The 57,671-nt window shown below is 36.7% G+C and carries 57 protein-coding genes (2 of these 57 running past the window's edge); 24 read left to right on the forward strand and 33 right to left on the reverse strand.

Features of this window, described 5'->3' with window-relative positions; translation table 11 throughout:
* Window positions 1–1,588: the 3' portion of a phosphoenolpyruvate carboxykinase (ATP) gene (pckA, locus tag ACIGAM_RS01680; RefSeq protein ID WP_396509729.1), read on the forward strand. It extends 23 nt beyond the left edge of the window; the window shows 1,588 of its 1,611 coding nt (coding positions 24–1,611); its start codon lies beyond the left edge, outside the window; it ends in the stop codon at window positions 1,586–1,588.
* Between the two features lie 70 nt (window positions 1,589–1,658).
* Here the strand turns inward: pckA and ACIGAM_RS01685 are convergent, their stop codons facing one another.
* Window positions 1,659–2,408 carry a uroporphyrinogen-III synthase gene (locus ACIGAM_RS01685; protein ID WP_396509730.1) on the reverse strand — a complete coding sequence of 250 codons (750 nt, stop codon included), beginning with the start codon at window positions 2,406–2,408 and terminating at the stop codon, window positions 1,659–1,661.
* Between the two features lie 16 nt (window positions 2,409–2,424).
* A complete protein-coding gene (locus tag ACIGAM_RS01690; RefSeq protein ID WP_396509731.1) occupies window positions 2,425–3,090 on the reverse strand; it encodes a DUF4271 domain-containing protein in 666 nt (221 codons plus the stop codon).
* Between the two features lie 107 nt (window positions 3,091–3,197).
* On the opposite strand from ACIGAM_RS01690, the gene ACIGAM_RS01695 reads away from it, so the two are divergent.
* From ACIGAM_RS01695 to ACIGAM_RS01705, 3 genes are read left to right on the forward strand one after another with little or no spacing between them, the layout of a single operon-like run.
* Window positions 3,198–3,929, forward strand: a complete 732-nt coding sequence (locus ACIGAM_RS01695) for a polyprenol monophosphomannose synthase (protein ID WP_396509732.1) — start codon at window positions 3,198–3,200, stop codon at window positions 3,927–3,929.
* A gap of 1 nt (window position 3,930) precedes the next feature.
* Complete coding sequence (locus ACIGAM_RS01700; protein WP_396509733.1) at window positions 3,931–5,271, forward strand: dihydroorotase; 1,341 nt, start codon at window positions 3,931–3,933, stop codon at window positions 5,269–5,271.
* Window positions 5,268–5,747 (forward strand): DUF4296 domain-containing protein, encoded by a 480-nt coding sequence (locus tag ACIGAM_RS01705; RefSeq protein ID WP_396509734.1) that lies wholly within the window; start codon window positions 5,268–5,270, stop codon window positions 5,745–5,747. Before ACIGAM_RS01700 ends, ACIGAM_RS01705 begins: the two co-directional genes overlap by 4 nt.
* Here the strand turns inward: ACIGAM_RS01705 and ACIGAM_RS01710 are convergent.
* Window positions 5,734–6,744, reverse strand: a complete 1,011-nt coding sequence (locus ACIGAM_RS01710; protein WP_396509735.1) for an NAD-dependent epimerase/dehydratase family protein — start codon at window positions 6,742–6,744, stop codon at window positions 5,734–5,736. The two genes, ACIGAM_RS01705 and ACIGAM_RS01710, sit on opposite strands and share 14 nt — an antisense overlap.
* 96 nt (window positions 6,745–6,840) lie before the next feature.
* Between ACIGAM_RS01710 and tyrS the strand changes: the two genes are divergently transcribed.
* Window positions 6,841–8,148 carry a tyrosine--tRNA ligase gene (gene tyrS / locus ACIGAM_RS01715; RefSeq protein WP_396509736.1) on the forward strand — a complete coding sequence of 436 codons (1,308 nt, stop codon included), beginning with the start codon at window positions 6,841–6,843 and terminating at the stop codon, window positions 8,146–8,148.
* Window positions 8,149–8,226: 78 nt separating this feature from the next.
* Here tyrS and ACIGAM_RS01720 read toward each other — a convergent pair whose 3' ends face one another.
* The 3 genes from ACIGAM_RS01720 to ACIGAM_RS01730 form a co-directional block, all read right to left on the reverse strand.
* Entirely contained in the window at window positions 8,227–8,922 is a 696-nt protein-coding gene (locus tag ACIGAM_RS01720) for a zinc metallopeptidase (RefSeq protein ID WP_396509737.1), read from the reverse strand.
* A 317-nt stretch (window positions 8,923–9,239) separates the two neighbouring features.
* Entirely contained in the window at window positions 9,240–12,263 is a 3,024-nt protein-coding gene (locus ACIGAM_RS01725; protein ID WP_396509738.1) for a leucine--tRNA ligase, read from the reverse strand.
* A 97-nt stretch (window positions 12,264–12,360) separates the two neighbouring features.
* A complete protein-coding gene (locus ACIGAM_RS01730; protein WP_396509739.1) occupies window positions 12,361–13,287 on the reverse strand; it encodes a ketopantoate reductase family protein in 927 nt (308 codons plus the stop codon).
* A 144-nt stretch (window positions 13,288–13,431) separates the two neighbouring features.
* On the opposite strand from ACIGAM_RS01730, the gene ACIGAM_RS01735 reads away from it, so the two are divergent.
* From ACIGAM_RS01735 to ACIGAM_RS01755, 5 genes are all read left to right on the forward strand, one after another.
* Window positions 13,432–14,310, forward strand: coding sequence for a cell division protein FtsX (locus ACIGAM_RS01735; RefSeq protein ID WP_396509740.1), 879 nt, complete (start codon window positions 13,432–13,434; stop codon window positions 14,308–14,310).
* 87 nt (window positions 14,311–14,397) lie between these two features.
* The gene (locus tag ACIGAM_RS01740) at window positions 14,398–14,718 is read left to right on the forward strand and encodes a DUF3098 domain-containing protein (RefSeq protein WP_396509741.1); all 321 of its coding nucleotides are present in this window, start codon (window positions 14,398–14,400) and stop codon (window positions 14,716–14,718) included.
* The gene (locus ACIGAM_RS01745; RefSeq protein WP_396509742.1) at window positions 14,719–15,516 is read left to right on the forward strand and encodes an undecaprenyl-diphosphate phosphatase; all 798 of its coding nucleotides are present in this window, start codon (window positions 14,719–14,721) and stop codon (window positions 15,514–15,516) included.
* Between the two features lie 33 nt (window positions 15,517–15,549).
* A complete protein-coding gene (gene truB, locus ACIGAM_RS01750; RefSeq protein ID WP_396509743.1) occupies window positions 15,550–16,251 on the forward strand; it encodes a tRNA pseudouridine(55) synthase TruB in 702 nt (233 codons plus the stop codon).
* Between the two features lie 73 nt (window positions 16,252–16,324).
* Window positions 16,325–17,059 carry a hypothetical protein gene (locus ACIGAM_RS01755; protein WP_396509744.1) on the forward strand — a complete coding sequence of 245 codons (735 nt, stop codon included), beginning with the start codon at window positions 16,325–16,327 and terminating at the stop codon, window positions 17,057–17,059.
* Here the strand turns inward: ACIGAM_RS01755 and ACIGAM_RS01760 are convergent.
* Window positions 17,034–17,675, reverse strand: a complete 642-nt coding sequence (locus ACIGAM_RS01760) for a thioredoxin family protein (RefSeq protein ID WP_396509745.1) — start codon at window positions 17,673–17,675, stop codon at window positions 17,034–17,036. The genes ACIGAM_RS01755 and ACIGAM_RS01760 overlap by 26 nt on opposite strands.
* A gap of 93 nt (window positions 17,676–17,768) precedes the next feature.
* Between ACIGAM_RS01760 and ACIGAM_RS01765 the strand changes: the two genes are divergently transcribed.
* Genes ACIGAM_RS01765 through ACIGAM_RS01775 form a run of 3 tightly spaced genes read left to right on the forward strand, consistent with a single transcriptional unit; the run spans window position 17,769 to window position 19,556 of the window.
* On the forward strand, window positions 17,769–18,347 hold the full coding sequence (locus ACIGAM_RS01765; protein WP_396509746.1) for a DNA-3-methyladenine glycosylase I: 579 nt from the start codon (window positions 17,769–17,771) through the stop codon (window positions 18,345–18,347).
* The gene (locus ACIGAM_RS01770) at window positions 18,344–18,898 is read left to right on the forward strand and encodes a hypothetical protein (protein WP_396509747.1); all 555 of its coding nucleotides are present in this window, start codon (window positions 18,344–18,346) and stop codon (window positions 18,896–18,898) included. Before ACIGAM_RS01765 ends, ACIGAM_RS01770 begins: the two co-directional genes overlap by 4 nt.
* The gene (locus tag ACIGAM_RS01775; RefSeq protein ID WP_396509748.1) at window positions 18,879–19,556 is read left to right on the forward strand and encodes a DUF2490 domain-containing protein; all 678 of its coding nucleotides are present in this window, start codon (window positions 18,879–18,881) and stop codon (window positions 19,554–19,556) included. Before ACIGAM_RS01770 ends, ACIGAM_RS01775 begins: the two co-directional genes overlap by 20 nt.
* Here the strand turns inward: ACIGAM_RS01775 and aat are convergent.
* The 3 genes from aat to ACIGAM_RS01790 all read right to left on the reverse strand — a co-directional run bounded on the left by aat (window position 19,551) and on the right by ACIGAM_RS01790 (window position 21,637).
* On the reverse strand, window positions 19,551–20,189 hold the full coding sequence (aat, locus tag ACIGAM_RS01780) for a leucyl/phenylalanyl-tRNA--protein transferase (protein ID WP_396510081.1): 639 nt from the start codon (window positions 20,187–20,189) through the stop codon (window positions 19,551–19,553). The genes ACIGAM_RS01775 and aat overlap by 6 nt on opposite strands.
* A 152-nt stretch (window positions 20,190–20,341) precedes the next feature.
* Window positions 20,342–20,722, reverse strand: coding sequence for a DUF3127 domain-containing protein (locus ACIGAM_RS01785; RefSeq protein ID WP_396509749.1), 381 nt, complete (start codon window positions 20,720–20,722; stop codon window positions 20,342–20,344).
* Window positions 20,723–20,755: 33 nt separating this feature from the next.
* Window positions 20,756–21,637: a flavin reductase family protein gene (locus tag ACIGAM_RS01790; RefSeq protein WP_396509750.1), complete on the reverse strand. Its 882-nt coding sequence runs from the start codon at window positions 21,635–21,637 to the stop codon at window positions 20,756–20,758.
* A gap of 181 nt (window positions 21,638–21,818) precedes the next feature.
* Between ACIGAM_RS01790 and ACIGAM_RS01795 the strand changes: the two genes are divergently transcribed.
* Genes ACIGAM_RS01795 through ACIGAM_RS01805 form a run of 3 tightly spaced genes read left to right on the forward strand, consistent with a single transcriptional unit; the run spans window position 21,819 to window position 23,947 of the window.
* Window positions 21,819–22,970, forward strand: coding sequence for a sensor histidine kinase (locus ACIGAM_RS01795; protein ID WP_396509751.1), 1,152 nt, complete (start codon window positions 21,819–21,821; stop codon window positions 22,968–22,970).
* Complete coding sequence (locus ACIGAM_RS01800) at window positions 22,970–23,557, forward strand: NUDIX domain-containing protein (RefSeq protein WP_396509752.1); 588 nt, start codon at window positions 22,970–22,972, stop codon at window positions 23,555–23,557. The genes ACIGAM_RS01795 and ACIGAM_RS01800 overlap by 1 nt, the downstream gene beginning before the upstream one ends.
* A 33-nt stretch (window positions 23,558–23,590) precedes the next feature.
* Entirely contained in the window at window positions 23,591–23,947 is a 357-nt protein-coding gene (locus ACIGAM_RS01805; RefSeq protein WP_396509753.1) for a hypothetical protein, read from the forward strand.
* Window positions 23,948–23,967: 20 nt separating this feature from the next.
* Here the strand turns inward: ACIGAM_RS01805 and ACIGAM_RS01810 are convergent, their stop codons facing one another.
* The gene (locus ACIGAM_RS01810) at window positions 23,968–24,357 is read right to left on the reverse strand and encodes an HIT family protein (RefSeq protein WP_396509754.1); all 390 of its coding nucleotides are present in this window, start codon (window positions 24,355–24,357) and stop codon (window positions 23,968–23,970) included.
* Between the two features lie 385 nt (window positions 24,358–24,742).
* Between ACIGAM_RS01810 and ACIGAM_RS01815 the strand changes: the two genes are divergently transcribed.
* The 3 genes from ACIGAM_RS01815 to ACIGAM_RS01825 all read left to right on the forward strand — a co-directional run bounded on the left by ACIGAM_RS01815 (window position 24,743) and on the right by ACIGAM_RS01825 (window position 32,687).
* Window positions 24,743–28,159 carry a SusC/RagA family TonB-linked outer membrane protein gene (locus tag ACIGAM_RS01815; protein ID WP_396509755.1) on the forward strand — a complete coding sequence of 1,139 codons (3,417 nt, stop codon included), beginning with the start codon at window positions 24,743–24,745 and terminating at the stop codon, window positions 28,157–28,159.
* 17 nt (window positions 28,160–28,176) lie between these two features.
* The gene (locus ACIGAM_RS01820; protein ID WP_396509756.1) at window positions 28,177–30,039 is read left to right on the forward strand and encodes a SusD/RagB family nutrient-binding outer membrane lipoprotein; all 1,863 of its coding nucleotides are present in this window, start codon (window positions 28,177–28,179) and stop codon (window positions 30,037–30,039) included.
* Window positions 30,040–30,104: 65 nt separating this feature from the next.
* Window positions 30,105–32,687 carry an alpha/beta hydrolase-fold protein gene (locus tag ACIGAM_RS01825; RefSeq protein ID WP_396509757.1) on the forward strand — a complete coding sequence of 861 codons (2,583 nt, stop codon included), beginning with the start codon at window positions 30,105–30,107 and terminating at the stop codon, window positions 32,685–32,687.
* A gap of 71 nt (window positions 32,688–32,758) precedes the next feature.
* Here ACIGAM_RS01825 and greA read toward each other — a convergent pair whose 3' ends face one another.
* Window positions 32,759–33,235: a transcription elongation factor GreA gene (greA, locus tag ACIGAM_RS01830; RefSeq protein ID WP_396509758.1), complete on the reverse strand. Its 477-nt coding sequence runs from the start codon at window positions 33,233–33,235 to the stop codon at window positions 32,759–32,761.
* Window positions 33,236–33,427: 192 nt separating this feature from the next.
* Here greA and ACIGAM_RS01835 point away from each other — a divergent pair, with 192 nt between their 5' ends.
* Complete coding sequence (locus ACIGAM_RS01835) at window positions 33,428–33,853, forward strand: hypothetical protein (RefSeq protein WP_396509759.1); 426 nt, start codon at window positions 33,428–33,430, stop codon at window positions 33,851–33,853.
* 49 nt (window positions 33,854–33,902) lie between these two features.
* On the opposite strand, the gene ACIGAM_RS01840 is transcribed toward ACIGAM_RS01835, so the two are convergent.
* Window positions 33,903–36,122, reverse strand: coding sequence for a TonB-dependent receptor (locus ACIGAM_RS01840; protein WP_396509760.1), 2,220 nt, complete (start codon window positions 36,120–36,122; stop codon window positions 33,903–33,905).
* Window positions 36,123–36,411: 289 nt separating this feature from the next.
* Here ACIGAM_RS01840 and ACIGAM_RS01845 point away from each other — a divergent pair, with 289 nt between their 5' ends.
* Window positions 36,412–38,805 (forward strand): ATP-binding protein, encoded by a 2,394-nt coding sequence (locus tag ACIGAM_RS01845; protein WP_396509761.1) that lies wholly within the window; start codon window positions 36,412–36,414, stop codon window positions 38,803–38,805.
* On the opposite strand, the gene ACIGAM_RS01850 is transcribed toward ACIGAM_RS01845, so the two are convergent.
* The 12 genes from ACIGAM_RS01850 to ACIGAM_RS01905 form a co-directional block, all read right to left on the reverse strand.
* Window positions 38,795–40,165: a sigma-54-dependent transcriptional regulator gene (locus ACIGAM_RS01850; RefSeq protein ID WP_396509762.1), complete on the reverse strand. Its 1,371-nt coding sequence runs from the start codon at window positions 40,163–40,165 to the stop codon at window positions 38,795–38,797. The two genes, ACIGAM_RS01845 and ACIGAM_RS01850, sit on opposite strands and share 11 nt — an antisense overlap.
* A gap of 198 nt (window positions 40,166–40,363) precedes the next feature.
* A complete protein-coding gene (locus ACIGAM_RS01855; protein WP_396509763.1) occupies window positions 40,364–40,690 on the reverse strand; it encodes a hypothetical protein in 327 nt (108 codons plus the stop codon).
* Between the two features lie 62 nt (window positions 40,691–40,752).
* Window positions 40,753–41,079 carry a hypothetical protein gene (locus tag ACIGAM_RS01860; protein WP_396509764.1) on the reverse strand — a complete coding sequence of 109 codons (327 nt, stop codon included), beginning with the start codon at window positions 41,077–41,079 and terminating at the stop codon, window positions 40,753–40,755.
* A gap of 62 nt (window positions 41,080–41,141) precedes the next feature.
* A complete protein-coding gene (locus tag ACIGAM_RS01865; protein WP_396509765.1) occupies window positions 41,142–41,468 on the reverse strand; it encodes a hypothetical protein in 327 nt (108 codons plus the stop codon).
* A 67-nt stretch (window positions 41,469–41,535) separates the two neighbouring features.
* On the reverse strand, window positions 41,536–41,865 hold the full coding sequence (locus ACIGAM_RS01870; protein ID WP_396509766.1) for a hypothetical protein: 330 nt from the start codon (window positions 41,863–41,865) through the stop codon (window positions 41,536–41,538).
* 242 nt (window positions 41,866–42,107) lie between these two features.
* Window positions 42,108–42,509: an alternative ribosome rescue aminoacyl-tRNA hydrolase ArfB gene (arfB, locus tag ACIGAM_RS01875; RefSeq protein WP_396509767.1), complete on the reverse strand. Its 402-nt coding sequence runs from the start codon at window positions 42,507–42,509 to the stop codon at window positions 42,108–42,110.
* Window positions 42,510–44,048 carry a DUF4301 family protein gene (locus tag ACIGAM_RS01880; protein WP_396509768.1) on the reverse strand — a complete coding sequence of 513 codons (1,539 nt, stop codon included), beginning with the start codon at window positions 44,046–44,048 and terminating at the stop codon, window positions 42,510–42,512.
* Complete coding sequence (locus tag ACIGAM_RS01885; protein ID WP_396509769.1) at window positions 44,045–44,605, reverse strand: AAA family ATPase; 561 nt, start codon at window positions 44,603–44,605, stop codon at window positions 44,045–44,047. Before ACIGAM_RS01885 ends, ACIGAM_RS01880 begins: the two co-directional genes overlap by 4 nt.
* The gene (gene pnuC, locus ACIGAM_RS01890; RefSeq protein ID WP_396509770.1) at window positions 44,566–45,198 is read right to left on the reverse strand and encodes a nicotinamide riboside transporter PnuC; all 633 of its coding nucleotides are present in this window, start codon (window positions 45,196–45,198) and stop codon (window positions 44,566–44,568) included. Before pnuC ends, ACIGAM_RS01885 begins: the two co-directional genes overlap by 40 nt.
* On the reverse strand, window positions 45,182–45,442 hold the full coding sequence (locus ACIGAM_RS01895) for a thiamine-binding protein (RefSeq protein ID WP_028376866.1): 261 nt from the start codon (window positions 45,440–45,442) through the stop codon (window positions 45,182–45,184). The genes pnuC and ACIGAM_RS01895 overlap by 17 nt, the downstream gene beginning before the upstream one ends.
* Window positions 45,443–45,499: 57 nt before the next feature.
* Window positions 45,500–46,225, reverse strand: coding sequence for a geranylgeranylglyceryl/heptaprenylglyceryl phosphate synthase (locus tag ACIGAM_RS01900; RefSeq protein ID WP_396509771.1), 726 nt, complete (start codon window positions 46,223–46,225; stop codon window positions 45,500–45,502).
* The gene (locus ACIGAM_RS01905) at window positions 46,222–46,854 is read right to left on the reverse strand and encodes a 4'-phosphopantetheinyl transferase family protein (RefSeq protein WP_396509772.1); all 633 of its coding nucleotides are present in this window, start codon (window positions 46,852–46,854) and stop codon (window positions 46,222–46,224) included. Before ACIGAM_RS01905 ends, ACIGAM_RS01900 begins: the two co-directional genes overlap by 4 nt.
* 57 nt (window positions 46,855–46,911) lie before the next feature.
* On the opposite strand from ACIGAM_RS01905, the gene ahcY reads away from it, so the two are divergent.
* The gene (ahcY, locus tag ACIGAM_RS01910) at window positions 46,912–48,228 is read left to right on the forward strand and encodes an adenosylhomocysteinase (protein WP_396509773.1); all 1,317 of its coding nucleotides are present in this window, start codon (window positions 46,912–46,914) and stop codon (window positions 48,226–48,228) included.
* Between the two features lie 60 nt (window positions 48,229–48,288).
* On the opposite strand, the gene ACIGAM_RS01915 is transcribed toward ahcY, so the two are convergent.
* Window positions 48,289–48,738 carry a PEGA domain-containing protein gene (locus ACIGAM_RS01915; protein ID WP_396509774.1) on the reverse strand — a complete coding sequence of 150 codons (450 nt, stop codon included), beginning with the start codon at window positions 48,736–48,738 and terminating at the stop codon, window positions 48,289–48,291.
* 78 nt (window positions 48,739–48,816) lie between these two features.
* A complete protein-coding gene (locus ACIGAM_RS01920; protein ID WP_396509775.1) occupies window positions 48,817–49,698 on the reverse strand; it encodes a hypothetical protein in 882 nt (293 codons plus the stop codon).
* A gap of 42 nt (window positions 49,699–49,740) precedes the next feature.
* Here ACIGAM_RS01920 and ACIGAM_RS01925 point away from each other — a divergent pair, with 42 nt between their 5' ends.
* Window positions 49,741–50,079 carry a TM2 domain-containing protein gene (locus ACIGAM_RS01925; RefSeq protein WP_028376873.1) on the forward strand — a complete coding sequence of 113 codons (339 nt, stop codon included), beginning with the start codon at window positions 49,741–49,743 and terminating at the stop codon, window positions 50,077–50,079.
* A 78-nt stretch (window positions 50,080–50,157) separates the two neighbouring features.
* Here the strand turns inward: ACIGAM_RS01925 and ACIGAM_RS01930 are convergent, their stop codons facing one another.
* The 6 genes from ACIGAM_RS01930 to ACIGAM_RS01955 all read right to left on the reverse strand — a co-directional run bounded on the left by ACIGAM_RS01930 (window position 50,158) and on the right by ACIGAM_RS01955 (window position 57,232).
* On the reverse strand, window positions 50,158–51,186 hold the full coding sequence (locus ACIGAM_RS01930) for a phytase (protein WP_396509776.1): 1,029 nt from the start codon (window positions 51,184–51,186) through the stop codon (window positions 50,158–50,160).
* A 1-nt stretch (window position 51,187) separates the two neighbouring features.
* Complete coding sequence (locus tag ACIGAM_RS01935) at window positions 51,188–54,013, reverse strand: TonB-dependent receptor (protein ID WP_396509777.1); 2,826 nt, start codon at window positions 54,011–54,013, stop codon at window positions 51,188–51,190.
* Between the two features lie 163 nt (window positions 54,014–54,176).
* Complete coding sequence (locus ACIGAM_RS01940; RefSeq protein WP_396509778.1) at window positions 54,177–55,757, reverse strand: tetratricopeptide repeat protein; 1,581 nt, start codon at window positions 55,755–55,757, stop codon at window positions 54,177–54,179.
* Window positions 55,758–55,886: 129 nt separating this feature from the next.
* Window positions 55,887–56,150: a 50S ribosomal protein L27 gene (rpmA, locus tag ACIGAM_RS01945; protein WP_028376876.1), complete on the reverse strand. Its 264-nt coding sequence runs from the start codon at window positions 56,148–56,150 to the stop codon at window positions 55,887–55,889.
* Window positions 56,151–56,175: 25 nt separating this feature from the next.
* Window positions 56,176–56,667: a 50S ribosomal protein L21 gene (rplU, locus tag ACIGAM_RS01950; RefSeq protein WP_028376877.1), complete on the reverse strand. Its 492-nt coding sequence runs from the start codon at window positions 56,665–56,667 to the stop codon at window positions 56,176–56,178.
* Between the two features lie 109 nt (window positions 56,668–56,776).
* The gene (locus tag ACIGAM_RS01955; RefSeq protein WP_396509779.1) at window positions 56,777–57,232 is read right to left on the reverse strand and encodes a DUF4199 family protein; all 456 of its coding nucleotides are present in this window, start codon (window positions 57,230–57,232) and stop codon (window positions 56,777–56,779) included.
* Between the two features lie 206 nt (window positions 57,233–57,438).
* Between ACIGAM_RS01955 and ACIGAM_RS01960 the strand changes: the two genes are divergently transcribed.
* Window positions 57,439–57,671: the 5' portion of a M16 family metallopeptidase gene (locus tag ACIGAM_RS01960; RefSeq protein WP_396509780.1), read on the forward strand. It continues 1,087 nt past the right edge of the window; 233 of the gene's 1,320 nt are visible here — the first part of the coding sequence; the start codon lies at window positions 57,439–57,441; its stop codon lies beyond the right edge, outside the window.

A 57,671-nucleotide genomic window follows, 5' to 3' on the forward strand; every position in this document is an offset into this window, starting at 1 on the left:
GAAAACGATTGCGTTATCAAAGTACGGAATCAAAAATGCCACAACCTATTATCAATTAGAACCGGAAGAACTTCAATCTATTAGCGTAGATCTGGGCCAAGGTAGAGAAACATCTACAGGTGCCTTAGCTATAGACACAGGCAAATTTACCGGAAGATCTCCTAAAGATCGTTTTATTGTAATTGATGAACTTACTCGTGATGATGTCTGGTGGGGAGATATTAATATTCCATTTGACAGTCAAAAATTTAGTCAGCTTAAAGAGAAAATGACAACTTATTTATCTGACCGTAATTTGTATGTGCGCGACGCTTTTGCTTGTGCAGATACACGTTTCCGATTAGGTATACGCGTCATTAATGAGCACCCATGGTCTAATCTTTTTGCGTACAATATGTTTTTACGCCCTAAAGAGGAAGAACTAGAAAACTTTAAAGAAGACTGGCTTATTATAAATGCCCCGGGATTTAAAGCGAATCCTGAACTAGACGGTACACGACAAGAAAATTTTGCTATTGTAAATTTTAAAGTAAAAACAATTTTAATAGGAGGAACGGGATATACAGGTGAGATAAAAAAAGGTATATTTTCTGTGCTAAACTTCTTACTACCTACCGAAAAAAATGCTCTTCCTATGCACTGTTCTGCAAACGTAGGAGAAGATGGAGAAACCGCCTTGTTTTTTGGCTTATCAGGAACCGGTAAAACAACACTAAGCGCAGATCCTAAAAGAAAACTTATAGGAGATGATGAGCACGGCTGGTCTGCAGATAATTCTATTTTTAACTTTGAAGGAGGCTGCTATGCAAAAGTGATCAACCTATCTAAAGAGCAAGAACCAGATATTTTTAATGCGATTAAAAAAGGTGCTCTTTTAGAAAATGTAGTTTCAAATGATGATGATTCAGTAAATTTTGAAGATACATCAATCACACAAAATACTCGTGTAAGCTACCCAATACACCACATAAAAAATATTCAGAAACCTTCAACAGGAACTACTCCTAAGAATATTTTCTTTTTAACAGCAGATGCCTTCGGGGTTTTACCTCCTATTTCAAAATTAACACCAGGACAAGCAGCATATCACTTCATAAGTGGCTACACAGCAAAAGTTGCTGGCACAGAAGCCGGCGTTAAAGAACCTATACCCTCTTTTTCAGCTTGTTTTGGAGCGCCATTTATGCCGCTACATCCTACGCGTTATGCCGAAATGTTAAGTGAAAAAATGAAAGCTGCTAATGTAAATGTATGGCTGGTAAATACGGGCTGGACCGGCGGGTCTTACGGTGTGGGTGAGCGTATGCCACTAAAGTACACACGCACGATGATCAATGCTGCATTAAACGGAGATTTGGGTCCTTTAAATTATGAGAATTACCATATACATTCGGTTTTTGGACTCGCTCAGCCGCGTACCTGTCCGGGAATTCCTAATTATATTCTAAGTCCGAGACAGTCTTGGGAGCACGAAGATGCTTACTATAAGACCGCTTTTAAACTTGCAGCAGCATTTAAAGAAAACTTTAAAAAGTTTGAAGCATTTGCCAGTGATGAGATTATGGCCGGTCAACCACCATTAGGTTAATTGATAAAATAGTTAAACTAAAAAAGGCTCCATACAGGAGCCTTTTTTTATGAGTTAAAAATAGAACAAACTATTTTTTACTATTTACATCATCAATGTATTTCTCAAGTGCCATTGTCATAGACGGTGTCTCAGGAGTTGGCGCCATAATATCTACTTTAAGACCGGCATCTTCAACCGCCTTAACTGTTGAGTTACCAAAAACAGCAATACGCGTATCATTCTGTTTAAAGTCTGGGAAATTCTCAAAAAGAGATTTTATTCCACTAGGGCTAAAAAACACTAATACATCATAGGTCACATTTTTTAAATGTGATAGGTCACTTACAACCGTACGATAGAAAATACCTCTATCCCAGGTAAGCTTTAAATCATTAAGAACCGAAGGAACTTCAGGCTTTAAAACATCTGAGGATGGTAATAAAAACTTTTCCGTCTTATACTTCTTTAAAATCGCTGACATTTCAGTGAACGTGCGCTTACCTACGTAAATTTTACGCTTACGGTAGACTACATATTTCTGAAGATAATATGCAACAGCCTCACTCTGACAGAAATATTTTAACGAATCTGGAACTTTGAAACGCATCTCATCGGCGATTCTGAAGAAATTATCGACAGCATTACGACTTGTTAGAATAATTGCCGTGTATTTGTTCAGGTCAATTTTTTGATGCCTAACTTCCTTCCCTGAAACACCTTCTACATGTATAAAAGGCACAAAATCAACCTTAACTCGCTTCTTCTCTTGCAGTTCAAAATAGGGGGAATTCTCAACTTTTGGCTCTGGTTGTGATACCAAAATAGTCTTCACTTTCATAGACATTAAAATTTGTTTAATTAACTCCCATACTAAACACCTTATATAAAATGAAGTAGGGTGCAATTTCAAGTGCGCAAAGGTACAAAATAAAATAAAAAAGATTGAAATAAATCAACTTTTCATATCTACGCAACGTATTGAAAAGACTGATTAAGTTGAATAAAATAAAGATCCCGATTATTATTTTTATTAATACCAGGCTAGGATTTAAGCCGTAGATAAACAGTGCATTAACCGGCAACAATATCATTGCAAAAAAGCTTCGGTAACTCAACTTTTGAAATTGATAAGAACTTAAGACTTGCTCGCCACTAAATAAAACACCCATCATACGCTCAATAAAAAATTTTAGAGCGACAAATACAATGTAGACTAATGCAATACGTATGAATAGCAAAACTGGAGCAATTTCTACAGCTATACCAAAACGCATTAGCGCAATATGAATAAAAAGAGAAATCGATAAGAGCTGCGCTACAAAAAGTATAAGGTTAAACGGATCCTGAAATTTAATTTCTTTATTTGCCTTAAGAAGGTACTTTTCATTTATAAGTAGTTCTGTAAAATCTATAAATCGAGTCTCATATGCAACTTTAACCAGAACAATAAGTATCAGGCATGCAACAACTACAATGGTTATCCAGTCATTACTAATAAAACTGCGTTCTAGAGCTTGCACTATGCTATTAATTGAGAGGTTAAAATTAATATAATTCAAAGAGTTTAGACAGTTGCAGCAGACAATTAACGTGCAAAATAATTACATTTGCGTTTAAATTACATACGATGGCAGGTTCGCTCGTCATAATCCCAACCTATAACGAAGCAGAGAATATAGAAAAGTTATTGCGTAATATATTTGCGCAACAACGTGCATTTGAGGTACTGGTTGTTGACGACAACTCACCAGACGGCACAGCACAACTTGTTGCTGGTTTACAGCAGGAGTTTAAAGACAAACTACATTTAATTAAAAGACCTGGCAAAAATGGATTAGGTACTGCTTATATAGCAGGTTTTAAATGGGCTTTAAGTAGAGCGTACAGTTATATTTTTGAAATGGATGCAGACTTCTCTCATTCTCCTAATGATTTAATACGCTTGTACAACGCCTGCGCTCGAGGAAATGCAGATCTCGCTATAGGTTCTAGATACAAAACAGGTGTTAATGTTGTTAACTGGCCTATGGGAAGAGTTCTATTATCTTATGTAGCCTCAAAATATGTTCGGTTTATAACAGGGCTCGATATTGCCGATACTACAGCCGGTTTTATTTGTTATAAACGTGAAGTTTTAGAGCAGATTACACTCGATAAAATTAAATTTGTAGGATATGCTTTTCAGATTGAAATGAAATTTAAAGCACATCTCCTGGGTTTTAAGATTTCTGAAGTGCCGGTGATATTTGTAGACAGAACCCGAGGTACCAGCAAAATGAGTACAGGGATTTTTAGTGAAGCTGTTTTTGGAGTAATAGGAATGAAGATTAAAAGTCTTTTTAAAGGATACGCAATATAAGATGGAAAAAGTACTAATTAAAGACGCAAACATAGTTAATGAAGGCTCTATTATGCGCGGTGACGTGTATATTGAGAATGGTATTATTGTAGAGGTAAGTCAGAATTTGAGTGTTAAAAGCCCGGACGTACACGTTTTTGATGCCGAAGGGCAACATTTATTACCTGGTGTCATTGATGATCAGGTTCATTTTAGAGAACCCGGTCTTACGCATAAAGCATCTATAGCTACAGAGTCTGCTGCTGCTGTTGCCGGCGGTATCACCTCATTTATAGAAATGCCTAATACCCTGCCGCAAACCACTACAATAGAAAAGCTAGAAGAGAAATTTAGCATTGCTGCAGAAACTTCTCACGCAAACTATTCGTTTATGTTTGGAGGTACAAATGACAATCTTGCCGAAATTAAAAAAGTAGATAAGAAAAAAGTTGCCGGTTTAAAGCTCTTTTTAGGAAGTTCTACAGGTAATATGCTGGTAGATAATGAAGAGGTTCTTCGTGAAATTTTTAAAAGTACAGATCTTCTAATTTCAGTACATTGCGAGGACGAGGCGACTATACGTGAAAATTTAGCAATTTACACAGAGCGTTATGGTGATGATATTCCTATTAATATGCATCCTATTATACGCAGTGCAGAAGCTTGTTATATTTCTTCATCTCGAGCAATTGCCTTAGCCAAAGAAACAGGAGCCAGACTTCATGTTTTTCATTTATCTACTGCAAAAGAAATGGAGCTGTTTGATAACAAAACACCTTTAAAAGATAAAAAAATTACTGCCGAAGTTTGCATACACCACCTGTGGTTTAGTGATGCAGATTATGAAGAAAAAGGTACTCTTATAAAATGGAATCCTGCTGTAAAAACTCAGGCAGATCAAGATGCATTATGGGAAGCCTTACTTGATGACCGTTTAGATGTTATCGCTACAGATCACGCACCACATACTTTAGAAGAAAAACAAAACGTTTATACAAAAGCACCTAGTGGTGGTCCCCTTGTGCAACATGCACTACCGGCTATGCTAGAGATGTATCACGAAGAAAAAATAAGCCTCGAGAAAATTGTTGAGAAAATGTGCCACAATCCAGCTATTCTATTTGAGGTAGAAAAGCGCGGTTTTATCAAACCGGGTTATTTTGCAGACCTAGTAATGGTTGATCTTAACAATCCCTGGACGGTTACTACAGACAATATTGTGTATAAATGCAAATGGTCTCCATTTGAAGGAAGCACTTTTAAATCACGTATTACACATACTTTTGTAAATGGTCGATTAGCATACAAAAACTTTAAAGTTTATGACGATAAATTTGCAAAGCGTTTAACTTTCAACCGATGAAAAAAACGGGCTACATAGTTATGCTCTCGCTACTGCTAATGCTTAGTTGTAACGACATTCAGAAGCCTAAAAAGCCTGATAATTTTATCAAGAAAGATCTTATGACAGACATTTTGTATGATGTCTCGATTATGCGTACCCTTAGAACGTACAATATGAATGAGATGCGAAGCCTGGGTATTGAGCCAGACTCCTTCATTTATACAAAATACGATATAGACAGTTTACAGTTTGCAGAAAGCATAAATTACTACAGTGTCAATTTTAATGAGTTTACAGCGATTTGGGAAGAAGTAAGCAAAAGACTTACCGAGCAGCGCGATAAACTTCAGTTTGCACAAAATGATCAAGACAGCATTCGCAATGTAGAATCTAAATTTAAAAGAGATTCTATACGCAAACAAGTACAACTTAAAGACAGCCTTTCAAAAATTGAACCTGCACAAGACTCACTGCTGGCTCCTATTGGCGATTAAAATGAGTCGCAACTCGCTTAATCGTCTCCTCTAATGCGGTGTACTTAAAATCTAGTTGATACTTTAATTTTGTAGTGTCATATACCACCAGCTTATATGCAGATCCTGCAGTAGATCTAAATAAACGGCGCTTCTTACCAAAGAAACTTGCTACCCAGTCTAGACGCCAGGCTAATTCTAATTGCCATTTTTTTATTTTTTTAGTTGGAAGCGCTACTTGCAACGCAATTGCAATTTGCTCAAACACCTGCTGAAAACTCAGGTTATGACCTACTAGAATATAACGCTCATTTACCAGCTCGCTTCGCATCAACAATATCACAGCATTTACCACGTCTACAACATCTACAAAACCAGAAGAACCCGGAACCACGTAATCAAGACCCTTTTTAATTTTTTTAAAGAATACACCACTACCCTGTTTGTAGAACCCTTCACCTAAAATTATTCCGGGGTTAATAGTAACTACATTAAGACCCTCCTGCGTACCTCGCCATACCTGCATTTCTGAAGCAAATTTACTAATGCTGTAAACGCTATTCTCTTTGTTAGCTTCCCAATGGGTTTCTTCTGTTATTGCCGCTTTAGAACCTCCTAATGCTGCAACAGAACTCACATAGCACAGTTTTTTAATCTTATTTTTAATACTAAGGTTTACCACATTTGCTGTGCCTTCTACATTAATCTTTTGTAGCCTTTCAAAATCTTTGGGATTAAACGATATAAGGGCTGCACAGTGATAGACAAAGGTTATTTCATTAAATGCTTCAGTAAGCGCAGGGATATCCATTACATCTGCTTCTACCCAATCTATACACTCAAAGAGTAACGCCGCTTGTGTCGTGTTCTCTTTAGCTTTCCATTTAAATAAATCCTTAACGGGCTCAATACTTTCTATGGTTCTATAGGTAGCACGTATTTTTTTTTCGCCTTGAGCGATCAATTCATACATTAAATGCGAACCAACTAAGCCTGTTCCTCCTGTTACTAAAATCATGGGCACTAAGTTAACGATATTCTTGGGTTCAAGTCGCGATGCTTAAAGCAATATCTTTATATTTACAGGCTAATTAATTTGCAGAAAACAGCACGTATGATTACCAATTTTATTGAAGAACTTAAATGGCGCGGAATGATTCACGACGTGATGCCGGGCACCGAAGAACACCTTATGGAGCAAATGCGCTCTGCCTATGTAGGATTTGACCCTACCGCAGATAGTTTGCATATAGGGAACCTGGTTCCTATTATGATTTTGGCTCATTATCAACGCTGCGGTCATAAACCTTTTGCGCTGGTAGGTGGCGCTACAGGTATGATAGGTGATCCTTCTGGGAAGTCTAGCGAGCGTAATTTACTTGACGAAAAAACCTTACGCCACAATCAGGAATGTGTAAAAGGCCAACTTTCTCAGTTTTTAGATTTTACCTCGGGTGCTGCAAATCAAGCCGTATTGGTAAATAATTACGACTGGATGAAAGATATTTCTTTCCTCGATTTCATTCGCGATGTGGGTAAACACATTACCGTAAATTATATGATGGCTAAAGATTCTGTTAAAAACCGGTTATCTGGCGATTCTGAATCACGTGGCGATGGGATGTCTTTTACTGAATTTACCTACCAGTTAGTTCAGGGTTATGACTTTTATCATTTGTATAAAGAACACGGTCTTACCCTTCAAATGGGCGGTAGTGACCAGTGGGGAAATATCACTACGGGTACCGAAATGATACGCCGTATAGGCGAGGGTAAAGGGTATGCACTTACCTGCCCGCTTATCACAAAATCAGACGGAAGCAAGTTTGGTAAAAGTGAAGGTGGCAATGTATGGCTAGATGCTGAGCGTACTTCTCCTTATAAATTTTACCAATACTGGTTAAATACCAGCGATGAAGACGCCGCTAAATACATTAAGATTTTTACCTTTTTAGAAAAGGAAGAGATTGAAAACCTAATTGCAACCCACCAAGAAGCACCTCATCAACGTGCTTTACAAAAGCGTCTTGCTGAAGAGGTGACACTCACAGTACACAGCGCAGAAGATCTTGAAAATGCCGTAAAAGCGTCAGAAATTCTCTTCGGAAAATCTACAGCTGCAAACTTAAAAGCACTTAATGAGAAAACCTTTTTAGATGTTTTTGAAGGTGTACCGCAAGCGGAAATTAGCCGTGGGGAAGTTGAAGCAGGATTAGATATCGTGAGTGCTCTTTCTGAAAAAACCGGATTTTTAAAGTCTAACGGAGAAGCAAAACGCGCATTAAAACAAAATTCAATTTCTGTAAATCAGGAAAAAGTAGCAGACGGTCACACCATTACTGCAGAAGATTTAATCAACAATCGCTTTATTCTTTTACAAAGCGGTAAGAAGAATTATTTTGTAATTCGCGTGATGGATTAAATTCGCTTATACATCAATAAAAAAGCCGCAAACAGAATAGCTGTTTGCGGCTTTTTAGTTATAGTTTTCAAGTTAAATCTAGCGTCTTCCGCCAAAAACCTGTAATGCGAAATACAATAGAGTTGCCAGCGATCCTATCGCAGCTACCACATACGTACGTGCTGCCCATTTTAAAGAATCTTTAGCTCCTGCGTGTTCCTGACTGGTCAACATATTAGATGATTCTAACCAGGCCAAGGCACGATTACTAGCATCATATTCTACGGGCAACGTAATAAAGGCAAATAATGTTCCCATTGCAAATAGCCCAAGACCTATTACAGCCACGGTAAAACCTACTCCACTACTTATAATTGACATTAAAACAAAGCCTCCTATAATTACAAACATAGACATACGAGAAGCCACACTCACAACCGGTACTAAAGTTGATCGCATAGTTAACCAACTGTAAGCTTGTGCGTGTTGCACCGCGTGCCCACACTCGTGCGCCGCTACTGCAGCTGCCGCTGCATTACGCTGATTATAAACCGCCTCACTTAAATTAACCGTTTTGTTTGTAGGATTGTAATGATCTGTTAACTGGCCTTGTACCGAAATTACTTTTACATCACTAATCCCATTATCACTAAGCATTTTACGGGCAATTTCTGCACCGCTCATACCATTTTGTAAATGTATTTGTGAGTATTCTTTAAACTTGCTTTTTAATTTATTACTCACTAACCAACTCACCAGTGCAATTGCACCTATGAGAATATAATATCCCATCATAACTTTAAATTTTAGGTAGTATAAAACTAATCATTAATTAGCAAAAAATAAGCCAAAACGAAAGCTGTCGTTTTGACGGGTAATTACGTTTTCCGAGATTTTTACCGAAATTAAATATTGTATTTCGCTGTCACTTCGAGTGATTTTTGAGAGGCTGAGCTCGAAAAAATAGTATCGAGAAGTATCGTTGACGAGAAATACTTGAACTCTCGAGACTTCTCGATACACCTGAAACTCCGCTACCGCTGTACTTCAGCCACTCGAAGTGACATCTTCAAGTTTTCAATTTAAAAATCCCCCTTTGGGGGTTAGGGGGATTAACCCACAAAATTCACAATCTTACCCGGCACAATAATCACCTTTTTAGGTTCGCGGCCACCCAAATATTCCTGGGTTTTCTCGTGTGCACGTACTGCCTTTTCAATTTCTTCTTTAGAAAGATCTAGCGGAAGCTCCATTGTAAAACGCATTTTCCCGTTAAATGAAATCGGATATTCTTTGCTACTTTCTACCAAATGTTTTGCGTCAAATTCTGGAAATGGCGCGGTAGCGATAGACTCGCTGTGCCCTAATAAACTCCACAATTCTTCTGCAATGTGTGGCGCATAAGGCGAAATCAACACCGCCAACGGCTCCAGCACTTCTCTGCTGTTGCACTTTAATGCGGAAAGTTCGTTTACCGCAATCATAAATGTAGAAACCGAAGTATTGAAACTGAAGTTCTCAATATCTTCCTGAGCCTTTTTAATGGTCTTATGCAACACTTTCATAGCCTCTTTAGAAGCAGCATCTTCTGAAACCGCAAAGTCTCCCAAGTTTCCGGATGCATCTACTGTGTGATACAACTTCCATAATTTTTTAAGGAAGTTATGCACTCCCGTGATTCCTGCAGTATTCCAGGGTTTTGCCTGTTCTAACGGACCTAAAAACATCTCATACATACGCAGCGTATCGGCGCCGTACTCCTCACAAATATCATCGGGATTGACCACGTTGTATTTGGATTTAGACATTTTTTCAACTTCGCGGGATACGACGTATACGTCTCCTCCATTTTCAAACTCTCTACCATTTTCGCAATATAATGGAGACTGTGAGAATTGAAAATATTTTTTATCTTCAAAAAACTCTCTTATATCTAAATTATTTTTTAAGTCTACAAGATCAACGTCTACCCTATAATTAAAAACTCCGTAAGTAAGTTTCTCCCCTTCAACAGTATTTATTTTGACATTCAAATGTTTATCATAACCGTCTTTCAATTTCTTCGGTAAGTCATTAAAATCACCGTCAGGTAAAAGGTTATGATGTAATTCCTCTTGAGAAATTATAAACTGTGGCACTAATGGCTCCGACATAGTCCCAAACTTAGGGTGAAATGATTCCTTATTAAACTGCAAAACTTTTATAAACGCACTTTCCCCCAAAATCATTCCCTGGTTGATGAGCTTTTTAAAAGGTTCTTCAACCGGTGCAAAACCGCGGTCTTTTAAAAATTTCACCCAGAATCGGCTGTATAGTAAATGACCGGTAGCGTGTTCGCTACCGCCAATGTACAAGTCCACATCCTGCCAATAGTCCATCGCTTCTTTTGACGCAAAAGCTTCATCACGCAAAGCTTTCTCCATATACCTGAAGAAATACCAGCTTGACCCTGCCCAACCCGGCATCGTATTCAATTCTAAAGGAAATATAGTTTTATGATCAATTTTCTCATTGCTAACAATCTTATTTTGAGTAGCATCCCATGCCCAGACATCTGCGCGGCCTAAAGGTGGCTCACCTTCTTCAGTGGGTAAATATTTTTCTACTTCAGGTAAGCGAATGGGCAAATGCTCAGGCGCGATCATTTGCGGCATTCCGTCTACATAATAGGTCGGGAACGGTTCGCCCCAATAGCGCTGGCGGCTAAAAACTGCGTCGCGCAAGCGGTAGTTGATTTTGCCTTCTCCCTGCCCTAATTCTTCCAGTGCTTCAATCGCTTTGGGAAGCGCTTGTTTATAAGACAATCCGTTTAAGAAATCAGAATCTTTAAGCGGCGTATTATCTTTTTCGGCGTATGCCTGCTCACTAATATCAACCCCATCAAATATATTTTTAATAGGAATATTGAAATGTTTTGCAAAATCCCAATCCCGCTGATCCCCACAAGGAACTGCCATTACGGCCCCTGTACCATAACCGGCAAGCACATAATCTCCTATCCAGATCGGGATAGGCTCTTTGGTAAATGGGTGCTCTGCATACGCTCCTGTAAATGCTCCCGAAATAGTTTTTACATCAGCCATACGCTCACGCTCACTGCGTTTTGCAGTTGCTGCTATATACGCATCAACTTCTGCTTTTTGCTCTGGAGTGGTAATCTCATTAACCAAATCTAGTTCTGGAGCAAGTGTCATAAACGTAACCCCAAAAATAGTATCAGGACGAGTTGTGAACACAGATATACTCTTTTCGCTGTCTTTAATAGCAAATTCTACTGAAGCCCCCTTACTTCTCCCAATCCAATTGGTTTGTGAGTCTTTAAGCGGCTGTGGCCAGTCTATATCTTGCAATCCATCTAGTAAACGCTGTGCATAGGCACTGATGCGCATACTCCACTGTTTCATTTTTTTACGCACCACAGAATGTCCGCCACGTTCTGAAACGCCGTTTATAATCTCATCGTTTGCTAAAACCGTTCCCAATGCAGGACACCAGTTTACTTCGGTTTCTGCAAGGTAGGTTAAGCGATATTTTAAAAGGATTTCTTGTTTCGCTTTCGCGGAAGCGTTTTTCCAATCTTCAGCAGTGAAGGATACTATATCCTCATCACAAACGGCATTAACTGAAGCATTTCCGTTAGCTTCAAATTTTGCAATAAGGGTGTCTACGTGTTCTGCTTTGTTGGTTTCTTTATTGTACCAACTTTCAAAAAGCTGAATAAAAACCCATTGCGTCCAGCGGTAATACTCAGGCTCAGAAGTGCGCACTTCGCGACTCCAATCAAATGAAAAACCTATTTTATCAAGCTGCTCGCGGTAGCGTGCAATGTTGGTTTCAGTCGTAATAGCAGGGTGTTGCCCGGTTTGAATGGCATATTGCTCTGCCGGCAAACCAAATGAATCATAACCCTGTGGGTGTAACACATTAAAACCTTGATGGCGCTTGTAACGCGCATAAATATCACTGGCGATATACCCTAACGGATGCCCCACGTGTAAGCCTGCTCCCGAAGGATACGGAAACATGTCAAGCACATAATATTTAGGCTTGTCGCTGTTATTTTGAGCTTCAAAAGTACCGTTAACTTTCCAGTGCTTTTGCCATTTTTCTTCAATCGCGTTAAAATCGTAGTTCATTGCCGTGTGTTACTTTGCGCACAGGGTGCGTTATAATAGGCGGCAAATTTACAATTTTAAAGGGATTTGGTGTTTTGCTTTCGCGAAAGCTATAAAGCTACGATCGTGCTTCTTTTTCCATAGGTTTAAGGCATTCATAAATGAGCTCATTTATAGGAACCGGAATCCCAAGACGTTTCCCTTCCCTAACAATATAGCCGTTAAAATTATCGAGTTCGCTAGGCTTGCCCTCCATAATATCACGCTGTGTAGAAGCAGTAACATCTGCCCCTTGATTTTGTATGGCTTCAAAAACAGAATTCATATGCGCTTCGGTAAGATTAATACCTTTGGCTTTTGCTACCTTAAAAATCTCCTGAGCCGTATCTTTCATCATATTAAACAGGTAGTCGCTAGATCTAATTTTACCCATAGGCACACGCACTAAACCACCAAGACCACTAATAGTACAGATAAACAAAAATTTTTTCCAGATCTCTACTTGAATATTATCAACTAATTGAACTGTTACATCACCCACTTCCTCAAACATTTCTTTGATTCTTTTTGCTCGATCTGTAAGACTTCCATCAATCTCTCCCAGGGTAATACTTGGCTCAAAATGCGGATGCTTAATTTTGCCCGCACCATCTACAAAACTAACTATGCGGCACAAACCACCTAAAACCGACGCTTCAGGAAGTACTTCAAGAATCATTTCGGCATTTGCTGCACCATTTTGTAAGGGTAAGAATACCGTTTCCGGTGTTACATAAGGTTTCAGTTTTTTAATCGTCTCACTTACCTGCCACGATTTTACACCAAGAATTACAAGGTCTGGAGTAGGTATTATACTCAAATCATCTGTTGCAAGATCTGGAACCGCAGTAAAGTCGCCTTTGTAGCTAGCAACTTGTAAACCGTTATCTTGTATTGATTTAAGATGTTTACCCCGAGCGATAAAGGTTACATTATGATTTGTCTGTGTGAGTTTTCCGCCAAAATAGCCGCCTACACCACCTATACCATATATAAGAATATTCATCGTTTTCTATTTATATTTTAAATTTAAAATCTGTTTAAGAACGCTGTTATTCTGAAAAAGACAAACTAAAAATACAAAATGCAGAAAGGGTGCGTTTAAGAAGCACGAACTTTAGTATTTTTACGCAAAATTTTAGTAAGCCTCATGTCGTCATCTTTTGAAAAATTTCAACGCCGCAGATTGATTTCATCGTATTTTTCGGTGGTTCTAAGTATTGCTTTGGTGCTGTTTTTACTGGGTTTATTAGGCCTTTTAGTGCTCAACTCTAAGAAAGTTGCAGATCACTTTAAAGAGCAAATTGCACTTACGGTATATCTAAAAGATGATGCAAAAGATGTAGAAATGAAGCAGCTCGAAAAGACCTTAGCGCTTGCAGACTACACAAAATCTACTCAATTTGTCTCTAAAGAGGAAGCTGCAGAAGAACATAGTAAAGAAATAGGTGAAAATTTTATGGATTTTTTAGGGTACAACCCACTACAAAATTCAATAGATGTGTATATGAAAGCAGACTTTGTTTCTGCCGCTCAGGTAAAAGAAATAGCTGACGAATTGATGACTAAAGATTTTGTGGAAGAAGTTAATTATGATCAGCCATTAATTTCTTTGCTCAATGACAACATCAAGAAAATTAGTTTATGGATTGTGATTATTAGCGGCGTATTTACTTTAATTGCGGTATTGCTTATTAATAGCGCAATTCGCCTATCTGTTTATTCTAAACGATTTACGATAAAAACTATGCAAATGGTGGGTGCAACAAAAGGTTTTATACGCAGGCCTTTTATCTGGTTAAGTATGAAACTGGGGATGGTAGGTGCTATAATTGCACTAGCCGGAATGGCAGCAGTATTGTACTACTTAAATGAGACGTTTCCAGAGCTTGAGTTGTTACGCGATAAAATGATTTTAGCTATTTTATTTGTAGGTGTATTTGCCGCTAGTGTTATCATAACCTGGTTTAGTACATTTTTAGCAACACAGCGTTTCCTGAATTTAAGAACAGACGAGCTTTACTATTAGATCTAAGACTTAAGGTTTTAGATAAGAGAGAAAGGAGAAAAAATCTCTTTTAACGCATAATAAATAACATTTAACTCTTAACGAGAAATGGGAGAACAGAAACGAAAAAAAGAAAACGAACTGCACCGCAGTAGCTTTATATTTAAGAAAAAAAATTATCAAGTAATGCTTATAGGCCTTGGCGTGATTGCATTGGGCTTTATATTAATGTCTGGTGGTGGAAGTGACGATCCTAACGTTTTTAATCCGGAAATTTACAACTGGAGACGTATACGTCTAGCTCCTGCTTTAGTATTAATAGGTTTTGGGATAGAAGTGTATGCGATTTTATTGAACCCAGACTCATCTTCAACAATAACACGAGATAAAGTTTCTGAAACTTTTCCTAAGGATAAGCACACCAAGTAAATGGATATAATAGATGCTATAATACTGGGTATAATTCAAGGACTTACCGAATTTTTACCGGTATCGTCAAGTGGTCATCTCGAATTAGGTAAGGCTATTTTAGGGGATAATACACTACCAGAAGAAAGTCTTTTATTTACCGTAGTACTTCATTTTGCTACAGCTTTGAGTACACTGGTTGTATTTAGAAAAGACATTTTTGATATCATAAAAGGTTTATTTCAATTTAAATGGAATGAAGAATCTCAATTTGCGATCAAAATCATATTATCTATGATACCTGCTGTTCTTATCGGTTTGTTTTTTGAAGAGCAATTAGAATCCCTTTTTGGTGGAAATATATTGCTGGTAGGGATGATGCTTATAGTTACAGCACTTTTATTATGGCTTGCTGATAAAGCAAAAGACACACAAAAACCCGTAAGTTACCGCAACGCTGTTGTGATAGGTATTGCACAGGCAATAGCAATGCTTCCCGGTATATCAAGAAGTGGCGCTACAATTTCTACCTCGGTTTTATTAGGAAATGACAAAGCTAAAGCTGCCAGATTTTCATTCTTAATGGTGGTACCTTTAATATTTGGAAAAATAGCTAAAGATATTTTGGGAGGTGAAATAACTACAGACTCTGGTAATTTTACAGCACTTTCTATTGGGTTTATTGCAGCATTTTTAAGTGGCCTCGTAGCTTGTACCTGGATGATTAAACTCGTTAAAAAGAGTAAGCTTTCATATTTTGCAATTTACTGCCTAGTGGTAGGAATTATTGCAGTAGGTTTTGGGTATTCTAACCTTTAACTCTATTTTTTAATAGCATTTCACAAAATCATTATGCAGTTTACCGAAGAAGACTTCAAAGAAGGACAGGTTTTGCTTTTTGACAAACCGCTTAACTGGACCTCGTTTCAGCTGGTTAACAAGGCGCGGTGGTTAATACGCAAAACATTTAATATTAAAAAAATCAAAGTAGGTCACGCAGGCACTTTAGATCCTCTGGCTACAGGATTGCTTATTATTTGCACCGGCAAGTTTACTAAGCGTATTGAGGAGTTTATGGGGCAGGAAAAAGAATATACAGGAACATTTGTTCTTGGTGCTACCACACCATCTTATGACTTAGAGACTGAAATAAATGCTACCTTCCCTACTTCACAAATCACCGAAGAATTAATACATGCCACAACAGCACAATTCACAGGAAGCATTCAGCAAAAACCACCAGTTTTTTCAGCTTTAAAAAAGGAAGGTAAACGCCTTTATGAGTTTGCCCGTGCAGGAGAAGAAGTAGAAATACCTACACGTGAAGTACATATTTCTTCATTTAAAATAACACGTATTGCACTCCCTGAAGTAGATTTTGAAGTAAGCTGCAGTAAGGGTACTTACATACGCTCGCTGGCTCACGATTTTGGAAAAGCTTTAAATTCTGGGGCACATCTTTCCGCTTTGCGCAGAACAAAAATTGGTGCTTATTCGGTTACAGAGGCTACAAATCTTGAAGATTTTGAAGCCGCTTTAAATAACGCAGATTAGTCATACAATTAGCACGAGGTTCTTCCGTTTTGTTTAACAGCAACGCACGCTGCGTTTTTGTATTTTTACAGTTATGAAATTATCACCAGAAGATAAAGCAATGCTTATCACCTTTAGCGGTGCCAGCATCTTTGTTCTGGTTTTTTTCTTTTTGACAATAAACCCGTATGATACTTCACAGGTAGAAGAATTTATACCAATTCCTATAATTCAAGATATTCCTGAAGAGGAGCAACAACTTGAGCAACTTGAAGAAACGCAACAACTTAGTCAGAAAATGACAAATCAAGCGCAAAGTAGTAACAGGCTGGTGCGTGAGGCAAATAGATTTTTTAGTCAGCAAAATCAGGTTGACAATGCTTTAAAAACAGACTCTGAAACAGCTGATCCTTCAGAAGATAACGACGGGGACGATGAGTCATTCCCAGATTACCAACAGCGTATCGCTTTATTAAAGCAAAAACGAAAAGAAAAACAGTCTGCTGGAGAAAGTAGCACCTCAAAAGAGGTTTCTAAAGTAAATACCTCAAGCTACAGACGCAGCACTGTCACCTATCACCTAAATGATCGTAATGCCATTAAAATACCTAACCCGGTATATACATGCGACGCCACAGGAAAAGTGGTTATTAATATTGAAGTAACTAATCTGGGCAGCGTGAGTAAGGTTTATTTTAATAAAGCGGCTTCTACAACAACAAATGGCTGCCTACTTGATCAGGCCTTAGAGTATGCGCAACAGGCGATATTTAATGACAGCCCCAGACCTTCTCAATTAGGCACTATAACTTTTGAGTTTCAAGGTTAAGAGCGCTTAATATCAACAGTAGTTCTGAGAGTATAGACATCCCTTTATCTTTATTATACCACAATTGCAACTCTTCTTTAAATGAAGGTTTAATCTCACCAAACTGCGCTTTATGGTCATCAACTAATTTTTGAGCCGCTGCAGAACGTGATCCCCAGGTTGTTAAAATCTTTTGAGTAAGAGCATCCTGAACAATTAATTTAGGAATAGACATCGCTCCGTTTGTTAGAAAAGCATCCATCAATTGAGGATGATCATCTCTCAGAATTACTTTAAAATTAATAGCAGGTTGTAATTCTGCAATACGATTCATAACGGCAAGTGCCGGTGGTGCATCGCCACACCAGCTTTCAGAAAGTACAAGCCAGTTTAACGGTCTGTTAAACATTTTTATTTGTAGTTCTTGATCTTGAGTAATTCGTAATGTTTTATCCCAGCGCTTCATACGCTTATCATTAAGCACCGTATAATTTGACAGTGCTTCTGATTGGGTATGACCCGTGCTAGTAAAAGAGACTACATGTTTTGCAACCAATATGCGATAATCTGCATAGGTCAAACCGTCTATAGCAGCCTGCTTTGCAAATTCCTGAACTTCGATAGGATTTAAACTCATTTCAAAAAAGTCGGTATTTCAGAACTTAACTTACATCTGTAAAATGTCATGATTATAAATGTTTATCTTTAAATAATTAGATAAATTAGATATATGACAATTCAAAGATGTGGCTGGTGCACAGGAGATGCGCTCTATGAGGCGTATCACGATACTGAATGGGGAGTTCCTGTATATGATGAAGCAACACTTTTTGAATTTCTAATATTAGAAACCTTTCAGGCAGGTTTAAGCTGGATTACTATTTTACGCAAGCGCGAAAACTTTAGCGAAGCGCTAGATAATTTTGATTACAAAAAGATTGCTAACTATCCCGATGAAAAGTTAGCAGAGCTTATGAATAATCCCGGGATAATTAGAAATAAGCTAAAAATTAAAGCTACTGTTTCTAACGCAAAAGCATTTATTAAAATTCAGGAAGAATTTGGCACGTTTTCAAAATACATCTGGAATTTCGTAGATCATAAGCCGATACAAAATGCAGTTCTAAATTATAAAGAAGCTCCCCCAACTACAGCTGTTAGTGATGCACTATCTAAAGATTTAAAAAAACGTGGATTCAAATTTACAGGCTCTACCGTTATTTATGCGCATATGCAAGCTACAGGAATGGTAAATGATCATGAGATAACTTGTTTTAGATATAATCAAATCAAAGAATTAAACCCGTGAGGCAGCTAATATTTTTCATCTTAATATCTGGTTTTAGTGCGCTAAATGCACAAGGAATAAAACAGGAATACGAGCAAAAAATTGATGCTCAACAAATGCCTGCGGAAGCCTTAAACTATATTGAAAATCTTAAAATAGAAAAGCAAAAGATGCGTTACTATAAAGAAATAGATGGTGCTGCGACTAGCTTTGAGTCTAAATTTAAATCTAAAGGATATCTATATAGTGTAGAGTTTAATGAGAACGGTAAACTCGAGGATGTTGAGGTCGAAATTTCAATACAAGAAATAGGAAGTGCATTAAAACCCATTGAGAACTATCTAAACACTACCTTTGAACGGCATAGAATTGAAAAAATTCAAGCACAATATAAACCCAATAATACGTTTGAGAATACTGTTCCCAACAATCCTGATGCCTGGGAATTAATTGTAGCCACAAAAACCACAGCCAATAAATTAGAGCGATTTGAAATGACATTTGACCAAAATGGTAATCTTCTAAGATCGCGTGAAGTAGTGAGACAACCGTATGACTTTTTATTATTCTAGATTCCTCTTTTTAGCAGTTCTCTTCCCTCTGTGCGTTCTTAGTCAAAATACAGAATTTTTAAACCAGCACGAGGTATCCTTAAATTACAATCCAGAAACAAGATGGAGTTTTAATTTTGAGTTTACTAATCGCAATACCTTTCCTACATCTGAGGAAGCTTACACAGTACAGCATTTAGAATTATCACATTTTACGACCTACCAAAGTGGTTTCTACGGTAGTTTTAGTTTAGGATTACGCTATAGAAACCGAGAACTTTTTGATGCAGAACGCAGTAATGAAGTGCGTTTAACACAACAGTATAATTACGTGAGATCCTATAATCAATACCGCATAGGTCACAGATTTAGGCTAGAAGAACGATTGTATACAGGAGAAACTGCCTATAGATTACGCTATAGATTAGGCATTGATTTTCCGCTTCAGGGCTTGCGTTTAGATACGGGTGAATTTTACACGGCCATTAACTTTGAGAACGTATACAGTATTCAGGCTCAAGAAAAGCCAGACTTTAATCAGCGACTGTCGCTCGCACTTGGCAATAAAATAAACGCTGTGACAAAACTTCAGATTGCTATAGAATATAGAAAAGATGATTTTTTAATTGACGAGTCAAACAGAGTATTCTTATATACTTCAGCAAAAATTGATTTATAACAGATAAGATAAGAATTGAGTTCTGCTTATTTCTGAAGCTCCCATACGCTCCAGATGCTCTGTATGTACTTGACAGTCTATTAATTTATAATCTTCTCTTTGAAGTTTTTGCGCCAGCGTTATGAGTGCAACCTTACTGGCATTACTCACTTTTGCAAACATACTTTCCCCACAAAATAGTTGCTTTTCCTTTAGATTTAAACCGTATAGACCACCTACGAGCTCTTCATTTTGCCATACCTCAACAGATTCTGCAACGCCTATCTCGTGTAATTTTTGATATGCTTCTAACATTTCATTAGTTATCCAGGTTCCGTTTTGACCATCTCGCTTTATGCGTTTACAATTTAAAACCACGTCAAGAAAACAGGTATTATAAGTGACCTTAAATACTTTTTCTCGCAGCAGTTTACGCATTGTTTTTGAGATGTGAACTTCGGCAGGTTTTAGTACCATTCGCGGGTCTGGAGACCACCATAAAACAGGTTGACCATCATTATACCACGGAAAAATACCTTTAGAGTACGCATCTAACAATCTCTCTACAGATAAATTTGCCCCTACAGCAAGCAAACCATCCTCATCTGCATAGCTGTAATCTGGAAAAGGCTGATGTTCGTTTATATAAATGATAGCGTCTAAATTTAATTATGATTGATTTTACAACCTTTAATTCAAGAATAATCAAATTACAATTTTAGTGCCATATTTTTTTGAAGGTACTACAAAGAAATAACCCCTGTAGCCTTAAAGTTACAGGGGTTATTTATTAATTTAAAATTAGATTAAAATGGTAAATCATCGTGATCATCATCATCAAAATCTGAAGCAGGCTCAAATTGATCTGCTGGTGGTACAGGAGGCATACCTGCAGCACCAGGTGAAGAACCTTCTAGATTCTCTATTCTCCAACCTTGAATACTGTTGAAATATTTTGTCTCTCCTTGTGGATTTACCCACTCACGACCACGTAAATTGATACTAATTTTCACATTCTGACCAGGCTTATAACTATCTAATAAGTCTGTCTTATCTTGTACAAACTCAACCATAATATGTTGAGGATACTGCTCTTCAGTAGTTACAACAATCTCACGCTTTCTAAAGCCATTACTTCCAAAGCTTTGCGTATCGCCTACCATTTTTACTTTTCCCTGTACTTCCATCTTAGTTGTTTATTGTTATACGTGCCTTTTGTATTAGGCTAAAATTAATTTCCAGGCATCACCTGTATTGTCTTGATTAATCAAGTCGCGCACTTTTAAATGCAGTTCTTGATTTTCTTTATTGGTTATCAGAAGTTTTAAATCTTCATTATTATCTAAAAAAGCTGTGATCTCTTCTGCTGAAGGTACACGCTCTACGTTTCCTAATTTACCTAAATCATTACCCGTAAGCACACTACTATACCTAAATTTTTCAGGAATTTGATCTACGCCTATGCCTAAATTACGCAAAGGTTTTGGTACTTCAAACATTCCTTCTATGGCGCGTGTATACCAGTTAGCTCCCATACGGGCAACTAAATCTAGTTTATGCTCATTAATGGTATGATCATCATTTAATATCGCTTTCTGCAAATGTATTTTTACAATTTCGCAAATTACAAGATTACCAGCTCCACCTTCATTTCCTAACGCAACAACATCTTTTACTTTACATTCAAATTGCACAGGTGATTCTTTCACTCTAAAAGGCTTCACCATTTCTGACGCTTCTTTTGTAAATCCTCCTTTTACAAACTCATCTACACCAGCATCATAATCTGTACTTGTAAGTGACATTTGTTGAACCATCGCATAATTAACGCTATTTATAACCACTTCTCCCGTAGCTATAATGTTATCTAAGGTATGCTTAGTCGTATTATCTCTACCCCGGCGTACTGGCGAAAAAACCACAACTGGCGGGTTAGAACTAAACACATTAAAAAAGCTATAGGGCGCGAGATTAGGCCTACCGTCTGCATCTAATGTACTCGCAAATGCTATAGGCCGTGGGCCAACAGAACCAGACAAAATACCATAAACGCTGGCATTATCTGTATTTGCAGGATCAATGGTAACAAATTCTTTGTTCATTTTGCAAAGGTAGGCATACGGTATTACACTTAAAACCGTTTTGATTACAATAATTCTCTAAGAAATATTTTATATTTAGATAAGTCTCTTTATTATTTACAGATCATAATCAAGAAAAAAAACTAAGATTTGCACAGATATATATCAAAAAGCTTTTTTTTAGATTAAAGACAAGAACTTTATGAACTTTAACCCAGATCAACGGTTCTCTCGCTGGTTTATAATCTTTGCCGCTGTAGTAATCACAGCCCTCATTCTCTGGAATGTTTCTTTATTTTTTGACCAGCTCAAACAGTCAGAACGCGATCGCATGCAAATCTGGGCCTCTTCTATGGAAGCTTTTAATACTGAAGACATTAATCAATACTATGCATTAAGCCAGAAAATAAATTCTAAAAATCAATACATCCCAATTATAATCACAGATGACCAGGACAGTATTGTAAACAGTATAAATATTCCGGAAGCAGTACTAAAAGACGCCGTAAGATCACAAGAGCTTTTAATGGAAATGGCTACTGAGAATGAACCCATACGTATTGATATCACCGGCGGCGATTTACAATATGCGTACTACGGGCATTCTCCTGTTATTAATCAGCTTAAATACTTTCCTATTGTTTTAGTAATAATTGTCATCCTGTTTATTGCCGTAATTTATTTCTTCTACGCCACCTCAAAAGCTTCTGAGCAAAATCTCGTTTGGGCCGGTATGGCAAAAGAAACAGCACACCAGATAGGCACACCACTGTCTTCACTAGTGGGGTGGACAGAAATTTTAAAAAGTGAAAATGTAAATCCGGAATACCTGGTAGAAATCAATAAAGATATCACCAGGCTTGAGACCATAACCGGCAGATTTTCTAAAATAGGTAGTATCCCAAAACTAGAGCGTAAAAATATAATTCTAGAAACACAGGATGCCTTTGAATACCTTTCAAAACGCAGCTCTAAACTTATAGATTTTGAAATAGACGTACCTCAGGGAGAACTTTATGTAATGCTCAACAAAGAACTTTTTGCGTGGAGTATAGAAAACCTCGTTAAAAATGCAATTGACGCCATGAAAGGCAAGGGAGCCTTGAAGCTTACCTTAAAGCGAGATACCCGCTACGCTAAAATTTTAATTAAAGATACCGGTAAAGGAATCCCAAAAATGAATTTCTCAACTATTTTTGAACCCGGTTACACTACTAAGAAAAGAGGCTGGGGATTGGGCTTATCACTTACAAAACGTATTATAGAAGAATATCACGATGGGCAGGTACGCGTTTTGCATAGCGAAATAAATAAAGGAACAACATTTCAAATTGCCTTAAAACTGGTAGATTAATGAATGAAAATGTAAGAAATATGAACGTCACCGTGTTGTCTGACAACTGGTACACGCTAAATAAAGTAGATTTTGAATACCTCAATAAAGATAACGAGTGGGAAAAACAATCTCGTGAAGCCTACGATAGGGGTAATGGTGCCGTTGTGCTACTCTACAATAACCTACAAAAAACTATAATTCTTACCCGTCAGTTTAGAATGCCTACTTATTTGAATAAAAATAATGATGGGATGATGATTGAAGCCTGTGCTGGATTACTTGATGAAAACGACCCTACTACGGCGATTTTAAAAGAGATTGAAGAAGAAACAGGCTACAAAGTAGACAAGGCTACAAAAATATTTGAATCGTATATGTCGCCCGGCTCTGTTACAGAAATCCTACACTTCTTTATTGCAGAATATTCTAAGAAACAAAAAGTGTCTGAAGGTGGCGGTGCTGCAGATGAAACAGAAAATATTGAAGTGCTTGAATACCAATTTGAAGAAGCGATAAACCTTATGAAAACTGGCGCTATAAAAGATGCTAAAACAATTATGCTTCTACAATATGCCCAAATAAATCTGGTAGATCTTGGTAAATAATTTAATTTAGCAGCATCAATCAATAGATGAATTATGGCTACTACGTACGTTAAATTTGGTGAATCCAAAATACGTAACAATTGTCCTAAATGTTTTGCCCAGGACGGTCTCGTTTTCAGTTTCTCTAATAAAGTAGTGGAGACTAAGTTAATGAGTAAGGCCACAAAAGAAATTAAAGGAGAACTTACTTGCAGTCATTGCGAAACCATCATCTACCCTGCACTATGGACTGACGAGATTGACCGCGTTTACCTGTACAATTTAAAACGTATAGGCAATCCTGACGTTTACACCCGCTTTAAACCTTTAGCAGTGGGTATTTTTGTAGGTATTACCATAGCTATTGCGGGTGTTGCATTTGCTATTTATACCTTACAACAACCTCAATAAATGACTTCATATAAAATATCTTACAACGCTGCGTTGATTTGAGATGCTAATTCTTTAAATTCAGCCTCAGTAAGTGATTTTTTTGAAATAAACCGTGCATCTTCCATTGTTGTTAAGGGGATCAAATGTACATGTACATGTGGCACTTCAAGACCTATAACAGAAACTCCTATTCGTTTACAATCTACTACCTTTTCGAGAGAAATTGCGACTTTTCGGCTAAAAGACATAAGCGCTATATATTCTACTTCAGAAAGATCAAATAATTTGTTCACTTCCTTTTTAGGAATACAAAGCGTATGCCCCTTTGCGTTAGGATTAACGTCTAAAATTGCAATATGCTTGTCGTCTTCTGCAACAATATGACCTGGGATTTCGCGATTTATAATTTTTGTGAAAATTGATGCCATAGTGATTTCCTTATTTTTTTCGAAGGTAACGAGAATGTATTTTTCTTCCTAATTTATGTTCTTCAAACAGTACATTTGGCAAAATAAAGTGATTAATAAATTTAAAAATTCACTTTATTTTTAACATAGTTTAAAGTACCCCCCAACAGAATAGCATATTCTCAGGATTTATCGGTTTCATTGCTTTATTAAAAGTGTTTTTCATTAAAAGCTGCATAAATATCCGATTAAAACACCAATTGATTTTAATATTTTAAAAATCAAATGATTTAAAAACTGTCGTCTGTCGATTCACAGGTGACGTCTGTCTATTTCATTATGTTTTTTTTAACCTTTTCTGCTACTTAGATGTAACTAACAATTAGATCTATTAAATAAAACATTTATGAAACAAAAGCTACTGTATTTAGTACTGCCGTTGTTTTTTCTGTGTGTACAGAGTGTTTGCGCACAGCAACAACAGGTGTCAGGAACAATTTTAGATTCTGAAAACGGAATGCCCATACCGGGTGTTACCATATCAGAAAAAGGAACAGGTAACGGAACCGTATCTGATTTTGATGGTAATTATACTATTGAAGTTTCTTCAGATGCAACACTTGTATTTTCTATGATAGGCTTCACTACTCAGGAAGTTGGTATTGCAGGAAAAAATGAAATCAATGTAAATTTTGTGGTAAGCACAGAAGCACTAAATGAGGTTGTGATTACGGCTCTTGGTATTAAACGTGAAGTTAAAAAGCTGGGATACGCTATGACCGAAGTAAGCGGTGAAGAACTGGCAAAAACAAACACGGTTAATCCCGTTCTTGCCTTACAAGGTAAGGTTGCTGGGGTTAGTATTGGCGCTTCAGACGGTGGATTATTTGGTAATTCAAAAATTCAGATTCGGGGTGTTTCTTCATTAAACTCTACAAACAATCAACCTATATTCGTTATTGACGGGGTAATACTTGAAAATACCGAATCTAAAGACAACTCTGCAGATTGGGCTGCAAGTGCCAATGACTATGGTAATATCTTAAAAAATCTTAACCCAGATGATTACAAATCTGTTTCGGTGCTTAAAGGCGCTGCAGCAACGGCACTATATGGTTCACGTGGTATTAATGGCGTGGTATTAATCGAGACTAAAGATGGTTCTGGTTCTCGCGGGATTGGCGTTTCTGTAAAGCAATCAATAGGTATAGATTACGTTTTTGACACTCCAGATTTACAAAATCAATTTGGTCCCGGTACACTTGCTGGTTATATTGGCTACGGTAACAGGGATGAAAACAATAATTTTTATCGCTTTGATACAGGGCAATTCTATTATAACAACGAAGGCCAGGCTACTTTAATAGGCCACGCGGGCGGCGGCTTAAGTTATGGGCCACGTTTTGACGGTTCGCTAATTGAAGATTATGATGGAAATTTAATTCCCTATGCTGCTCAAAAAGATAATATGAAGAATGCCTATGAGACAGGCATTAATACAAACACATCATTTTCAGTAAGTGGTGCCAACGATAAGGGTAGCTTTTATCTGTCTGATTCTTACAATAAAAGAACAGGTACGCTACCAAGTAACAGTTTTGAAAGAAACGCAATTTTATTTAGAGCTACTTACAATTTAACCCCTTGGCTAAAGGCCAGCGGATCTATGTCTTTCACCCAATCTAATGCACAAAACGCCCTAGATGCCATATCGCAAAACTTTTTTGAAGGAGGCTTTGAGCGCATTTATAATACTGAAAAATATTCACAACGCCGTTTTTGGCAGGCACCACACGGAGGTGTACCTAACGCACAGTTTAATGATGAGTTTGCCTTTGCTCCTAACAGCGGATTGTGGTTTAACTACAATACCATAGACGACAGAAGCAAAGAGACTGTTTCACGCCCTGTGATTACTCTTTCTGCTAAGGCAACAGACTGGTTAACTATAACTGCACAGGCTAGTGCAAATGACTATACCACAAAGTATGAGTCTAAAGCTTTAGGTAGTGGCTATGCAAATGAAGGCGGGCAGTATGTTTTAAATCACTCCAGAGATTTAACTCGTAACGGAAAAATAACTCTTGATATTCATAAAGACATAAGCGAAGATATTTCTTCAACACTCTTAATAGGTGCAGAAATATTTGATCAGGAAAAATCATATAGTAATGTAAGAACAGATGGTGGTTTAATTGTACCGGGTAGATTTTTTATGGACAACTCAAGAAGAAATCTTATTTCTGATGCAGGTATCTTTGGCACCAAACAAATAAACTCGCTTTATTTCTTATCTAGTTTTGGCTATAAAGATCAATTGTTCTTAGACATTACCGGTAGAAATGACTGGTCTTCTGCTCTGGTTTACACTAACGGAACCGGCACAAACTCATACTTCTACCCTTCTGTATCTAGTTCCTGGCTTTTAAGCGAAACTTTTAAAACGCCAGACTGGGTAACTTTTGGAAAATTAAGAGCTTCCTGGGCGCAGGTAGGTAGCGACACAGACCCGTATGTAATAAATCCCGGATACGCTATTGGCAGATATGAAATGAATGACGGCAACTTTGTTTATAATAATTCAATATCAAAAACCCTTGTTAACCGAGAACTTATTCCAGAACGTAAAAACTCCTATGAATTTGGCCTTGATGCCCGTTTTTTAAACAATCGTCTAGGTGTTGATTTTGCATATTACAATGAGACTATTAAAAACCAAATTGGTAATGTTCCGGTAAATGCTGAGGCAGGTTACACTCAATACTTAACTAACATTGGTACCTTAAGTAATTATGGGGTTGAATTAAGTCTTTATGGTTCTCCTGTAAAAACTCAGAATTTTGAATGGAATGCAACTTTCAATTACTGGAATAATACCACAAAAGTTAAAGATCTTGATGATGCCTTCGGAGGTTTTAAAACATTAGGCGGCGATATCAGCTATGGGAACTTTAGAATAGGCTCTGTTGCCTTTGAAGATGGCGAATATGGTGTGTTAATGTCTGATAGTGCTATAAAGACCTGGCAATCTGTAGATGACGCCGGTAATCCTATAGACGATCCGCGTAACGGAATGAAACTACTTACCTACAGTGATTCTAGACGTGGCGCTTATTATCAACGCAGTGGGACAGTAGAAAAGGTAGGTAAAGTTCAGCCAGATTTTGAAGGTTCATTAAGCAATGAATTCACCTATAAAGGTGTATCTCTTTCTGTATTATTAGATGCTAGATATGGTGGCCACATCGCATCATATTCAAGCAGATATGGTACTGCATATGGATATCTTGATTCTTCTCTAAGAGGTAGAGATGAAGCAAATGGTGGAGTTAGCTGGACTTCTCAATATTCAGATATTGAAGGACGCACCTATTCTGATGGTATTATTCCAGAAGGAATTTTTCAAGAAGGTCAAATGATTACCGCTCCTAGTGGTGAGAGCGTTAATGTAGGAGGCATGACGTATCAGGAAGCTTACGACCAGGGATTAGTAGAACCCACTCATGCCAGTTTCTATAATTATTTCACAAACTCATGGGGTCAGGGAGTTGTTAACGATAACTGGTTTAAAGAGGTAAAATATATCGCTATAAGAAATATTTCTTTAGGATATAACCTGCCAAAAAGTATAAGCGACAAGTTAAATGCACGCAATCTTTATATAGGTGTTAATGCACGAAACTTAGGCTACATATATAATTCTTTACCTAACAATATTAACCCAGAAAGTTTTAGAGGTACAGGAAGTGCAGATTCGTTTAGAGAGCGCTCATTTACTCCGTATACAGCAAGTTACACCATGACGATTTCTCTAGATTTTTAATTTAACAGAAAGAAAAAATGAAAAAAACGATAAACATATTTTTAATTCTACTACTGGTATTTGTCTCTGCGTGCGATAAAGACAGTTTTGCTGAATTAAATAGCGACCCATCGGCATTATCAGATCCTGATTTGCGATTCTCGATGACTAAAGCGGAAGAACAGATGTATGGCGACGATTACCTCATCTGGTTCTATGATAATTTTGATTATGCGTACCCGTGGTCACAAGTAGCAACTGCTACCGGAAGTGGTGCAAATTCTGAAGCTATTTTTGAAATGGGACCTGTTGCAGACCGCTTGTATATATACCGCGAGGTGATACCTAATACCAGAGATATTAGAGCTCAAATAGAGGCATTAAGCGAGGAAGAGCAAGAAGCAAGAAGAGCGTTAAAAGCAATGACTTACCCGGTTCAAATCTTTCCGTCTATGCTGTATTCAGACCTTTATGGCTCTATGATTTACACACAAGCCGGTTTAGCTCCCTATACTTCGCCTCCACTATTTAATCCTGAATTTGATACACAAGAAGAATTATATACAATATGGCTTGAAGAATTAGATATGGCTATTGAAGATTTAAGTGCTTCTAATCAATTTGAAATAGGTGACAATGACGTGATTTATGGCGGAGATTATGCAAAATGGGCAAAATTTTGCAATCTGCTTAAATTAAAAATTGCAGCACGTATGATCAATACAGATCGTGCAAAAGCATTAGCTATAGCAGAAGAGGTAGCAAACTCTCCTGCAGGTTATATGGATGATTTGAGTGATGATTTTATCTATCAACGTGATATTAATTACAGAGGTACCGGTAATCCTATGGGTGCAGGTGCAGGATCTATAGAGCTTATAGATTTTATGGTGGCTAATAAAGACCCTAGAGTTAAAGTGCTTTTTGATAAAAACTCATTTAACGGTGAGGTAATACAGGCATTTATTGATGCAGGACAGGATCTACCTCCTTATGTTGAGCAGTATGTGGTATTAGATGCAGCCGGCAATTTTGAGGGATGGTCTGGACCGGGTGAGCCCTGGGTACGCTATTTTGGAGTACCGTTATCTCCAGATGCTGCTTTTATAGGTGCAAATGATGTTTATTTTAATCAAGGAATTAACAATAGAGTTAATCTTAACGGAGCTGAAAAAACCTATACATCTACTTCAAATTTTGCAGAGCGTATTACTCGTACAGGATATGGCTTTACCTACCCTACTAAACCAAATGGTCGTGTGTTGCAACGCAACGATAACTTTCCTCCTTTAAAAGTGATTTTAGGATCATCTGCTGAGACTAATTTATATCTGGCAGAATTTAAACTTCTGGGAGCAAACATTCCGGGAGACGCACAGGACTATTTAAACCGCGGCGTTGAGCTTTCGGCACGTGTATTAGATATGCTTGCTGAAAACAATGGCTTTCCATACTATGATGAAGACCCTGTTTATATGGATGCAGCACTAGCTGAAGCTGGCGCAACAAAATTAAGAGATGAAGAGATCGCTAACTTATTACTTCAGCCTGCATATGATTTAAGTACAGACGGTTTAGAAAAAGTGTACATACAGCAATACATAAATTTTGCAGCAATGCCCGGTGATTTATGGACAACTGTAAGAAGATCTGGAATTCCTAAAACTGCAAGTACAATTCTGCCCAGAGACCCATTCTTAACCGGCGGCTCTTCTGCAACAGTACCGCGCCGTTTTACTGTGAGAACTCCTACTGAAGACAACAGTAATTACAACAACTACAACAACGCATATATGGAACAAGGCTTTACAACGGGATCTAATGACCCGCAAGTCTTAAACACAGAGCGTTTGTGGTTTGATAAACAAAACCCTAATTATGGTGCAGGACCTAAACAATAGGTTCTAAATACTAATTCTAACGGGTCATTTAACAGTGACCCGTTTTTAATTTAAATACATAGATAATGAAATTTAGCTGGCTTTTATTCAGTTTACTCGCGGTAACTTCTTTGTCATTTGCCCAGAATCAACAAGGTAATATCGTTCAATATTTTGGTAAAGAAAAAGTAGAGGACGTCAACGAAGGTGAGATCCTGCATTTATTTACTGAAGGATTAATTTTAAAAAAACAAGGATTTACGTTTAATAATGATGCCGTTTCAAATGATCCTGTTTTTGCACAAATACTCAACAAAAAGGTAAATACATCAATTGAAGAAATCAAAATAATTGATGCTTTTTCTGGTAAAACTCTTGAGTGGGAACCCCTAAAAACACAAGAGAAAAATGAATTTGCTGATCGCGGTTTGCGCTCTGGGTATTTATATCTAGAATATAATTCAGAAACCGAGCAAACTGTACTTTTTGAAGCATCAGGACATACTAATGTTTTAATTAATGGCTTACCTCATGAGGGTGATCACTATGATTTTGGATGGAATTTAATACCTGTAAAACTCAATAAAGGCAAAAATGAATTTGTGCTTTCTGGCGGGCGCTTTGCTACAATGCGTGCCAGACTCTTAAAGGCAGATCAACCTATTCAATTTACTAAAAGAGATCTAACACTTCCAGACCTTTTAATTGAAGAGTCTAAACCGGTATATGGTGCAATTAGGGTAACGAACACAACAGATGACTGGTTTAAAAATGGAAAGATTCACGTAAAAATAGGGGATGCTGAGATTAGCTCTCAGGTTCCTAATATCTCACCGCTCATCGTTAGAAAAGTCCCATTTAAAATGGCAATCCCTAAAAATGTAGCACAACAGGAGACTGTAAATGCTGTGATTACATTAATAGACAAATCTGGAAAAACACTAAGTACAGAAACGTTAGAACTTGCTGTAAAATCAAAGTATAAACATCATAAAAACACGTTTATAAGTCAGGTAGATGGCAGTGTTCAATATTACAGTTTAGCACCTTCTCTTACTAAAGATACAGATAATCAGGCCTTGTTTTTCTCTGTTCATGGGGCTTCTGTAGAAGCGGTGAATCAAGCCAATGCTTATAAGCAGAAAGACTGGGGACATCTTGTGGCACCTACTAACCGCAGACCTTATGGTTTTGCCTGGGAAGACTGGGGTAGACTCGATGCCTTAGAAGTTCTTGATGTAGCAGAAAAATTGCTTAATACAGATAAACAACATACCTATTTAACCGGTCATTCTATGGGCGGTCACGGCACGTGGTATCTTGGCGCGACCTATCCAGATCGCTTTGCTGCTATTGCTCCTTGTGCGGGTTATCCTGATCTTCTACTATACCGCAACAATTCTATAGAACGTATGAAAGAAATGCCGGCAGAAAGTTTTGACCGTTTTGGTATAACTAAAGATGACTTTTTGAAAAAAGCGACACTAACATTTAATAATGATATAGATGCCCACTTAGACAGTATCATTCGTAGAGCAGGCAATCCTAGCCGTACACTAAAATTAAAACGCAATTATCTGCATTATGGGGTTTATATTTTACACGGAGAAAAAGACAATGTAGTTCCTACATCAATAGCCCGCGATATGCGTGCGCAGCTAGGCTCTTTTCATAAAGACTTCTCGTATTATGAATATCCTGACGGAACACACTGGTATGGTGACGAGAGTGTAGATTATCCCTTGCTTTTTGATTTCTTTAAAGCCCGAAAAATAAAGGCTTCAGAAGATATTGATGAGATTGAGTTTTCAACGGGTTCTCCCGGAGTTTCTGCCGGTTCTCATTATGTTAGTATTCTTCAGCAGAAAAAACCCTTTGAAATAAGTTCATTTAAATTGAAAAAAGAAGACGGCAAACTAAATATCACAACAATAAACACAGCCGTACTGCGCATAGATTTACAGAATGCAGCAATAACAAATGATACATTAGCTATCGATAATCAGCAATTAACTTTTCCCTCTAAAGAAACAATCTATTTAGAAAATAATTTAGGAACATGGGCTCGTATCAATGCTCCTCAAGTGAGTGAAAAAGGACCTCACCGAAATGGCGGATTTAAAGATGCCTTTAGAAATAATATGGTTTTTGTTTATGCCTCTAACGGTTCTAATGAGGAGAATGAATGGTATTATAACCGGGCTAAATTTGATGCTGAAAAATTCTGGTACCGTGCAAATGGTTCTGTAGAACTTGTAAAAGATCGTGATTTTAAAGCAAGTAATTATCTTGATCAGAACATTATTATCTACGGAAACAAAAGCAATAATACAGCCTGGAACAAACTTTTGAAAGACAGCCCCATTCAGGTTTCAACAAATAAAATTGAGATGGGTTCAAAATCGCTTATTGGTGATTCCTGGGGTGCACTATTTATTTATCCTAGAACAGATAGCGATACTGCAAGTATTGGCGTAGTAACAGCTACAGGTATTGTAGGGATGAAAGCAGCATATGCCAATGATTATCTTGAAAACGGAACCACCTTTCCAGACGTTTTAATATTTGACAATACGATGCTTACAAAAGGAATTGAAGGTGTTAAAGCCAGTGGTTTCTTTGGCAATGACTGGTCTGTTGACAAAGGAGATTTTATCTGGAGAAATTAAAATAAAAAAGCTGAGTTCATAAAAGGATTCCTTGTTATGAACTCAGCTATAAAACTTTATTAATAAAGGTGTTAGTCTCTTGTAATATCAATTACGTCAAACTTCATAGTCCCGTTAGGAACGCTAATTTCTGCAACATCCCCTACTTTTTTACCTAATAAACCTTTACCAATAGGAGAATCAACCGAAATTTTCCCGGTTTTTAAGTCGGCTTCGCTTTGAGCTACTAACTTATATTTCATTTCCATTCCGTTTACCTGATTTTTAATAGTAACTGTAGAATGTACTAATGCTTTTGAAGTGTCTAATTGAGATTCATCTATAATACGTGCATTTGCTACGATTTCTTCCATTTTAGATATACGCATTTCAAGCATTCCCTGTGCTTCTTTAGCTGCGTCATATTCTGCATTCTCACTTAAATCACCTTTATCTCTCGCTTCTGCAATCGCCTGTGAGGATTTAGGACGCTCTACATCTTTCAATTGATTAAGTTCGTCTCTTAATTTCTTTAATCCTTCTTCTGTATAGTATGCTACCTTACTCATAACTTCATTTATTAAATACAATGTAATCTGCGTATCTTCGTTTTATTAATTCGCTGTTTACAGCGTAATATATGCGCAGTGCTATAAACACAAAAAATCCCATCAAAAACGGGATTATCTGTTGCTAATATACGAATTTATTAATTCTTACTTTTAAAATCTTATAAATTGACAATTCATCTTTTATCAAAAATGTTCAATAAAATCTCAGCTATTTTAATTCTTTCCGTTGCTTTTCTCTCCTGTAGCACAGATGATAATCGTACTAATAACCCCAATATAAATCCCATATCATTTACTATAAGTTTAAACACAAATTTACCAGAATACAGCGTTTTGCAGTTTCCTGGCAATGCGGTGTTTGTTGCTAATGCGGGTGTACGAGGCATTTTTGTAATTAATACCGGTGCAGGAGTACGCGCATGGGAAGCCACAGATCCTAATCACGTACCTAATGAATGTTCTACGATGGTTTTAAATGGAGTTGAAGCTAGATGTTCTTGTGAAGAAAACACCTATACACTTTATACCGGCCAGGATCTTGGCAAACAACTACCTTACACACTTATAGAATACCGGGTTTCGCAAAGCGGAAGTGGGATTAATGTTTCTAATTAAAATAAAAACAGCCGGCAGATGCCGGCTGTAAAGCAACGCTATGAGTCCCCTAAAACCTAATCGTTGCTCCTATTAAAAAATTAATTCCTGCTTGTGGATAATATCCCGTCCCTTCAACTGTAGTTATGGTTCCCGGGTTTGTAAAGTCATCATCATAAGTAAAGAAATAACCATTTGAAACATACTTTTTATCAAATATGTTATTCACTAAAGCGGTTAGCGTTATAGATTTTGCAAAACCTATTTCCTCCAGATCATACTGCACATTAAAATCATTTATAAAATAGGCGTCTAGCTTAGAACTTTTTGCGTCTATATTACCAAGGTATTGCTCACCTACATATTTAGAAAGTAATGACAATCTCAGACTTTTTAAAGGAAAAACATCTAAACGATTTCCTGCTATAACTTTTGGTGAATAAGAAATATTTGTATTGCCTAAATTTTGTAAAACTCCATCTCTCTCAAAAACAAAATCTCTGTTTTTATTAGTGCTTAAGGCAATGTTAGGAGATACCGCTAGAATACCGGGTACAAGCTCTACAGCAGCCTCTACCTCTAATCCCAGTCGATAACTTGACCCACTATTTTGACGTATAGGAGCGCCCACATCATCAATCGCTCCTGTTAATACTAGCTGATCACGATAATCCATATAATACAGGTTTGCATAAATGCGAGCTCGCTCCTGAGTAAAGCGATAGCCTAATTCAAAATCATTGAGGCTTTCTGCTACTGGATTTCCGTTTTCAAAATCGGTACGATTAGGTTCCCGGTTTGCCCGCGCATAAGATGCATAAACCTTATTTGAGGCATCAAGAGTAACAGTTAAGCCCGCCTTAGGATTAAAAAATGAATAATTTTTATCAATTACAAAATCCTCCCGATCGTCATTGAGACCAGCTGTTTCATAACCTACAAAACGACCTTGTAAATCTCCAAACACACTCCAGGTATCGTCTATTCGCCACGTAGCCTTAGCAAATGTGGTAAACTCGTTCTTATCTGCTGTTCCAAAATAATAACGATATCCCGGCTCTTCAGTTTGTGAAAAATACCGAGCCCACGTGATTTCACCATAGTGATCACCGCTGTATATACTACCAAAAACCCCGGCATCAAAATCGATGTTTTCGTCTGAATAATTAGTAGTTAAATTAGCTACATAATAACGATTATCTAACCAGCGACGACGTACTAAATCGGTATCGGTTTGTAAAGAACCCTCAACTTCATAAGGCTCCCAGCCTATAAAGTCAAAAGTAGCATCATCACTAAAATTGACATTTGCGTAATACCACGAGTCCACATATTCTTCAAAAAAGCCACGGCCCATTGTGTAGTTTAAACTTAGGTTAGTAGACCAGCCGCCGCCGTATTTTTGATTCCATAAAATTTGTAAATGGTCTTGCTTATAATTATCAACTTGATTGTCATAAAAACCTTGCAGGTTTCCGGCATCATCGTATTGAAAGCCTATAGGGTTAAAAGTTCTGTCCGTTGCCAGTGTTTCGGCATCTATACCATTCCATGATTGATAAGTAACCTCAGCACCTCCAAAACCTATAACTTTAATCAAAGTATTTTCATCGCGATAGCCTCCCTGTAAATAATAAGATTTTAAGTCTGAGCTGGCACGGTCAACGTATCCGTCTGATTTAATAGTTGATAATCTTCCCGAAAAGCTAAAATGATCCTGAATAAGGCCCGTACCAAATTTTACATTAGCTCTACGAGTATTAAATGAACCGCCCGAAGCGCTAACTTCTGCGTATGCTTTGTTGTCTATTGCTTCAGTAAGAATATTTAAACTCGCGCCAAAAGCTCCTGCTCCATTTGTAGAAGTACCTACACCACGTTGCAATTGTAAACTTTGTACAGAACTGCTAAAATCCTGAAGGTTTACAAAAAAGGTTGTAAGACTTTCAGAATCGTTATATGGGATACCATTTATGGTAACATTAATTCCTTGATTTCCTGTTCCGCGAACGCGGAAACCCGTGTAACCCACTCCCGCACCTGCATCTGATGTGGTTACAACACTGGGTAAAAAATTAAGTAAAATGGGTAAATCCTGACCCAGATTACGCTGGTTGATTTCTTCTTTAGAAAGATTACTAAAGGTAATAGGGGAGTCTGCATTTACGCGTACAGATTTCACTAAAACTTCATTTAGCGTATTTACGCTAGTAGTGTCTGATAGTTTTTGCTGCGCGAGTGTTCCCCAGGTTGTTATTGAAGCGACACACACAAATAATAGATTTTTCATTCGTAAAATTATTACGAATAAAAGGGGCGATTATTCTGTGAAATTATTAAATAAAAAAAGCAATGTTGTTTAAAAAGCAATGTTGAATACATCTATACTTTTAAACGTTTCCCTTGGCAGCATTACCTGCCCAGGTTCATTGGGTGTGATCTCAGCTTGCGTTTCTAAATAGAAAGTTTAAGCACCCCTTTGAGATTAAGCGGCAAATGTAGTACAATAGATCTGCTTTTATAAAAAAATTAAGGGCTTTTGTTTCGCATAAGATTAATTTTAAACCGAATACCTTCTTATGAAAAATACAAAGCGATCTATTACCCTTAAAGTACTTGCAGGCTACTTCTTAATCGCCCTTTTAATTATTGTAGGTGTCTGGTTTATTTACCCACAAATCAAAACATTTATTTACCCAGAGAAAGAGTCTGCCACTACAAACAAAAAGCTTACCTACACCAGTAATGCTCTAAGTTATTTATATGAGGCAGAGACCATAGGCCGTACTGCAATGGCTACGGGCTCTCAAGATCAATTTAAACAATACCGGGTGATAGTAGATAGCATTTCACCTCAACTCGACTCCTTACGCGCATTAACCACAACCAGAATGCTTACCCAACAACTGGATAGCATTAAAATACTTTTAAATACAAAAACCACAAACATAAGCGCAATGGTACAGTTGCGCAGGGAGCAATACTCCCGTAATTATTATGATGAGGCTCTTGCCGAATTAACGAAGGAAGACATCTATTTTGAAGATTATTCTAACGATCCCAGACTTGATTCTGTAGACGCATATACTAAGAAAGTGATTGTAGATTATCTTGAGTATCTGCGAAAAGATAATGCAGACCCCGATCAGAATCTAACATCAATGGCTAAGACCGTGCGGGAAACACTAGCAAAAATTGAAGACCGAAAAAAACAGCTTGAGATTGATATTATTAGTAAAGAGAATAATTTACTTAAAAACGATCGTGAGATTAACCTAAAAATTAGAACCCTTTTAAGTTCGTTTGAACAGGAAGGTATGCTATCTGCAAAACAGCGCGAAGACCTTCTGAATTCGCGAATTGATGAGATTTCAAAAACCCTAAAAATTATAGGTTTAATAAGCATCGTTCTAGCTCTGGGTTTTGTGATTATGATTTTTAAAGACGCATCACGAAGCCAACAATACAGCACCGAATTACAAAAAAGTAACAAAATAGCTAAATCATTATTAAAAAGCAGAGAACAGCTAATGGCGACCATCACACACGATATGCGGTCGCCCTTAAATACCGTAATAGGATTTACAGATTTACTGCAAAAAACCAGCGTGGATGCCACGCAAAACCGTTATTTACACACCATCGAAAAGTCTGGAGAATACATGCTTCAGCTGGTTAATGATCTTCTTGATTTCTCAAAATTAGAAGCCGGCAAAATTAAGATAGAAAAGATTCCATTTAATCCTAAAAGTCTAATTGAAGACATTATAGCTGTGGCAATCCCGGCTGTTGGGAAACCAGATGTAAATCTCAAACTTGACGTACCTCTAGAATTAGATCGTCTGTTTTTAAGTGATCCTTTCCGTATAAAACAAATTGTCTCAAACCTAATTACTAATGCCTATAAGTTTACAGACTCGGGCAGCATTACTATTTCATTAGTTTTAGAAAAGACAAATTTGATCATTGCTGTCAAAGACACGGGTATAGGTATCGCAAAACATAAACAGAAAATTATATTTAAAGAGTTTTCGCAAGCGGAAGATCATATTGCGCAGAAGTATGGCGGTTTTGGCCTGGGACTTTCCATCTCTCAAAAACTTGCAGATTTATTAAAAGGGAAACTGAAACTAGAAAGCGAACTTGGTAAAGGAAGTACATTTATACTTAATATTCCTGTAGAAGAAGCTAGCCAGACTATTGAAAGCGCCCCGGTTGTAGTTGAAGGTCTTGACACTATCACCCCGAAAAACATCTTACTAGTAGATGATGAACCTATGCAAATCAAACTTGCTCAGGAAACGCTCAAAAAACACCCATACACCATTACTGTCGCAACAAACGGTAAAGAAGCATTAAACCAATTAGAACACAACACCTACGATCTTATTCTAACCGATATACAAATGCCCATTCTCGATGGTATTGAACTTATCAAAAAAATTAGGCAGGATATACGTTTAAAAGAGACTCCGGTTATAGCACTTTCCGGGAACGGAAAATTAGAAGATGACGATTATAAAAAGTTAGGTTTTACAGGTAATCTTAAAAAACCTTATAAACCAGATCACCTAATAGCAATTATAAATAATCTGAATTTTACGGTTAAACCACCTCAAAAGATTGTTGAACGCACAGATCAGTCATACAATCTGAATGCACTTAACGCCTTTGCAGATGATGACCCTGAGTCATTGAAATCTATAATTTTAGTATTTATAGAAACTGCCGAAGAAAATCTTATTTTACTCAATACACACGCAGAAAGCCCGGAGCAACTTAAAGAAATCGCTCATAAAATGCTACCTATGATGCGCCAGTTAGAAGCTACATCAATAGTTAAAATATTAGAAAAGCTAGAGAATCCTGACGGAAAAACAATATCTAAAAAAGTGTTGAAATCACTTATTCATATTGTAGAAAAAGACACCAATGAATTACTTAAAGATTTACGCCTTCATTTCAAAGTTTAATATCGTAGTGTTTTAATTTGTTGTAAAGTGTTTTACGGTCTACATTAAGAATACGTGCGGCTTTACTCTTATTGCCATTTGCTTCCTCAAGAGCATCTAATATAAGTTCTTGCTCATTTGCATTTTTAAACAAACTAAAGTCTTGTTTTGACTCATCTTCATTAAAGTTTGTAATTTCCTGAGGCAATAAATCTAAAGGTATAGCTGTATGCTGGGTTAATAAAACAGAACGTTTTACTATATTTTGAAGTTCTCGTAGGTTTCCAGGCCAGTCATAACGCTCTAAAGCTTGCATCGCCTGCTCACTAAATCCCTCAACATCTTTCTCTAGCTCCAGATTTGCACGTTCTAAAAATGCGCTTACAAACAATCGTAAGTCTTCTTTACGTTTACTCAACCGCGGTACTTTAATTGAAAATTCATTAAGTCTGTGATATAAATCTTCTCTAAAATCACCTTTTTTAACGGCTTCAGCAAGATCCTCATTTGTAGCAGCTACAACCCTTATATCTACAGGAATTTCAGTGTTTGCACCTACCGGTTTTACTTTGCGTTCCTGCAAAGCTCTTAGTAATTGAACTTGCAGCTCGTAGGAGAGGTTTCCTATTTCATCTAAAAAGAGTGTGCCACCATTTGCAGCTTCAAAGTGACCTATTTTATCTGTTAAGGCTCCTGTAAATGATCCTTTTTTATGGCCAAAAAACTCACTGCTTGCAAGCTCTTTAGGGATAGCACCACAATCTACAGCGATAAACGGATTCTCCTTTCTTTTACTTCTGTCGTGAATATTTTTTGCAACGTATTCTTTACCCGTACCACTATCGCCTATAACCAAAACAGACATTGTAGTAGGTGCAACTAAATCTACATATTGATTAAGTTTTGCAGAAGCTTCACTTATACCTTTTATAAACTGAGATTTGGTTTTACTGCTGGGTTTAGGTGTGTCAGCAACGTCCCGCTTAACCTCTGTAACATTCTGTATTGTTTTAGTCGTGTTTTTTTTCTGAAGTGCTTTTTCGATAATCGTTAGTAATTCATCTGGGCGTACCGGTTTTGAAATGTAGTCAAAAGCACCTTCTTTCATCGCCTGCACTGCCTTATTCACTTCTGCATAGCCCGTCATAAGAATTACTGGCATATCCTGATTAATTTGAATAACGTGCTTTAAAATACTAAGACCATCATCATCTGGTAAACGTACATCAGTTAATACAAGGTTTATGGTATTTGTATCTAAAATCTTTCGGGCTTCTTCTGCAGTAAAAGCACTGGTAACTTTAAAATTACGCCTGCTCAAAAAAGTCTCCAGCATTTTACAAAATGCCACATCATCTTCAATAATTAGAATACTAGTCAACTGTTTTTATTTTATAAGTTTAAAAGTACTAAACCCAAGTTGTGACTGAGGTCAAATAAATCATAAAATAAATAACGCATTTTAATCTCTTATATTTTTAAAAACTTGATAGTAATAAAAACAAAAAACCCCGACTAACGTCGGGGTTTTTTCTGAATTTTTAACCATTCTATAACTTAAAAATTCAAGGGAATTAAACTACTCTTTTGGTTCAACCCACTCACCAGCTACATTGATGTAAGCAGTCTCTGCTTCTGCACCTTCAGCAACTAAAATAAGTTTGAACGTTTTTTTCTCTGCATCAACCCAGGCTTCTGTTACTTCAGATCCTGCTTTATCTGCTTCAATTGCATCAGTTACTGTTATAGGTAATTCTGAAACTTCAATCTGCTCAAATCCTTCTACTGGCGCTTGAACCTCTGTTTCATTCATTGCTACATCTTGTGTAGTTTCTTGAGCTGTCATATTTTGAGCTGCAAAAAGCATTGTTGTTGCGGCTGCTACTGTCATTACTAACTTTTTCATAATTGTATATTTTGAGTGACCTAATGGTCGTGATTCGTATTATTTATTTTTTGAAAAACTGATTACTCAACAGTAACCCATTTACCTTCTGCATTGATATATGCTGTTTCTGCTTCTGCGCCTTCTGCCTGTAACATCAGCTTATACACTCCTAATTCTTCATTAAAGAATGCTTCGGTTACTTCAGAACCTGCTTTATCTGCTGTTACTGCATTTGTAACTGTTTCAGGTAGTGCAGCTGCTTCAATTTTTTCAAAGCCATCTTGTACCGGTGCTTGTATTTCTGTCTCATTCATTGCTACATCTTGTGTAGTTTCTTGAGCTGTCATATTTTGAGCTGCAAAAAGCATTGTTGTTGCGGCTGCTACGGTCATTACTAAATTTTTCATAATTTGATATTTTAGAGTAACACTTTAGTGTTATGATTTATAAAAACTTATTTAATTATTGATTACTTAACAGTAACCCATTTACCTTCTGCATTAATGTATGCTGTTTCAGCTTCTGTACCTTCAGCTTGTAACATTAATTTGTACACTCCTAATTCTTCATTAAAGAATGCCTCTGTTACTTCTGAACCTGCTTTATCTGCTGTTACAGCAGTTGTAACTGTTTCAGGAAGTGCCGATGCTTCAATTTTTTCAAAACCATCTTGTACTGGAGCTTGAGCTTCTGTCTGATTCATTGCTACATCTTCAGCTGTTTCTTGTGCGGTCATATTTTGAGCTGCAAAAATCATTGTTGCTGCGGCTGCTACTGTCATTACTAGATTTTTCATAATTGTTTTATTTAAAGTGCACTACGTGCAAAAATTTATATTGATTATTAATTTGGAAATTTGTTCATTATTTGATTTCAACCCATCTACCTACTTCATTTATGTAGGCCATCTCGGGTTCTTGACCTTTGATCTCTAGAGTTAGTTTATATACTTTCAATTCTTCATTTAAGAAAGCTTCACTAACTGATGCTCCGGCTTTATCAACCGCTACCGCATCGGTTACTATCTTAGGTAAATTTGAAATTTCAATTTTTTCAAAACCATCATTTACCGGAGCCTGAACTTCGGTTTGGTTCATCGCTATATCTCTATTTTTAGTGTCTTGAGCATTTACTTTATCACTTGCAAAAAGTAAGGTTGCTGCTGCTGCCACTGTCATTATTAGATTTTTCATTCCTGTATTTGTTTATCGGTTATCTTAAAATCTGAGTTTGTTACTTTCAAACTCATTTAAGTATATAGCAAAACTGTACCAACTATGACCAAACAACCCTGATCACCCATATAAACCTAAAAAACAGTGAACTATAAATAATTAAGAATGAAATAAAATATGTGGAACTTGTGGAATCTGAGTTAATTCCACAAAAAAAGTGTGGAAATTCTCCACACTTTTAAAATCTTAACAACTATTTTTTAAAGACTAGGCGGTCTTCGATTGGCCTTTTTATCTGCTGTACGCTTCTTTGTGTCTAGTCGTCTTTTCTTAGAAGCTAAAGAAGGCTTTGTTTTCTTTCTATGCTTCGGAATTTTTAATCCTGCTTCTAAAAGCTTTACCAGATTCTTAAATACCTCTTCTTTATTTTTATGTTGGCTACGACTTTGATCATACGATAAAACCAGTGAACCCTCTGTAGTAAGTTTTGATGATAAACGAACGACCAAGCGATCTTTTTGTACTTCATCAAATACTGCTGAATCGCTAAGACTCCAATGCAACATCACTTTAGTTGAAGTTTTATTTACATGTTGACCACCCGGCCCGCTACTGCGAACTGCTTTAAAATCACATTCTAAATACAGTGCATCTTTATTCATCTAGCTCTGGTGAGAAGGTTTTAGTAAGTCGTTTACCGTTTTTACAGGATTAAATGTTTCTAAAGGCACCTCAACAAATAAGGTGTTCCAGCGTGCCATCGCGCCATTCCACAATCCTGGAAGCTCTAATGCTTTAATCTCTGTACCTCCATCTGTTTTATATGCGATAAATGCCAGGTCTGGATTTACATAATCAAGCAAATTATATTTTTCACCTTTATAATTACGTACACCTGCAACAATATCTACCGGGTTAAAATGTGTTGAGTTTTTGAAAATCTCTTCCTGCTTAGCGTCTTTAGTATTTACCTGTGCGCTTTCAATAATCTGCAGCGCTATCTTGCCATTTTCATCTTCAACCCAAAACGGACCTCCGCCAGGTTCTCCTTCATTTTTAACCATACCGCAAACCCGTAAAGGCCTGTCTAGAATTTCAGCTAAATATTTTTTCTTTTCAGCATTAGAAAAATTAGAATAAGCATCACTTATACGCGTACTGAATTCGGTTTCTAAAAACGCAACCAGCGTTTCAAGTTCTGCATCTGTAATACTATCATTTGCTAGTAATTCTGCATATTTAAAAACTTGCTCTTGCTTTGCTAGTAGCACTCCTGCAAGTGTACGCTTGCTTTTAGCCAACTTTTCAATTCTACTATTAACCAAAACGTTGTCTATGTTTTTAATAAAAATCACATCTGCATCAACATCATTTAAATTTTCTATTAATGCACCGTGACCACCAGGTCTAAAAAGTAACGAACCATCTTCCTTACGATACATTTTATTGTCTAAGGTAACCGCAATAGTATCTGTTTCGGGCTTTTGAAAAGAATAGTCAACCTTAAAATTAGTATTTGTTTTTGTGCTTACAGAAGTCTCTACCTCTTTTAATTGTGCTTCAAAAGCCTCTTTGTGTTCTGGAGATACTGTAAAATGTAATTTTGCGTGACCACTTTTTGCTGCGTAGGCGGCCGCCTCATACAGATGTTCTTCAAATGCTGTTACACTGTAAGAACCATAATAATGAAAAGGGATTAACCCCTTAGGTAAGTTGCCATAATCTTCACCTTTGGCACCCATCATTTTCTTAACAAAAGCATACTTTTTTGAGTTTTCGTCAGCTAATTCAGCATCATTAAGATGATCTACTATTCTATTATAAAAAGGAAATTTTTCGTAATTATCAAAAAAAGCTCTCATAGCCTTACTCCCAGTACGTTCTAAATAAGCGTTTACAGTTTCTTTCTCTGCATTATAGTCTTCTAGAAATTTAAACACACTTTTAAACATACGACTGGCAGCACCAGAAGCCGGAGTAAACTTTAAGATATCGATGTCTGCTTTCTTTTGTTCATATGCATCACGATAGGTTAAGGTTTCCTGATCTGAAAGCTGAAAAATACCGTTTGATGTAGTTGCTGCAGAAACAAGCTTAACATTAGGTACTCCATTTACAAAAAGTTCTATTTGAGAAGCTACTTGCTTTGTTGTTAAACCATGTTCTCTGATTTCGCTGATTTCTTGGTCTGTAAAATTCAAGGTAGTAAGTTGTTAATATGGTTAATAGCTGTTTTTAAACGTTGTGGTACAGTTCCCTTTAAAAGCACATACGGTCTTTTATTGTTGATTAATGCCTGCTCAAAAAGATTAAACATTTCCTGACGTTGCTCTGGCCTATCTCGTAAGTCATCTGCCTCCCAGGGTATATCAATATAAGTTAAAAGATAAAGATCATACACATTTTTGAGCGCTGCTTCGGCAACTAAAGGGTCACACCAGCCCTCATAATAAGCTTCACTATAGACTTTTGTCTCTAAGAGATCTGTATCACAAAATACTAATTTAATGCCAGTTTGTACTGCGTCATTCTCTAGTTTAATCTGTCCTCTTGCAATGGGTAGTATATCATTAGGCTCACAAATTGTTTTTTGAGTTACCCACTTCTCCTGAAGATATTCGCGAGCATACTCAGGTACCCATAGCGTTTTATAATATTCAGAAAGTGCTCGTGAAAGCGTTGTTTTACCACTACTTTCAGGTCCAAACAGCACAATTTTTATACAATCACCGGGTTGTTGTTCAGGTATTTTTTCCACGCAATAAAACCATAAATAGCTAGAATAGTAAAAATAATATATTGAAAACTGGTAAATGTGAAGCCTTTGTGAAAATATAGGGGTACAGAGATTATATCTCCCACTATCCAATAAATCCAATTCTCAATCTTACGCTTAGCCATAAGCCACATACCTACAAAGAATATTGCTGTAGTTACCGTATCTACATATGCCGTCCAACTATTCCACTTGTCAAAATACGTGTAGACACAAAACACAAAAATGAGCGTTATTATAAAAATGAGAGCAGACCATTTATGTTCTGTTAACGTAGTTCGCGTTATAGGTGTAACATGTTTTGCATCAACTTTACGCGTCCAGATGTACCAGCCATAAACACTCATCGCAAAATAATATGCGTTAATCATTAAATCGCCCAGCAAACCCCACTTTGCTAACAGATACACAAAAATTGCTGTGCTTATCATCCCCGAAGGGTAAACCCAAATATTGTTCTGCTTAGAAAACCAGACAGAAAGGAGTCCGAAAACAACCGCTATAATTTCTAAGACTACAGAAGTGGTCTCATAATCTGCATATTGCCCAAATAGAAAATCAAAAATGGGGCTCATAGTCGCTACGGTCAGATTTTACGATTTTTATGTATAAAAGACCTCGCTCCACCGCTTCTAAAGCAACTTTCATTTCTTTCTGAAGTACAGTCATTACGGCATCATAATCACCATAAACCTGTGTACTTAAAGGGTTTTCTAAAACGATTAGCCCAGATGCACGCAAACTTTTAATAAAATCTATAATTGCCGGCTCGTAATCGTCCTGGAGTGGCGTTAATGTAAGTTCTACTGAAATGTTCATGAGTTTTATTATTTTATTTCTGCGATAATATAGAACTATCTCAACAATACGAGGGTCTTAAAAATCGCCTTTTTCAAAAGCATTTCCTACCACAACCATATCTGCTCCTGCGCGATATGCATCTTGCAACTGCTGCTGAGTGCGTATTCCGCCTCCTACAATTAAGGGTATTGTTATCGCTTTTTTTACAGCTTCTATAATTTGTACGGAAACCCGATTCACAGCTCCACTACCCGCCTCTAAATAAATTAATTTTTTGCCAGAATATTGCCCCGCAAGTGCAGTATTTACAATGAGATCAATATTGTTTTGAGATAGCGGCCGAGTGTTGCTTACCCGCTGAACTGCAGTTTCAATTCCACCGTCTATTAAAATATAACCGGTAGGTATAATCTCTATATCTGTATCTCTAAGTATGTCTACAGACTTTATTTGCTGATGTATGAGGTATTCTGCATTGTCCCCAGAAAGTAAACTTAAAAAAAGTAATGCATCTGCTTGTGCCGTAATATGCCGGTAATCTCCGGGAAATAATACAACCGGTAATTTACACTGTTCTTTAATATAACGAACCGCTACTTGCGTTTGAGATTGAGTCGCTGTACTGCCTCCTACCAGAATATGCGTAGTGTTTTTAGGGATTCGCTTTAATTGTATTTCAATTGAGGTGACATCAAACCCTTCCGGGTCAAATAAGATTGCAAAGAGAGACTGCCTATTTTGTGCTGCATTTTGAAAATGCGTGTAGACTTCTTTTTTACTTTTCTTTAAATTTTTGATCATAAAGCCAAAGCATATACACAGGTAAAGCCTTCAAACTCGAGAAAATCAACACTGTACTCACTCTGACTCCCGTGATAATTTATAACCGCCGTTGATTTATAGTCATCAAAATCAAAATCAGCTACATTAATATGTTGTAAAAAGCTGAGCCCTTTAACCCCGTATATTTTATATAATGATTCTTTTGCTCCCCAAACAATGGTGAGTTTGCGCACAACAGCCTCATCGTTTGCCAGGGTTTTGTATTCTTTTAAGGGAGTAAAGCGAGATGCAATACGTAAGATTTTATCGCGCTGCATTTCAATATCTATACCTACTTCAGCAGTCTCACTTACAATTATTGCTGTAAAATTATAGGAATGTGTTATTGAAATATGCTTACCGTCCTTAAGATGCGGCTTGCCATTCTCTGTATAGTATAAATCCTGATCTGTATAGCCTGCAACGTGTAAAAGATGTCTAATACTTAAGAAACCTCTACGGTGCAATTCTGACTTCATACTGTCAAATCGAGCTTGGCAATGTGGGGTGAGATTTACAGATTTTGCTAAAACTTCAAGAGGCTCTTCCACTTTCCAGATATAAACTTGAGTGGTTGAGCTAGGTGTTATTGTTTTGAAAAGTGGCACGTTAAGTAGTGATTATTACGTATTTTTGCAAAAAATAAGAATTGTAAATATAAGACTATGTCAACGAAAACAGTACAGTATGTGCCTTATAAAGTTAAAGATATTTCTTTAGCTGCTTGGGGTAGAAAAGAAATTGAATTAGCTGAAGCAGAGATGCCGGGACTTATGGCTTTGAGAGAAGAATATGGTGCCGAGCAACCTCTAAAAGGAGCGCGTATTGCAGGATGTCTGCATATGACAATTCAAACAGCAGTATTAATTGAAACACTTGTTGCGCTAGGTGCAGATGTGACCTGGAGCTCTTGTAATATTTTCTCTACACAAGATCACGCGGCAGCAGCAATTGCAGCAGCGGGAATTCCTGTGTACGCCTGGAAAGGTTTAAGCGAAGAAGAATTTAACTGGTGTATTGAGCAAACGCTTTTCTTTGGTGAAGACCGTAAGCCATTAAATATGATACTTGATGATGGTGGTGATTTAACTAATATGGTACTTGATGAGTATCCTGAGTTAGGTGCTGCAATTAAAGGTATTTCTGAAGAGACTACTACAGGAGTTCACCGTTTATACGAGCGCGTGAAAAAAGGAAGTTTAATGATGCCTGCTATCAATATTAACGATAGTGTTACTAAATCTAAATTTGACAACAAATACGGTTGTCGCGAAAGTGCTGTTGATGCAGTGCGTCGTGCAACAGATATTATGCTTGCCGGTAAACGCGTAGTTGTTTGTGGTTATGGGGATGTAGGTAAAGGTACAGCTGCTTCTTTTAAAGGTGCAGGTTCTATAGTTACGGTTACAGAAATTGACCCTATTTGTGCATTGCAAGCTGCGATGGACGGTTTTGAGGTTAAACGTCTTGAAAGCGTAGTAAGCACTGCAGATATTGTGATTACAACTACAGGAAATAAAGATATCGTGCGTGGAGAGCACTTCAAAGCGATGAAAGATAAAACTATCGTTTGTAACATAGGCCACTTTGATAACGAGATACAAGTAGCATGGTTAAATGAAAACTACGGTTCTACTAAAGATGAGATTAAGCCGCAGGTTGACAAATACACGATAGACGGTAAAGATATTATTCTTCTTGCTGAAGGTCGCCTTGTAAACCTGGGTTGTGCAACGGGTCACCCAAGTTTTGTAATGAGTAACTCTTTTACAAACCAGACATTAGCACAAATTGAACTTTGGAAAAATTCTGCTAATTATGACAATGATGTTTATATGCTACCTAAGCATTTAGATGAGAAAGTAGCTGCATTACACTTAGAAAAAATAGGTGTAGAACTTACTGAATTAAGCACAGAACAAGCTGAATACATAGGAGTAACTGTTGCAGGGCCATATAAGCCTGAATATTACAGATACTAGTTATAAAATAACTTTTATAAAAAAACCCTCCGAAAACATTTTCGGAGGGTTTTTTCATTTTTAATCTAATACGATTATGGTTTCTACAATTTGCTCATCAGTATTAATGTTAACACTTTGAATCTTCCCTTTCTCAAGAAAATTAGCTGCCGTTGCAGCACTCTCTAAATCTACCTTAACGTATTTAGTATCTACTCTTTTTAAAGAACCTGTTAACGCATCTACACCCCAACCAATGATTGATAGACCATTCAAAATTGACACGAGATTAAAATTGCTATCCATAACAACAACGCGCTCTTTGTAATTTTCTAATCTGAAGTCAACACGATCATCAGCCTCAACTTTAATTTGAACTGGTGTTATACCTTTTTCAAAACCGTTGACGTAAACTTTAGCTCCGTTTGGATTAGATTCAAATAATACTTTGCGCTTTGAACCTGTAAAAATGCTTGCACAACTTGTAAACAGCATAACCGCAATTAAACTTAATAAGGTAACTTTTTTCATAATATAGATTTGTGAATTGAAAGGCAAATCTATATTTGATCATTATGCAATGCTTACAGATATCTGTAAAACGGGGGTTTATTTTTTTATAATGGTCATCTCTGCTTTTTCGCCGGCTTTAAGATTTGTAATGGTTCTCACAAAATTACGGGTGTCTATCACTTCTAGGCGAACAGTATTAGGAGATGACGTACCTTCACTAATAGCTTCCACACGAATCACTGTAGCGGGTTTAGAAAGTTTAAATTCCATATGCTTTTTAGCACGCGTTACTGTAAAGTTTTCCAGCACAGGTTTTTCATCTACAAACAAATTGATAATATCACCGTCTTCTTTGCCGGCATCGTAGATTGCCAGCTTTATGTTCTGATCTCGGGTAAAAATATTTAAGTTCTCATTTTTTGCGATAATATTTCGCGTAAGGGTATCTAAAACCCGCGCTACTTTGATATTCTGTTTAACCGAATCTGAAAACTTCTTAGACTTCTGTATAACCTTATCTATTTTTTCTACGCGTTTACGTACTTCCTGACCTGAGTTCACCACGATAACGCCATCGAGACAAGGGTCACCATTAGTATATAAACCTTTAAAATCACCACTAAAAGCCTTTACTTTATCAAGCTCGCGAACGTTTCCTTTAAAGTTTACAAAACAAAAATCTTCCTGTACTACAGGAGACTTTGTATAAACGATATCATACTCTTTAAAAGTCAATAGATTTTTATCAGCGTTATAATATCCTTTTATGTTGGATTTGGTCTCGTGCTTTCCAGAAAAATCTGTCAGAGAATACCCTTGTATTGAATCATTTACCCTGTTAAACAAGAGCTTATAACTTATGAGAGAAGTATCGTTTAGTTTTATAACTCCAAAAAATTCAAACTCCTGTGCTGTTGCCGAATTACTAAAAGTTAAACAAATCAAAAACAATACGAGCGTGTAGGATTTTCTTCTCAAAATAGCGTAATTTTTAAAAGTCTAATTTAACCACTAAACTCTATGAATTTCAAAATTATTCTTTCACTGGCACTTCTGCTAATGATATCAACAACAACTTTTGCAGGCTTTCCTGTAGAGCGCAAAGCAAAAGTTACAACCGAACTAAATACAGCCGATGAAGCTAGCAGTGAACTCGTGTCACCGGCTGCTGTTGCTGCAGATCGTCAAACCGTTGCAATCTTGCTTTGGTTATTTTTAGGAGCCTTTGCTGCGCACAGATGGTACTTAGGAAGCCCTATTTTATGGAACATTCTCTTTATCCTAACTGCAGGATTCTTTGTAGTAGGATGGATAATTGATGGTGTCGAGATTATTACAGGAACATATCCTGGTTTATAATTAATAACACTTAAAGTGCAAAACCCCTCTTAAATGTATTTAAGAGGGGTTTTTTAGTTTTCAACCTATTTTTCTTTACTACATCAGCTTTGCTAAATCATAAAAATAAAAAGTACCGTCGTCATTCATGGCTACAAACAAGCCGTTTTTAAATGTACTATTGAGAGGTACCGTTACCACATCACAACCGTCTGTTTCTGTCGTTGTAAGATTTAAAGCCTTTATAAAAGCATTTGTTTTGCGATCATAAATGTTAAACTGCCCCCGTTGCTGGTCTGAAACGATTAAGAAACCTGTGCCATCTTCATAAGTTGCAATCGCTATACCCTCTATATCATTCTGAAAATCTGCAAATCCAAAAGAGCTTACCTGCTCATTACCCTTATCAGGTTCTGCAAAATATTTTTTAACACCATCTCCTTCATCTGAATAATAAATAAAACCCATCGCATCATCTACCGCAATAGCTTCAATTTCCTTTTTACCACTAAATTGACCAAATTTACGTATCAAGTCAAATCCTACTAAACTGTCTGATTTTGTCGTGATTTTATACTGATATAAGTAGTTTTCTGAAGGCCCAGATTTTCGACCTACAATCGCATAGAATGAGCTGTCAATTGCCGACTTATATAAACTTACACCCATAGGAGATTGAAAATCTATATTGGGATCGCTATCATCTGCAAATACCGGAAATCCACCACTATCTAGAGGTTTCATATCAGGAACCGAATAGATGCGCAACATTTTACGTTCCCTTTCAGTAAAAGCAATGATATCTGTCGTAGTAGAATCAGTTACAGGAAAATCGTAACGCAGATCTACATTGTTAGGCCTTTGAATACCGCGAATGGTTTTTGATTCTATAATCTTTCCTTCAAGATCAAAAGCATAGATCGCCCCATCACTCTCTTTATCTGTACCAAAAACAATACTCTGCGATGCATCTTCAGGATTTATCCAAATCGCAGGGTCATCTGTATCATATTTAACGTGCTCTGTTATTAGGTCTGGCTTAATCTCGGGCAGTTGAGATTTACTACTTCCGCAGGAAATCACTATAATAATACCGCTTAGAAATGCTATAATTTTGAATTTTTTCATTTTAAAATAAGTCATATTTTACACCAAAGGTTAAACGTGTGTTGTAGTATTCCATCTGCATGGTTCTATCCCGCACTCCTTGATAGTAGCGCAATGGCTGATTTGTAATATTATTGAGATTTGCAAATACCTGAAGGTTTTTAGACAGGAAAACAGTTGCATTAAAATCTAAGAAAAACTGCTCATCATAAAAACGATCTTCAAAAGCATTACCTCCTAATTCGTCTAAATAAGCATCAGAATAATTACCAGATAAGCGGGCACTAAACCAGCTGTCACCATAAGATAATGAAGCATTAAACATATTAGGAGAAGAGCCCGGTAAATCAAGGTCGCCGCGCAAGTCACCATCTTCATTTGCAATACCTTTAGCTTCAGAATTTAAATACGTATAATTAAAATAGACACCAAAGTTTTTGAGAAAACCAGGTAAAAAATCTAACTGTCGTTGAAAAGCAACTTCAGCCCCAAAGATGGTTGCTTTATCGCCATTTAAAGGCTGAAATAACTCTATACCATCTTCTTGATCTGTTTTTTGAGTGTAAATAAAATCCTGAAGATTTTTATAAAACACTCCACCTGAGAGAATCCCTACAGACTGAAAATATCGCTCTGCCATGAAATCAAAATTCATAGAAGTTGTAGGTTCTAATTGCGGATTTCCTATTGAAATCTCATCATCCTCACGCTGCCTGTAAGGTACCAGATCTATATAATTAGGCCGAGCTAACGTATTAGTCCATGCAAAGCGTAAGACTGTTGATTGTGAAGCATTATACTTAAAATGAACTCCCGGTAGAATATTAGTATATGTACTCTCATCCTTTACCTGAGTTACGGCATCCAGATCATCTACATTAAAATTATTTCCTACACTTTCAATACGTGTATTTTCAATTCTTAAACCTACAAGAACGTTAAGCTTTTCAGTAAGTTTCTGGTTAGTCATTATATAGCCTGCAAAAACATTTTCTTTTACATCAAAATTATCTCCCAGATATTCATCAGGCACAGCCTCACCCTCAAAAGCTGCTAAATCTTGCAGATTTAAACCTCCTAAAAATTGTGGGGATACAAAAACACCGGGTTTATATTGAGAACCTGCAAGAAAATCGTTTCCACTATATATACGTTGCTCTACTAATGACAAATTATCTAAAGCTCCTGTAAGCGGTGAATATTCAAAGAAAGTGTTGTCTCTATTTTTATTTTTAAAACGCCCACGAATTCCAAATTTTATACTCCCACTACCGGTATTAAAAAAGTCTGCCGGGAGCTCAAAATTTGCAAAAAAGTTAAGGTCCTTTTCTTCTGTAAATTGATATTCTTCAGTCAACTCATCAAATTCGAAATTTGTGAAATCTTCTGTATCTTCTGGAGTGTGTAAGGGATAACGTGTGTCAATAACTTCATTGTTTATACCATATTCTGAAGCGTAAATTAAATAACGCTCATTAGGTCGTTCTTCAGATGCTTTTGCAAAAGAACCCATCCAAGTGAATTTAAGATTTCCAAAGACGTGATTCCCACCCAAACTATAGTTTTGCATACGCTGATCTTCAAGGCGTCTATTTTGATTTCTTCCGCCAGGCACACCTCCTTTAGTTTCTCTTTTAGCTTCAACCGGAAAACGTGATGGTGTATTATTAACAAGGTCAAAATCACTTTCAAAAATGTCTTCAGCATCTAAAACCTCAGAAGAATAGGCAAAACGATTCTCCCGATCATCTCGCCAATTATACATTGTTTTTAAATAAATCTCATTATTCTCATCAATGTTGTAGTCAAGATTTGCAGAAAAACTACGTCTTACCCGTTGAACAAGATATTTACGCGTTTCAAAAACTGCCGCATACGGATTGACATCAACCTCTGTCTCTTCGCCCGCTGCGTTTGTATATTCAAACGCATCTGCCCACTCTGCTTCTACATTATCACTACCAAAATCATTGTCGTTTATAGATGCAGAAACAAGCCAGCCAAACTTCTTGTTTTTTGAACGATCGCCTACAAGAAACGACCCGCTTAGAATACGTTTATCTGTAATAAAATTTATTCCACTTCCACCCGTCGCAGAGAGTCTAAAGCTTTGTGGAGTAGATCGTGTTACAAGGTTTACCGAACCACCTAAAGCATCTGCATCCATATCTGGCGTTACAGCTTTATTGACCTCGATAGTTTGTATCATATCAGACGGAATCAAATCCATCTGTACATTTCTATTATCACCTTCTGCCGAAGGAATACGGCTTCCGTTTAGGGTTACCGAATTTAACTGTGGCGCCAGACCACGTATAATAATATTTCGCGCTTCTCCCTGATCTATCTGCATGGTAATACCCGGAATACGCTTAGCCGCATCACCTATATTAGCGTCAGGAAATTTGCCTATCTGATCTGTAGAGACAACATTAGTAATATTAAGATTGTTCTTTTGTGTATTAAGTGCACGCGATTGCCCACCAGAACTATAACCTATAACCTGTACATCATCTAATTTAGTCTCTTCTGAAGTTAATAAAATAGATACTGTCGCTGTTTTACCACTGGCGACATCTACCTGCACAAACATGTCTTTAAAACCTAAATATTTAATTACAAGTGTATGGCTACCTTCAGGAATGTCAAGAAAGGTAAATTTCCCATCTTGATTAGAAACCGAACCTTTATTTAAGGCCTCAATCATTACTGCGGCACCGGGAACATTTATCCCATAATCATCTACAATCACGCCTTGAATACTACTGTTTTGTGCAGACAAACCTGTAGTATTAAAGACAAAAAGCAGCGTTACAAAAAGCAACTTTAAACTGGTAATAATTTTCATTTTTTTGGTGTTTAGTATTTGTCAAATTTACCTGAGCCCTTTAAACACCTGCTAAAATTAAAAGCAACAAATTGTAAAGGTTCTAAATTTTATAAGCTACAAGGAGGCAACAATTACCTAAATTTTACATAGAACTAACACCAGCTTAAAGAAAACCACTACTTTATAATTTAAGCATAAAATTTACTAACTCTTCCTGCGTATCTATGGGCAGTTTTTTACGTAGACGATATCTGGCAACTCGAACACTATCTGCCGTAATTCGTAAAATAGAAGCGATCTCTTTTGACGATAAATTAAGTCTTAAAAGCAAACATAAACGCAACTCAGTTGCCGTAAGTTTATGTAACGTAACTTCACTTAAATTTTTTGTAAAGTGGGGATGAATTTCTTCAAATAGAACCATAAATTGGTTCCACTCATTATCTTCTGCAAGATGAAGATCTAATTCTTTTGATAGGGCTTCTAATTTTACAGGAAGATCCATTCGTTTACGAGAACTTAGTTTCTGAAGTGTTCCCGACACCTCTTCTATCAATTTATTTTTTTGAGAAATGCTTAAGCTGTATTTAGAGAGTGTAGCTGTTTTAAGCTGAATTTCATTTTGTAAGTATTGCTCCTGAGCAACCTTATGTTCTATTTCAGCTTCTAGAGCACGTTGTTTATACGCATGTATCTTGGCAATTAAGCTCCTTCTTCTTTTCTGAATATAAAGAACCAAAACACATGAAACGACCGCAACTAGTGTAAGCAGGATGAGAATAACTAAATTAGCTTTTGCCGTCTTGTTTTTTGCTTCAAGCAAATTAATTTGAGCTTGTTTCTCTTTAGTGTCAAAAATGGTTTGAAGCGCATTTAGCTGATTAAAATTTTGAGAATAAAACTGCTGCTCTACACGTTTTTGATATTTAGACAAATAGTGATAACCCTTTTCAAAATCATTTTTTAAAATGTAGGTTTTAGAAAGATCTTTATAAGCACTTTGTATTTGATGTGAATTATCATACTGCTGTGCAAGATTTAATGCCGCTGTTGTTTTTATCAGGGCATTCGTGTAATCTTGAGTCTTTCTGTAAATATCTGCCAGATTATTAAGAGCATTTATCTGCGACTCATCATTTGTATTTTTAAAATACACAAAAGCCTTTTCAAAGTGACTGTACGCTTTATCATACATTTTAAGGTCCTCATAGATACTTCCTAAATTTTCATTTACTATGGCCTGCCCATATAAATCATTTTGCTCATTATAAATTGCATAGCTTCTGTTTTGATAAGTCAACGCTACGTGGGGTTCACCAAGCTTTTCTTTGCACGTACCTATTAACCGTAAACTTTTAGCTTTTTCAATAGATAAATTATTTTCTGATGCAATCTCAAAAGCTTCTTTTAAATATTGTAGAGCCTTTGTATAATTATTTAATAATATATAAATCTCCCCAAGATTATTTTTAATACAAGACTTAGTTTTATTTGCTGTTTTTGAGCTATATCTGTATGCTAAGCTATAATTCTCGACTGCTTCTGTGTATATCTGAGATTGTTTATATAGCGATGCGCGGTTTAAATATGCTTCAACAATTTTATTACGATCTGACTGTTTTAATGCAGTATCTAATTCTAATTTATATACATAAAAGAGAGAGTCTGAAAAATGCTGAAAAGATTTATCAATAGACTGTGCCTGTATTAAAGCATAAGGAGCCATAATACAAAGTAATGTAATTAAAAGTAGGGTTCTCAATGGGTTGAATTAACATACTAAGATAAAGTAGCGGTGTTAAGTCAGTATTAGGTAAAGTTTAAACTATAAACAAAAAAGGGTCTCTTTCAATCTGAAAGAGACCCTTTTAAATAATTATATAAGTTTTACTTATGCTTCTGCAGCTGGTACTATAGAAACGTAAGATTTGTTGTCTTTCTTTTTAGTGAATTTAACAACACCGTCTACTCTTGCGTGTAGTGTATGGTCTTTACCACCATAAACATTATCACCTGGGTGATGCGTGTTACCACGTTGTCTAACGATAATATTACCTGCTATAGCAGCCTGACCACCAAAAATCTTAACACCTAAGCGTTTTGATTCTGATTCTCTACCGTTTTTTGAACTACCTACTCCTTTTTTGTGAGCCATCTTATTTTAAGTTTTTAGTAGATTATTATTTACTTAAAGCTTCAATTAATTCAGCCTTCTTCATTGAAGAATATCCTTCAAGTCCTTGTTCTTTAGCCATCTCTCTTAATTCAGCAACAGTGTTGTTACTTAAATCGTCATTAGATTCACTTTTAGCTTCAGCTTTAGGAGCTGCGCTTTCAGTTTTAGCTGCTTTTTTACCTCCTTTTAATGAGATATCACCTATTAAAAGTTCAGTTAAAGATTGACGGTGACCGTTTTTCTTTCTGTAACCTTTACGTCTCTTCTTTTTGAAAACGATAACCTTGTCTCCTTTTAAGTGACGAGTGATTGTTGCTCCTACTAGAGCTCCTTCTATAGCCGGGGCGCCTAAAGTGATGTTGTCACCATCTCCTGTCATAAGAACTTTATCGAAAGAAACATCGTCTCCTTCTTCTCCTGACAAACGGTTTACAAATACCTTTTGATCTTTTGCAACTTTAAATTGCTGCCCTGCTATCTCTACAATTGCGTACATAGCGTAATGATTAAATAGTTTTTAAAATCTTAAACCTTTAGATTTAAGAGGGCGCAAATATACAGCTATTTACTTACAATCCAAATCAATAGTTGAATTTAAAATTGAGTTATTTAACTCTTTTAGTAGTATTCCAGCTTTGTTTAAATAGTTGCATAAAACTTAAGGTCAAAACTGCGCTGGTTGCAAAGCCCATTATTGCTACTACAAATACTACACTACCCAGACTAGTATCATAAGTACTCTCCCATCTGCCTATCATAACATCTAGATAATCAGGATTTATATTACCCGCATATAGTGCAAAAAATGCCGTAAACAATATAGTAGATACAAAACCGGTCACTATTCCTACAGAGAAACCATCACCATATTCAAACTCTTTTCCTTTACTTAATTTATAATATTTAATAGATTCATAAATACCAAACCCAGTAATAACTCCATTAAAGAGACTAAAAATAGGGTTTGTATGAAGCCCAAATAGGGCCAGGACTAAAAAATAAGCAATTAGACCAGCGGTGATAGCAACACCAAAACGAATAGGAAGGGCAACTTTAAGCATAACTTTTTTTGATTTTTCATAAAGTTCACACTTTTAAAATTTAATGTCATTAACACCGTGTTAAAAAATAAGAATTAGACTCTCAAAAACTTGTTTTGTTATCAAATGATTCGCCAAATATGCAGATTACATATTTTTAATGAAGATTATGTAACATATTTTATTAATCACATACTTATGAGTATAACTAAAAATAAAATTTAAGCATGAAAAAGACTCTTTTTTCAATTGCTTCAATTCTTCTTTTGAGCTTTAATGCTAGTGCTCAGGAAGTTGAATTTGAAGAGTATGATTTAGACAATGGTCTTCACGTCATTTTACATCAGGACAATAACGCTCCAGTTGTCACTACCGCAGTAATGTATCATGTAGGTGGTAAAGATCGTGAAGATGGGCAGACCGGTTTTGCACACTTTTTTGAACATTTGCTTTTTGAAGG

The organism is Leeuwenhoekiella sp. NPDC079379 (assembly GCF_044542075.1).
In the GTDB taxonomy this organism is placed as follows: domain Bacteria; phylum Bacteroidota; class Bacteroidia; order Flavobacteriales; family Flavobacteriaceae; genus Leeuwenhoekiella.

Excerpts from the sequence above, each read along its gene's own strand:
- ACIGAM_RS01685 (WP_396509730.1), bottom strand. The coding sequence starts at position 2,408 with ATGAAAGTGAAGACTATTTTGGTATCACAACCAGAGCCAAAAGTTGAG.
- ACIGAM_RS01695 (WP_396509732.1), top strand. The coding sequence starts at position 3,198 with ATGGCAGGTTCGCTCGTCATAATCCCAACCTATAACGAAGCAGAGAAT.
- ACIGAM_RS01700 (WP_396509733.1), top strand. The coding sequence starts at position 3,931 with ATGGAAAAAGTACTAATTAAAGACGCAAACATAGTTAATGAAGGCTCT.
- ACIGAM_RS01705 (WP_396509734.1), top strand. The coding sequence starts at position 5,268 with ATGAAAAAAACGGGCTACATAGTTATGCTCTCGCTACTGCTAATGCTT.
- ACIGAM_RS01710 (WP_396509735.1), bottom strand. The coding sequence starts at position 6,744 with ATGATTTTAGTAACAGGAGGAACAGGCTTAGTTGGTTCGCATTTAATG.
- tyrS (WP_396509736.1), top strand. The coding sequence starts at position 6,841 with ATGATTACCAATTTTATTGAAGAACTTAAATGGCGCGGAATGATTCAC.
- ACIGAM_RS01720 (WP_396509737.1), bottom strand. The coding sequence starts at position 8,922 with ATGATGGGATATTATATTCTCATAGGTGCAATTGCACTGGTGAGTTGG.
- ACIGAM_RS01725 (WP_396509738.1), bottom strand. The coding sequence starts at position 12,263 with ATGAACTACGATTTTAACGCGATTGAAGAAAAATGGCAAAAGCACTGG.
- ACIGAM_RS01730 (WP_396509739.1), bottom strand. The coding sequence starts at position 13,287 with ATGAATATTCTTATATATGGTATAGGTGGTGTAGGCGGCTATTTTGGC.
- ACIGAM_RS01735 (WP_396509740.1), top strand. The coding sequence starts at position 13,432 with ATGTCGTCATCTTTTGAAAAATTTCAACGCCGCAGATTGATTTCATCG.
- ACIGAM_RS01740 (WP_396509741.1), top strand. The coding sequence starts at position 14,398 with ATGGGAGAACAGAAACGAAAAAAAGAAAACGAACTGCACCGCAGTAGC.
- ACIGAM_RS01745 (WP_396509742.1), top strand. The coding sequence starts at position 14,719 with ATGGATATAATAGATGCTATAATACTGGGTATAATTCAAGGACTTACC.
- truB (WP_396509743.1), top strand. The coding sequence starts at position 15,550 with ATGCAGTTTACCGAAGAAGACTTCAAAGAAGGACAGGTTTTGCTTTTT.
- ACIGAM_RS01755 (WP_396509744.1), top strand. The coding sequence starts at position 16,325 with ATGAAATTATCACCAGAAGATAAAGCAATGCTTATCACCTTTAGCGGT.
- ACIGAM_RS01760 (WP_396509745.1), bottom strand. The coding sequence starts at position 17,675 with ATGAGTTTAAATCCTATCGAAGTTCAGGAATTTGCAAAGCAGGCTGCT.
- ACIGAM_RS01765 (WP_396509746.1), top strand. The coding sequence starts at position 17,769 with ATGACAATTCAAAGATGTGGCTGGTGCACAGGAGATGCGCTCTATGAG.
- ACIGAM_RS01775 (WP_396509748.1), top strand. The coding sequence starts at position 18,879 with ATGACTTTTTATTATTCTAGATTCCTCTTTTTAGCAGTTCTCTTCCCT.
- ACIGAM_RS01785 (WP_396509749.1), bottom strand. The coding sequence starts at position 20,722 with ATGGAAGTACAGGGAAAAGTAAAAATGGTAGGCGATACGCAAAGCTTT.
- ACIGAM_RS01790 (WP_396509750.1), bottom strand. The coding sequence starts at position 21,637 with ATGAACAAAGAATTTGTTACCATTGATCCTGCAAATACAGATAATGCC.
- ACIGAM_RS01795 (WP_396509751.1), top strand. The coding sequence starts at position 21,819 with ATGAACTTTAACCCAGATCAACGGTTCTCTCGCTGGTTTATAATCTTT.
- ACIGAM_RS01800 (WP_396509752.1), top strand. The coding sequence starts at position 22,970 with ATGAATGAAAATGTAAGAAATATGAACGTCACCGTGTTGTCTGACAAC.
- ACIGAM_RS01805 (WP_396509753.1), top strand. The coding sequence starts at position 23,591 with ATGGCTACTACGTACGTTAAATTTGGTGAATCCAAAATACGTAACAAT.
- ACIGAM_RS01810 (WP_396509754.1), bottom strand. The coding sequence starts at position 24,357 with ATGGCATCAATTTTCACAAAAATTATAAATCGCGAAATCCCAGGTCAT.
- ACIGAM_RS01815 (WP_396509755.1), top strand. The coding sequence starts at position 24,743 with ATGAAACAAAAGCTACTGTATTTAGTACTGCCGTTGTTTTTTCTGTGT.
- ACIGAM_RS01820 (WP_396509756.1), top strand. The coding sequence starts at position 28,177 with ATGAAAAAAACGATAAACATATTTTTAATTCTACTACTGGTATTTGTC.
- ACIGAM_RS01825 (WP_396509757.1), top strand. The coding sequence starts at position 30,105 with ATGAAATTTAGCTGGCTTTTATTCAGTTTACTCGCGGTAACTTCTTTG.
- greA (WP_396509758.1), bottom strand. The coding sequence starts at position 33,235 with ATGAGTAAGGTAGCATACTATACAGAAGAAGGATTAAAGAAATTAAGA.
- ACIGAM_RS01835 (WP_396509759.1), top strand. The coding sequence starts at position 33,428 with ATGTTCAATAAAATCTCAGCTATTTTAATTCTTTCCGTTGCTTTTCTC.
- ACIGAM_RS01840 (WP_396509760.1), bottom strand. The coding sequence starts at position 36,122 with ATGAAAAATCTATTATTTGTGTGTGTCGCTTCAATAACAACCTGGGGA.
- ACIGAM_RS01845 (WP_396509761.1), top strand. The coding sequence starts at position 36,412 with ATGAAAAATACAAAGCGATCTATTACCCTTAAAGTACTTGCAGGCTAC.
- ACIGAM_RS01855 (WP_396509763.1), bottom strand. The coding sequence starts at position 40,690 with ATGAAAAAGTTAGTAATGACAGTAGCAGCCGCAACAACAATGCTTTTT.
- ACIGAM_RS01860 (WP_396509764.1), bottom strand. The coding sequence starts at position 41,079 with ATGAAAAATTTAGTAATGACCGTAGCAGCCGCAACAACAATGCTTTTT.
- ACIGAM_RS01865 (WP_396509765.1), bottom strand. The coding sequence starts at position 41,468 with ATGAAAAATCTAGTAATGACAGTAGCAGCCGCAGCAACAATGATTTTT.
- ACIGAM_RS01870 (WP_396509766.1), bottom strand. The coding sequence starts at position 41,865 with ATGAAAAATCTAATAATGACAGTGGCAGCAGCAGCAACCTTACTTTTT.
- arfB (WP_396509767.1), bottom strand. The coding sequence starts at position 42,509 with ATGAATAAAGATGCACTGTATTTAGAATGTGATTTTAAAGCAGTTCGC.
- pnuC (WP_396509770.1), bottom strand. The coding sequence starts at position 45,198 with ATGAGCCCCATTTTTGATTTTCTATTTGGGCAATATGCAGATTATGAG.
- ACIGAM_RS01895 (WP_028376866.1), bottom strand. The coding sequence starts at position 45,442 with ATGAACATTTCAGTAGAACTTACATTAACGCCACTCCAGGACGATTAC.
- ACIGAM_RS01900 (WP_396509771.1), bottom strand. The coding sequence starts at position 46,225 with ATGATCAAAAATTTAAAGAAAAGTAAAAAAGAAGTCTACACGCATTTT.
- ahcY (WP_396509773.1), top strand. The coding sequence starts at position 46,912 with ATGTCAACGAAAACAGTACAGTATGTGCCTTATAAAGTTAAAGATATT.
- ACIGAM_RS01915 (WP_396509774.1), bottom strand. The coding sequence starts at position 48,738 with ATGAAAAAAGTTACCTTATTAAGTTTAATTGCGGTTATGCTGTTTACA.
- ACIGAM_RS01925 (WP_028376873.1), top strand. The coding sequence starts at position 49,741 with ATGAATTTCAAAATTATTCTTTCACTGGCACTTCTGCTAATGATATCA.
- ACIGAM_RS01930 (WP_396509776.1), bottom strand. The coding sequence starts at position 51,186 with ATGAAAAAATTCAAAATTATAGCATTTCTAAGCGGTATTATTATAGTG.
- ACIGAM_RS01935 (WP_396509777.1), bottom strand. The coding sequence starts at position 54,013 with ATGAAAATTATTACCAGTTTAAAGTTGCTTTTTGTAACGCTGCTTTTT.
- rpmA (WP_028376876.1), bottom strand. The coding sequence starts at position 56,150 with ATGGCTCACAAAAAAGGAGTAGGTAGTTCAAAAAACGGTAGAGAATCA.
- rplU (WP_028376877.1), bottom strand. The coding sequence starts at position 56,667 with ATGTACGCAATTGTAGAGATAGCAGGGCAGCAATTTAAAGTTGCAAAA.
- ACIGAM_RS01955 (WP_396509779.1), bottom strand. The coding sequence starts at position 57,232 with ATGCTTAAAGTTGCCCTTCCTATTCGTTTTGGTGTTGCTATCACCGCT.